General features: G+C 74.1%; 51 protein-coding genes (2 of these 51 only partly in view). 12 read left to right on the top strand and 39 right to left on the bottom strand.

The window, feature by feature from the left end; all coding sequences use genetic code 11:
- Positions 1–488 carry the 5' portion of an ABC transporter ATP-binding protein gene (locus HNP84_RS30475; RefSeq protein WP_185053368.1) on the bottom strand. 280 nt of this gene lie to the left of the window's left edge, so the window shows 488 of its 768 coding nt (coding positions 1–488); it begins with the start codon at positions 486–488; its stop codon lies off the left edge, out of view.
- A gap of 111 nt (positions 489–599) precedes the next feature.
- Between HNP84_RS30475 and HNP84_RS30470 the strand changes: the two genes are divergently transcribed.
- Entirely contained in the window at positions 600–1820 is a 1221-nt protein-coding gene (locus HNP84_RS30470) for a sensor histidine kinase (RefSeq protein ID WP_312926045.1), read from the top strand.
- A complete protein-coding gene (locus HNP84_RS30465) occupies positions 1802–2455 on the top strand; it encodes a response regulator (protein WP_185053367.1) in 654 nt (217 codons plus the stop codon). The genes HNP84_RS30470 and HNP84_RS30465 overlap by 19 nt, the downstream gene beginning before the upstream one ends.
- 12 nt (positions 2456–2467) lie before the next feature.
- Here HNP84_RS30465 and HNP84_RS30460 read toward each other — a convergent pair whose 3' ends face one another.
- From HNP84_RS30460 to HNP84_RS30415, 10 genes are all read right to left on the bottom strand, one after another.
- A complete protein-coding gene (locus HNP84_RS30460; RefSeq protein ID WP_185053366.1) occupies positions 2468–3286 on the bottom strand; it encodes an SWIM zinc finger family protein in 819 nt (272 codons plus the stop codon).
- Entirely contained in the window at positions 3286–6318 is a 3033-nt protein-coding gene (locus HNP84_RS30455) for a DEAD/DEAH box helicase (RefSeq protein ID WP_185053365.1), read from the bottom strand. Before HNP84_RS30455 ends, HNP84_RS30460 begins: the two co-directional genes overlap by 1 nt.
- A 42-nt stretch (positions 6319–6360) precedes the next feature.
- Positions 6361–7158 (bottom strand): phosphotransferase, encoded by a 798-nt coding sequence (locus tag HNP84_RS30450; RefSeq protein ID WP_185053364.1) that lies wholly within the window; start codon positions 7156–7158, stop codon positions 6361–6363.
- 3 nt (positions 7159–7161) lie between these two features.
- Positions 7162–7764, bottom strand: a complete 603-nt coding sequence (locus tag HNP84_RS30445; protein WP_185053363.1) for a GTP-binding protein — start codon at positions 7762–7764, stop codon at positions 7162–7164.
- Positions 7745–8170, bottom strand: a complete 426-nt coding sequence (locus HNP84_RS30440; RefSeq protein ID WP_185053362.1) for a DUF742 domain-containing protein — start codon at positions 8168–8170, stop codon at positions 7745–7747. Before HNP84_RS30440 ends, HNP84_RS30445 begins: the two co-directional genes overlap by 20 nt.
- Positions 8167–8595: a roadblock/LC7 domain-containing protein gene (locus HNP84_RS30435; protein WP_376771982.1), complete on the bottom strand. Its 429-nt coding sequence runs from the start codon at positions 8593–8595 to the stop codon at positions 8167–8169. The genes HNP84_RS30440 and HNP84_RS30435 overlap by 4 nt, the downstream gene beginning before the upstream one ends.
- A gap of 50 nt (positions 8596–8645) precedes the next feature.
- Positions 8646–11186 carry a sensor histidine kinase gene (locus HNP84_RS30430; RefSeq protein ID WP_185053360.1) on the bottom strand — a complete coding sequence of 847 codons (2541 nt, stop codon included), beginning with the start codon at positions 11184–11186 and terminating at the stop codon, positions 8646–8648.
- 241 nt (positions 11187–11427) lie between these two features.
- A complete protein-coding gene (locus HNP84_RS30425; protein ID WP_185053359.1) occupies positions 11428–13095 on the bottom strand; it encodes a prenyltransferase/squalene oxidase repeat-containing protein in 1668 nt (555 codons plus the stop codon).
- Entirely contained in the window at positions 13092–13982 is an 891-nt protein-coding gene (locus tag HNP84_RS30420; protein WP_185053358.1) for a terpene synthase family protein, read from the bottom strand. Before HNP84_RS30420 ends, HNP84_RS30425 begins: the two co-directional genes overlap by 4 nt.
- On the bottom strand, positions 13979–15364 hold the full coding sequence (locus HNP84_RS30415) for a cytochrome P450 (RefSeq protein ID WP_185053357.1): 1386 nt from the start codon (positions 15362–15364) through the stop codon (positions 13979–13981). The genes HNP84_RS30420 and HNP84_RS30415 overlap by 4 nt, the downstream gene beginning before the upstream one ends.
- 793 nt (positions 15365–16157) lie before the next feature.
- On the opposite strand from HNP84_RS30415, the gene HNP84_RS30410 reads away from it, so the two are divergent.
- Positions 16158–17147, top strand: coding sequence for a polyprenyl synthetase family protein (locus HNP84_RS30410; protein ID WP_221336922.1), 990 nt, complete (start codon positions 16158–16160; stop codon positions 17145–17147).
- A gap of 4 nt (positions 17148–17151) precedes the next feature.
- Here the strand turns inward: HNP84_RS30410 and HNP84_RS30405 are convergent, their stop codons facing one another.
- On the bottom strand, positions 17152–18183 hold the full coding sequence (locus HNP84_RS30405; protein WP_185053356.1) for an ABC transporter substrate-binding protein: 1032 nt from the start codon (positions 18181–18183) through the stop codon (positions 17152–17154).
- Between the two features lie 204 nt (positions 18184–18387).
- On the opposite strand from HNP84_RS30405, the gene HNP84_RS30400 reads away from it, so the two are divergent.
- The 4 genes from HNP84_RS30400 (at position 18388) to HNP84_RS30385 (ending at position 21707) form a co-directional block, all read left to right on the top strand.
- On the top strand, positions 18388–18690 hold the full coding sequence (locus tag HNP84_RS30400; RefSeq protein ID WP_185053355.1) for a DUF3040 domain-containing protein: 303 nt from the start codon (positions 18388–18390) through the stop codon (positions 18688–18690).
- Between the two features lie 23 nt (positions 18691–18713).
- Entirely contained in the window at positions 18714–19436 is a 723-nt protein-coding gene (locus HNP84_RS30395) for a maleylpyruvate isomerase family mycothiol-dependent enzyme (protein WP_246518924.1), read from the top strand.
- A gap of 80 nt (positions 19437–19516) precedes the next feature.
- A complete protein-coding gene (locus HNP84_RS30390) occupies positions 19517–20470 on the top strand; it encodes an LLM class F420-dependent oxidoreductase (RefSeq protein ID WP_185053354.1) in 954 nt (317 codons plus the stop codon).
- Between the two features lie 55 nt (positions 20471–20525).
- Positions 20526–21707: a zinc-dependent alcohol dehydrogenase gene (locus tag HNP84_RS30385; protein ID WP_185053353.1), complete on the top strand. Its 1182-nt coding sequence runs from the start codon at positions 20526–20528 to the stop codon at positions 21705–21707.
- Between the two features lie 127 nt (positions 21708–21834).
- Here the strand turns inward: HNP84_RS30385 and HNP84_RS30380 are convergent, their stop codons facing one another.
- From HNP84_RS30380 to HNP84_RS30330, 11 genes are all read right to left on the bottom strand, one after another.
- Positions 21835–22251, bottom strand: coding sequence for a CBS domain-containing protein (locus tag HNP84_RS30380; protein WP_185053352.1), 417 nt, complete (start codon positions 22249–22251; stop codon positions 21835–21837).
- Between the two features lie 38 nt (positions 22252–22289).
- On the bottom strand, positions 22290–23339 hold the full coding sequence (locus HNP84_RS30375; RefSeq protein WP_185053351.1) for an NAD-dependent epimerase/dehydratase family protein: 1050 nt from the start codon (positions 23337–23339) through the stop codon (positions 22290–22292).
- An 80-nt stretch (positions 23340–23419) separates the two neighbouring features.
- Positions 23420–24397, bottom strand: a complete 978-nt coding sequence (locus HNP84_RS30370) for a UDP-glucuronic acid decarboxylase family protein (protein WP_185053350.1) — start codon at positions 24395–24397, stop codon at positions 23420–23422.
- On the bottom strand, positions 24394–25422 hold the full coding sequence (locus HNP84_RS30365; protein WP_185053349.1) for a glycosyltransferase family 9 protein: 1029 nt from the start codon (positions 25420–25422) through the stop codon (positions 24394–24396). The genes HNP84_RS30370 and HNP84_RS30365 overlap by 4 nt, the downstream gene beginning before the upstream one ends.
- Positions 25423–25439: 17 nt before the next feature.
- The gene (locus HNP84_RS30360; protein WP_185053348.1) at positions 25440–26132 is read right to left on the bottom strand and encodes an SDR family oxidoreductase; all 693 of its coding nucleotides are present in this window, start codon (positions 26130–26132) and stop codon (positions 25440–25442) included.
- Between the two features lie 47 nt (positions 26133–26179).
- Positions 26180–27628 carry a PfkB family carbohydrate kinase gene (locus tag HNP84_RS30355; RefSeq protein WP_185053347.1) on the bottom strand — a complete coding sequence of 483 codons (1449 nt, stop codon included), beginning with the start codon at positions 27626–27628 and terminating at the stop codon, positions 26180–26182.
- Positions 27625–28176, bottom strand: a complete 552-nt coding sequence (locus tag HNP84_RS30350) for a D-sedoheptulose-7-phosphate isomerase (RefSeq protein ID WP_185053346.1) — start codon at positions 28174–28176, stop codon at positions 27625–27627. The genes HNP84_RS30355 and HNP84_RS30350 overlap by 4 nt, the downstream gene beginning before the upstream one ends.
- 1 nt (position 28177) lies before the next feature.
- A complete protein-coding gene (locus HNP84_RS30345; protein WP_185053345.1) occupies positions 28178–29434 on the bottom strand; it encodes a glycosyltransferase in 1257 nt (418 codons plus the stop codon).
- Positions 29435–29458: 24 nt separating this feature from the next.
- Positions 29459–30532 (bottom strand): glycosyltransferase family 9 protein, encoded by a 1074-nt coding sequence (locus tag HNP84_RS30340; protein WP_185053481.1) that lies wholly within the window; start codon positions 30530–30532, stop codon positions 29459–29461.
- Positions 30533–30588: 56 nt separating this feature from the next.
- Complete coding sequence (locus tag HNP84_RS30335) at positions 30589–31593, bottom strand: glycosyltransferase family 2 protein (RefSeq protein WP_185053344.1); 1005 nt, start codon at positions 31591–31593, stop codon at positions 30589–30591.
- Positions 31590–33230, bottom strand: coding sequence for a carbamoyltransferase family protein (locus HNP84_RS30330; RefSeq protein WP_185053343.1), 1641 nt, complete (start codon positions 33228–33230; stop codon positions 31590–31592). Before HNP84_RS30330 ends, HNP84_RS30335 begins: the two co-directional genes overlap by 4 nt.
- 180 nt (positions 33231–33410) lie before the next feature.
- Between HNP84_RS30330 and HNP84_RS30325 the strand changes: the two genes are divergently transcribed.
- Together HNP84_RS30325 and HNP84_RS30320 are read left to right on the top strand one after the other, a co-directional pair.
- The gene (locus HNP84_RS30325) at positions 33411–33965 is read left to right on the top strand and encodes a D-glycero-alpha-D-manno-heptose-1,7-bisphosphate 7-phosphatase (RefSeq protein ID WP_185053342.1); all 555 of its coding nucleotides are present in this window, start codon (positions 33411–33413) and stop codon (positions 33963–33965) included.
- On the top strand, positions 33962–34918 hold the full coding sequence (locus HNP84_RS30320; protein WP_185053341.1) for a glycosyltransferase: 957 nt from the start codon (positions 33962–33964) through the stop codon (positions 34916–34918). Before HNP84_RS30325 ends, HNP84_RS30320 begins: the two co-directional genes overlap by 4 nt.
- A 26-nt stretch (positions 34919–34944) precedes the next feature.
- Here HNP84_RS30320 and HNP84_RS30315 read toward each other — a convergent pair whose 3' ends face one another.
- Together HNP84_RS30315 and HNP84_RS30310 are read right to left on the bottom strand one after the other, a co-directional pair.
- On the bottom strand, positions 34945–35136 hold the full coding sequence (locus HNP84_RS30315) for a hypothetical protein (protein ID WP_185053340.1): 192 nt from the start codon (positions 35134–35136) through the stop codon (positions 34945–34947).
- Between the two features lie 881 nt (positions 35137–36017).
- On the bottom strand, positions 36018–37412 hold the full coding sequence (locus HNP84_RS30310; RefSeq protein ID WP_185053339.1) for an MFS transporter: 1395 nt from the start codon (positions 37410–37412) through the stop codon (positions 36018–36020).
- Positions 37413–37565: 153 nt separating this feature from the next.
- On the opposite strand from HNP84_RS30310, the gene HNP84_RS56305 reads away from it, so the two are divergent.
- Positions 37566–39299: a winged helix-turn-helix transcriptional regulator gene (locus HNP84_RS56305; RefSeq protein WP_185053338.1), complete on the top strand. Its 1734-nt coding sequence runs from the start codon at positions 37566–37568 to the stop codon at positions 39297–39299.
- 392 nt (positions 39300–39691) lie between these two features.
- Entirely contained in the window at positions 39692–40753 is a 1062-nt protein-coding gene (locus tag HNP84_RS30300) for a LacI family DNA-binding transcriptional regulator (RefSeq protein WP_185053337.1), read from the top strand.
- A gap of 7 nt (positions 40754–40760) precedes the next feature.
- On the opposite strand, the gene HNP84_RS30295 is transcribed toward HNP84_RS30300, so the two are convergent.
- The 4 genes from HNP84_RS30295 to HNP84_RS30280 all read right to left on the bottom strand — a co-directional run bounded on the left by HNP84_RS30295 (position 40761) and on the right by HNP84_RS30280 (position 44155).
- Positions 40761–41174 (bottom strand): hypothetical protein, encoded by a 414-nt coding sequence (locus tag HNP84_RS30295; protein WP_185053336.1) that lies wholly within the window; start codon positions 41172–41174, stop codon positions 40761–40763.
- Positions 41175–41195: 21 nt separating this feature from the next.
- Positions 41196–42569: a cytochrome P450 gene (locus HNP84_RS30290; RefSeq protein WP_185053335.1), complete on the bottom strand. Its 1374-nt coding sequence runs from the start codon at positions 42567–42569 to the stop codon at positions 41196–41198.
- A gap of 60 nt (positions 42570–42629) precedes the next feature.
- Positions 42630–43226 carry an AAA family ATPase gene (locus HNP84_RS30285; protein WP_185053334.1) on the bottom strand — a complete coding sequence of 199 codons (597 nt, stop codon included), beginning with the start codon at positions 43224–43226 and terminating at the stop codon, positions 42630–42632.
- Positions 43227–43300: 74 nt separating this feature from the next.
- Positions 43301–44155 carry an AraC family transcriptional regulator gene (locus tag HNP84_RS30280; protein ID WP_185053333.1) on the bottom strand — a complete coding sequence of 285 codons (855 nt, stop codon included), beginning with the start codon at positions 44153–44155 and terminating at the stop codon, positions 43301–43303.
- 71 nt (positions 44156–44226) lie between these two features.
- On the opposite strand from HNP84_RS30280, the gene HNP84_RS30275 reads away from it, so the two are divergent.
- Positions 44227–45042: a phytanoyl-CoA dioxygenase family protein gene (locus HNP84_RS30275; RefSeq protein ID WP_185053332.1), complete on the top strand. Its 816-nt coding sequence runs from the start codon at positions 44227–44229 to the stop codon at positions 45040–45042.
- Here the strand turns inward: HNP84_RS30275 and HNP84_RS30270 are convergent.
- The 10 genes from HNP84_RS30270 to HNP84_RS56300 form a co-directional block, all read right to left on the bottom strand.
- Positions 45039–45701 carry a potassium channel family protein gene (locus tag HNP84_RS30270; RefSeq protein ID WP_185053331.1) on the bottom strand — a complete coding sequence of 221 codons (663 nt, stop codon included), beginning with the start codon at positions 45699–45701 and terminating at the stop codon, positions 45039–45041. The genes HNP84_RS30275 and HNP84_RS30270 overlap by 4 nt on opposite strands.
- Entirely contained in the window at positions 45694–47082 is a 1389-nt protein-coding gene (locus HNP84_RS30265; protein ID WP_185053330.1) for a TrkH family potassium uptake protein, read from the bottom strand. Before HNP84_RS30265 ends, HNP84_RS30270 begins: the two co-directional genes overlap by 8 nt.
- A 70-nt stretch (positions 47083–47152) precedes the next feature.
- The gene (locus tag HNP84_RS30260; RefSeq protein ID WP_185053329.1) at positions 47153–48130 is read right to left on the bottom strand and encodes an FAD-dependent oxidoreductase; all 978 of its coding nucleotides are present in this window, start codon (positions 48128–48130) and stop codon (positions 47153–47155) included.
- A gap of 24 nt (positions 48131–48154) precedes the next feature.
- Positions 48155–49096 carry a D-2-hydroxyacid dehydrogenase family protein gene (locus tag HNP84_RS30255; RefSeq protein ID WP_185053328.1) on the bottom strand — a complete coding sequence of 314 codons (942 nt, stop codon included), beginning with the start codon at positions 49094–49096 and terminating at the stop codon, positions 48155–48157.
- Positions 49097–49135: 39 nt separating this feature from the next.
- Positions 49136–50245, bottom strand: coding sequence for an acetamidase/formamidase family protein (locus HNP84_RS30250; RefSeq protein ID WP_185053327.1), 1110 nt, complete (start codon positions 50243–50245; stop codon positions 49136–49138).
- 190 nt (positions 50246–50435) lie between these two features.
- The gene (locus HNP84_RS30245) at positions 50436–51434 is read right to left on the bottom strand and encodes a phosphotransferase (protein ID WP_185053326.1); all 999 of its coding nucleotides are present in this window, start codon (positions 51432–51434) and stop codon (positions 50436–50438) included.
- Between the two features lie 50 nt (positions 51435–51484).
- Complete coding sequence (locus HNP84_RS30240) at positions 51485–52480, bottom strand: sugar-binding transcriptional regulator (RefSeq protein ID WP_185053325.1); 996 nt, start codon at positions 52478–52480, stop codon at positions 51485–51487.
- A gap of 114 nt (positions 52481–52594) precedes the next feature.
- On the bottom strand, positions 52595–53617 hold the full coding sequence (locus HNP84_RS30235) for a D-ribose ABC transporter substrate-binding protein (protein WP_221336921.1): 1023 nt from the start codon (positions 53615–53617) through the stop codon (positions 52595–52597).
- Between the two features lie 39 nt (positions 53618–53656).
- Entirely contained in the window at positions 53657–54775 is a 1119-nt protein-coding gene (locus HNP84_RS30230; RefSeq protein WP_185053324.1) for an ABC transporter permease, read from the bottom strand.
- On the bottom strand, positions 54772–56203 hold the 3' portion of the coding sequence (locus HNP84_RS56300) for a sugar ABC transporter ATP-binding protein (RefSeq protein ID WP_185053323.1). Its footprint extends 104 nt past the window's final position; 1432 of the gene's 1536 nt are visible here — the last part of the coding sequence; its start codon lies off the right edge, out of view; it ends in the stop codon at positions 54772–54774. Before HNP84_RS56300 ends, HNP84_RS30230 begins: the two co-directional genes overlap by 4 nt.

The raw sequence follows: 56203 nt of genomic DNA, 5'->3' as shown, positions 1-56203 counted from the left end.
CGCGCGATGGCCACCCGCTGCTGCTCCCCGCCGGAGAGCTGACTCGGCCGGTGGCCGCCGCGCCCGGTCAGGCCCACCTCGGCCAGCGCCGCGCGCACCTCGACCGGGTCGGCCGGACGGCCGGCGAGCCGCAGCGGCAGCGCCACGTTCTGCTCCGCCGTCAGCGCGGAGACCAGGTTGAACGCCTGGAACACGAAGCCCACCCGGCCGCGGCGCAGCACCGTCAGCCCGGTCTCGTCCAGCGTGCCGAGGTCGGTGCCGTCGATGCGCACCGTGCCCTCGGTGGGCCGGTCCAGCCCGGCCGCGCAGTGCAGCAGCGTGGACTTGCCCGAACCCGAGGGCCCCATCACCGCGGTGAACGTGCCCGGCGCGAAGTCGGTGGTCACGCCGTCGAGCGCGGTCACGGCCCGCGCCCCCGAGCCGTACACCTTGCGCACCGACCGGAGGGTCACGCCCCGTTCCGTGCTCGTCTCAGTGGTCGTCGTCATGGCACCCCAGCCAACCCGCGCGGCCCGCCGGGCGCACTGGCGCGAGCGCGAGCATCGGGACTACACCCAGCACTAGTGCCCGCCCTCCCGGCGTCGGTTACGGTCGAAACCGTGCTCGCCGCCTGTACCGCCCTGGAGGCCATGACCCGCGCGCCGCTGCGCTTCCTGCGCTCCCCCTGGCCGCTGCGCTCGCTGGCCTACCTGCTGCCCAGCGCCCTGCTCGCCGTGGCCGGCGTGGGACTGGCCTTCACCGTGTACGCGTACGGGCCCGTCGCCGCCGGGGCGCTCGGCGTGGCGGCCAGCCTGCTCGGCGGGCTGGGCCTGGCCCGGTTCGAGCGGTGGCGGCTGCGCCTGGTGGACCTCGAACCCGCCCGCGACCCGCACCGGCCCCCCGGCGGGCCGGGGGTGCGCGCCTGGCTGCGCACCCGCCTCCGGGAGCAGGCCACCTGGCGCGAGGTCGGCTTCGCCGCGGTCTCGCTGGCCGCGCTCTGGGTGATCGACCTGGGCGTGGTCAGCCTGGCCGGGTGGCTGCCGGTGATGCTGATGTCCGCGCCGCTCCAGCCCGGCATGGGGGGTCTCCCGGCCGTGCCGCTGGCGCTCGCCGGGGCCGCGGCGCTGCCGCTCGCGTCGTACCCGGTGACCGCCTGGGCCGGGGCCCGCGCCTCGGTGACCCGCGCCGTCCTCGCGCCGCGCGATGCCGAGCTGGGCGAGGTCGTACGGTCCCGCGCCCGGCTGATGGACGCCTTCGAGAGCGAGCGGCGCCGCATCGAGCGCGACCTGCACGACGGCGCGCAGCAGCGCCTCGTCGCGCTCAGCATGAAGCTCGGCCTGGCCAGGCTGGACCTGCCGCCCGGATCGCCCGCCGCCCGGCAGGTGGCCGAGGCGCACGAGGAGGCCAAGCGGGCCCTGGCCGAGCTGCGCGAGCTGATCCGCGGCGTGCACCCCCAGGTGCTCACCGACCGCGGGCTCCCCGCCGCGGTCCGCGACGTGGCGGGCCGCTCTCCGGTGCCGGTCGAGGTGGACATCCCGCTGCGCGAGCGGCTGCCCGCCCCGGTCGAGGTGACCGCCTACTACGTCGCCACCGAGGCCCTGGCCAACGTCGCCAAGCACAGCGGCGCGGCCCGCTGCCGCGTACGCGGCCGGCTGCGCGGCGACGTCTTCCGCCTGGAGGTCCACGACGACGGCGCGGGCGGCGCCGACCCGGCCGCCGGCACCGGCCTGGCCGGCCTCGCCGACCGCCTGGCCGTGCTCGACGGCGCCATGTCCATCTCCAGCCCGCCCGGCGGGCCCACCACCCTGCTCGTGGAGATCCCGTGCCCCGCCTCCGCGTAGTCCTCGCCGAGGACGCCGTGCTGCTCCGCGAGGGCCTGGCCGGCCTGCTCGACCGCTTCGGCCACACCGTGGTCGCCTCGGTCGGCGAGGCCGAGTCGCTGCTCGCCGCCGTCGAGGAGCACGAACCCGACATCGTCGTCGCCGACGTCCGCATGCCGCCCGGGTTCTCCGACGAGGGCCTGCGCGCCGCGCTCGCCCTCCGCGCCGCCCGGCCGTCCCTCGCCGTCCTCGTGCTCAGCCAGTACGTCGAGCAGACCTACGCCGCCGAACTCCTCGACTCCGGCCCCGGCGCCGGCATCGGCTACCTGCTCAAGGACCGCATCGGCGAGGTCAAGGAGTTCGTGGACGCCCTGGAGAGGGTCGCCGCCGGCGCCACCGTGGTGGACCCCGAGGTGGTACGCCAGCTCCTGGCCCGCCGCCGCCATCCGCTCGGCCGCCTCACCCCCAGGGAGCGCGAGGTCCTGGCCCTGATCGCCGAGGGCCGCAGCAACGCGGCCATCGCCCGCGCCCTGGTCATCACCGAGGCCGCGGTCAGCAAGCACATCGCCGGCATCTTCACCAAGCTCGACCTGCCCCCCGACCAGGACGACCACCGCAGGGTCCTGGCCGTGCTCGCCTTCCTCCGCGGCGCCTGACCCTGGTCGCCGCTAACCCTGGTCGCCGCCCGACAGCCCCCGGTAGGCCGGGCGGAGGATGTCCAGCAGCGGGATGTGGCGCACCTTCACCTCCGGGGGCTCCAGAGCCCGCAGCAGGATGTCCGCCGGAGCCGAGGTCGCCGGGGCGGGCCTGGCGCGCAGCCGGGTGAGCGAGACCCCGGGGGAGTAGAAGCCGGACACCTGCCCGGCCAGGGGCGGGTCCTCCACGGCCAGCGGGTCGGAACCCTCCTCACCGGGGGCGCCGCGCAGGGAGTCCAGCAGCTCGTCCCTGGCCCGGCCGCGCCAGGCCAGGACCAGGAACGGGTCCTCGTCGAACGCCTCGGCCAGCAGGTAGAGCACCGCCGACAGGTGCTTGCACGGGAACCCCCAGTCGGGGCAGGAGCACTCCATGTCCAGCTCGGCGGGGAACAGCGGCAGGCCGAGCCGGTCGAACACCTCGACGATCTCGACGGGCATCTCGCCGGCCAGCAGCTTGGCCCGGTACAGCGCCTCGGCAGCCAGGGCGCGCTCGATCCCGGCCCAGGCCGCGTGCCCGTACGCCTCGATCCGCACCGACACGTCGTAGGGCTCGGGCCGCGAGCCCTGCACGGCCGCGCGCACCAGGCCGGGGGACAGGTCGAGGGTGATCACCTGGCCGCGGCGGGCGTACGAGCGGCCCCGGCTGAGCCGGCCCGGGTCGCAGATCCCCTCCAGGATGTCGATGAACCGGCGCGACCACCACCGCGAGCCGATCGACCCGCGCCGGCTGCGCGCCTTGATCCCGTTCTCCACGCGGATCGGGCCGGAGTGCCCCTCCCACCAGTCGGCCATCAGCTCACCGCCTCCGGACCGAGGCGGAACAGCTCGCGCAACTGCTCGGTGGACAGGGCGGTGATCCAGTCCTCGCCCGTGCCGACCACGCTCTCGGCCAGCGCCTTCTTCCGCTCGATCATCTCGTCGATCCGCTCCTCCAGGGTGCCCACGCAGATGAACTTCCTGACCTGGACGTTCCTGGTCTGCCCGATGCGGAACGCGCGGTCGGTCGCCTGGTCCTCCACCGCGGGGTTCCACCACCGGTCCACGTGGATCACGTGGTTGGCCGCGGTCAGGTTCAGCCCGGTGCCCGCCGCCTTCAGCGACAGCAGGAACAGCATCGGCTCGTCGTCGTTCTGGAAGCGTTCCACCAGCTCATCGCGCCGCTTCTTGGGCAGCCCGCCGTGCAGCCACAGCACCGGCCGGTCGAGATGGGCCGACAGGTACGGCTGCAGCATCGCGCCGAACTCGGCGTACTGGGTGAACACCAGCGCCTTGTCACCCTCCTCGACGATCTCCTCGGCCAGCTCCTCCAGCCGCGCCAGCTTCCCCGACCGCCCGGCCAGCCGCGAGCCGTCCTTGAGCAGGTGGGCCGGGTGGTTGCACACCTGCTTCAGCCGGGTCATCGTGGCCAGCACGTTGCCGTGCCGCTCGATCCCCTCGCTGCCGTCGATCTTGGACATCATGTCGTTCACCACGGCCTGGTAGAGGCTGGCCTGCTCCGGGGTGAGCGTGCACCAGACCTTCATCTCCAGCTTCTCCGGCAGGTCGGAGATGATGGTCTTGTCGGTCTTCAGGCGCCGCAGCACGAACGGCCCGGTCGCCCGCTTCAGCGCCCTGGCGGCGTCCTCGTCGCGGCGCGCCTCGATCGGCTCCTGGTAGCGCTCCCGGAACCGCTTGGCGGGCCCGAGCAGCCCCGGATTGCAGAACTCCATGATCGCCCACAGCTCCGCGAGGTGGTTCTCCACCGGCGTGCCGGTCAGCGCCAGCCGCGTCCGCGCGCGCAGCGCCCGCACCGCCTGCGCCTGCCGCGCCGCACTGTTCTTGATCGCCTGCGCCTCGTCGCACACCACCCGCCCCCAGGCGAACCCGCGCAGCGCCTCCAGATCCCGCAGCGCCGTCCCGTACGTGGTGATCACCAGATCGGCCGAGGCCACCGCCTCGCCCAGCTCGTCCTCCCGCTTGCGCTGGCCCCCGTGATGCACGTACACCCGAAGACCGGGCGCGAACCGCGCGGCCTCCTTCTGCCAGTTGCTCACCAGCGACATCGGGCACACCAGCAACGTCGGCGCCACCTCCCCGGACGCCTGTCCGTTCCGCTCGTCAAGCAGCAAAGACAATGTCTGGGCCGTTTTGCCGAGTCCCATGTCGTCGGCGAGGATGCCGCCGAGGCCGAGGGAGGACAGGAAGCTGAGCCAGGACAGGCCGCGTTCCTGGTAGGGACGCAGGGTGCCCTGGAAGGTCGCGGGGGTGGGGACGGGGGTGAGGCGGCGGTCGGCCTCGCCGGACAGCAGGTCGCCCAAGGGGCCGTCGGCGTCCACGTCGAGGAGGGGGAGCAGTTCGTCGCCGCCCTCGACGACCTCGTTGATGACCTCGCCGACCGTCATCTCGCCGGAGCGGCGGCGGGAGACGACCTCCAGGGCGGCCTTGAGCTGGCGGTCGTCCAGCTCGACCCACTGGCCGCGCACCCGGACCAGGGGGATCTTGAGCCGGGCCAGCTCCTCCAGCTCCTCCTCGCTGATCGTGTGCTCGCCGATGGCGAGATCGACCCGGAAGTCGACGAGCTGGCCCAGGCCGAAGCCCTGGCCGGCCACGGCGCCGGGGCCGGTCTTGCGGGTGCGGGTGGTGAGCTTCAGGCCCAGGGCCTTGCGGCCCGCCCAGGCGGGGAGCTGGACGCCGTAGCCGGCCGCCTGGAGCAGCGGGGCGGAGTGGCGCAGGAACTGGAAGGCCCAGGCGGTGTCCACGTCCATGGCCGAGGGACGGGCGGTGCGCAGGGCGCCGTACAGCTCGGGGCACAGGCGCACGGCGCGGCCGAGGCCCGCGAGCAGGGCCTCGTCGGGGCGCCTGGGCAGGCCGGGGACGTGCTCGCCGGCCCAGATGTCGGCGGCGGGGACGTAGAGGCTGGGGTCCTCGGTGGACTGCAGGGCGAACTCCACCCGCCAGGAGGGTTCTCCCTCTCCGGCCTGCTCCTCCTCCGGCGGCGGCTCGGTGAGGCGGAAGCAGACCCGGGCGGGGCCGTCCAGCTCGTGGGCGGCGGCGAGCCAGTCGCGCAGGGCGGTGCCCAGGCGCTCGGCGTCGGCGGGCTTGGCGCCGGGGAGCGCGGGGTCCTCGCCGGTGAGGGCGGCCAGCCAGCGGTCGGGCAGGGCGCTGCGCGGGCCGGGGCGGGGGCCGGCGAGCAGGCGGTCGGGGAGCGCGCGGCGTACGGCGGCGTCGGCCAGGCCCGACAGGGCCTCGCGCAGGACCCGGGCCGACCCCGTCTCCTCGCCGACGGCGCGGCACACGGGCGGCATCGCGGCGGCCAGCTCGCGGAAGGCGGCGGCGTCGGGGCCGGTGACGACCGGGACCCAGCGGGCGGCGTGCTCGCCGTGCTCGGTGACGAGCTGGGGCAGCACCCGGCCCCGGCGGACCAGGTCGCGGGCGGTCTCGGCGACGGCGGCCAGGTAGCGCAGCGACCCGCCGGGGCCCCATTCGGGGGTGTCGGCGCCGTCGCGGTCGTCGAGGCCGGACAGCAGGGCGAGCGCGCCGGGGGCGCCCAGCAGCAGGACCGGGACCAGGTACGGGGTGATCTTCGGGGCGCGGGCGGCGCTGGTCAGGCCGGACTCGGGGGAGGGGAGCGGGCCCTTGGCGGAGCCGGGCAGCAGGACGACCCGCTCGGCCTCCTCGGCCTTGGCGGCGTGCTCGCCGAGCGCGGCCCTCAGCAGGGCGGCCGGGGCGGCGTAGGGGTGCGGGGCCGGCCGGGTGCGGCGTGCGGGCGGCGCGTCGCCCGGGGCCGTGTCCTCGGCCCACAGGCACAGGCGGCCGTCCGTCCACGCCGCGTGAACCACCAGCACGACATCACCTCACCGGTCAGGGCCTCTCTACGCGCACGCACCCTACCTCGTTCCCGAGCCTGGAGAGTCGGCGCAAAGGGCGTCGCGCAGGAGGGCCGCGTGCCGGGCGACGTGCGCGGAGTCGGTGCGGTAGAGGCGGTCGTGGCCCTCGGCGATGTGCCGGGCGAAGGCCGCGTCGCCGGCCTCGGCGCGGGCGTGCATGAAGGCCACCATGCCGTCCAGGTGCTCGCGCACAGCGCCGGGCAGCGCGGCGCGGTCGTCCTCGGCGAGCCCGTACGCGTCGGCGAGCAGGCGCAGGCGACGGGCCTGCTCGGCCACCGGCCGCACCGGCTCGCCGTTGCCGACCGCGGTCAGCGGCGCGAACCGGTACGCCGCCGCGGCCACGTCGCGCAGCCGCGGCCCGGGGTGGGCGGTGTCGAAGTCGATGAACGCCACCGGCCGCCCGTCGCGGAACACGCAGTTGTACGGCGCGATGTCGCCGTGGCAGATCACCTCGGCGGGCTCGCGCGGCGGGAAGTACCACGCCGCGCCCTCGGGCGGGCGGAAGGTGAGCGTGGCGTCGTGGTAGGCGCGCAGCAGGCGGGCGACGCCGGTCAGCGCGGCGTCGGTCCAGGCGTGGGCGGGCAGCGGGTAGTGGGCCACCTCGCCCGGGATGAAGCCGAGCACTTCGCGCCCCCGCTCGTCCAGGCCGTACGCGCGGGGGGCGCCGGTGAAGCCGGCCTCGGCGACGTGGGCGAGGAGCGCGTGCACGGCGGGGGTCCACGGACCCGCCGGGCGGCGTACGGTCGCGCCCGCGCGGGTCACCTCGTTGACGCCGCCGCCGAGCAGTCGCTCCTCCATGCCTCAGGAGGGTACGGGACGACGGCTGTTGATCTCCATGGCGTGCCTGACCAGGGTGATCAGGACCTCCTTGCCCGACTCCCTGCGCCGCGCGTCGCACAGGATGATCGGGATCTCGTCCTTGAGCTGGAGCGCCAGGCGTACCTCGTCCAGCTCGTACCGGCGGGCGCCGTCGAAGCAGTTGACCGCGACGATGAACGGGGTCTCGCGGCGCTCGAAGTAGTCGACCGACGGGAAGCAGTCGGCGAGCCTGCGGGTGTCGGCGAGGATGACCGCGCCGAGCGAGCCCGCGGCCAGCTCGTCCCACATGAACCAGAACCGCTCCTGGCCGGGCGTGCCGAACAGGTACAGCACGTACTGGTCGGAGAAGCTGATCCGGCCGAAGTCCATCGCGACGGTGGTGGTGGTCTTGGCCTCCACCCCGGCGATGTCGTCCACGCCCACGCTGCGGTCGGTCAGGAACTCCTCGGTGCGCAGCGGGCGGATCTCGGAGACCGCGCCGACCAGGGTGGTCTTGCCGACGCCGAAGCCGCCGGCGACCAGCAGCTTGATCGCGGTCGGCATCTTGCGGGCCGGCGGCTGCCGGTCAGAGCGCCCGAAGTCCATTCAGCACCGCCTCGTACATCCTTCTGTCGCGAATGTCCATTTCCGGCTGGGGGTCCTGCACGGCGATGTAGCCGCGGTCGAGCAGGTCGCCGAGCAGCACGCGCACCGTGCCGGCCGGCAGGTCGAGGTACGCCGCGATCTCGGCCACCGACTGCGGCTCACGGCACAGCCGCATGATCGTGCGGTGCTCCGGATCGAGGCCCGCCTCCGCGGCGGGCACCGCCCGCTGCGCCACGACCAGGGAGATCAGGTTGAAGTCGCCGCGCACCGGTTCGGTGCGCCCCCGGGTCATCACGTACGGCCGCACGACCGGGCCGGCGTGCTCGTCGAGCCACTGCTCCTCGACGGGCTCCGGGCGCCGGGGCTTCTCGCGGTCTCCCCGCCCGGGTTCCTGGACGCCGCTCATCGTCTGCCCTCGCCGTGTCCCGGGTCGTAGCCGCCCCTGGCCGGGGAGGACAGGTACTGGCCGACGCGGGTGACCAGCATCGCCATCTCGTAGGCCACCAGGCCGACATCGGCGTCCTGGCCGCACAGCACGGCCAGGCAGGCGCCCTGCCCCGCCACCGTGACCAGCAGGTACGCCTGCCGCATCTCGATGATCGTCTGACGGACGCTTCCGCCCCCGAAGCGTTCGCTCACGCCCTTGGCGAGGCTCTGGATGCCGGCGGCCACGGCGGACAGGTGCTCGGCGTCGGCCGTGGTCAGGTCGCGGGATGTGGCGAGCAGCAGGCCGTCCGTGGACAGGACGATGCCGTGTTTTGCCTCGCTGGTCCGCGCCACAAGGTCGTCGAGCAACCATGTCAGGTCGGCGGACGATGCTGTGTTCTGCACCACGAGCCTCTTTCTGGGGTGCGTGCGGATTGGGGGCTGGGTGTCCGGCGTCAACCGGTGGGGGGCGTCGGGTCCTCGCCGTGGCGGCGCCCGCCGCCGTCGATCGGGCGGATCGGCGGGCCCAGCGGCCGTCCGTTCTCCAGGGCCTGGCGGGCCTCGGACCTGCCCCTCCGGGTGCCGGCCTGGTAGGACCCCATGATCCGGCGGATCTCCTCGGGAGACCGCTCGTCGTCGTCACCGGGGTCTCCGGATTCGGCGGCGGGCGGCGCGTCCACGCGCAGCGGGGGCGCCAGGCTCGCCTGCGGCACGCGGAACGGCAGGCCGTGTGGGGTGAACGCGGTCTCGGGCACGGGCTGTGACTCTTCCTGCGTCGGGTTCTGAGTCTGGGCGCCCTCGCCCTGGTCGGCGAGGGGCGCCCGGCCGTCGCGGTCGCCGGGGTCCGCGCGGCCGGGGGTGCGGGCAGGGCCTGAGGCGTGGGCAGGGCCCGAGGCATGGGCAGGGCCTGAGGTGTCGGCGGGGCCGGAGGGCCGCGGGCCGGGGCCGGGCACGGGCCGGGGGCGCGGGTGCAGGTGCGGGTCGCGGCCGGTACGCGGGCCGGGGACCGCGGTGAGCGTGCCCGTCGTGGCGGCCGAGTCGGCGGCGACCGAGAGCAGCGGCGCGGCCTCGCCGTCGTAGGCGGCGTCCTCGGCGCCGTCGGCGGTCTCGGTCTCGGGGTCCTCGATGACGATGTCGCGCGGCAGCAGGATGACCGCCGTGGTGCCGCCGTACGGCGAGGGCTTGAGCATGACCTTGATGTTGTGCCGTTCGGCCAGGCGGCTGACGACGTACAGGCCCAGGCGGGCGGTGTCGCGCAGGTCGAACTCCGGCGGGTTCTCGATGCGCTGGTTGGCCGCCTCCAGGTCGGCCGGGCTCATGCCGAGCCCGCGGTCCTCGATCTCGATGACGTACCCGTTGGCCGCCATCTGGCCCACCACCTGGGCGGTGGTGTAGGGCGGGGAGTAGGAGACCGCGTTCTCGATCAGCTCGGCCAGCAGGTGGATCACGTCGCCGACCGCGCGCCCGGCCAGGGCGACCTCGCCCATGGGCGGCACGGTGACCCGGGTGTAGTCCTCGACCTCGGCCAGCGCGCCGCGTACGACGTCGATCATCGGGACCGGGCGGCGCCAGGACCGGGCCGGGGAGGCGCCGGAGAGCACGATCAGGTTCTCGGCGTTGCGGCGCATGCGGGTGGCGAGGTGGTCCACCCGGAACAGGTCCTTCAGGTCGGCCGGGTCGGACTCCCTGCGCTCCATCTGGTCGAGCAGGGTGAGCTGCCGGTGCACCAGCGACTGGGTGCGGCGGGCCAGGCTGAGCAGGATCTCGCGGATGCTGCGGCGCAGCTCGGCCTGCTCGACCGCGACCCGGATCGCGGTGGCCTGCATGTGGTTGAACGCCTGGCCCACCTGGCCGATCTGGTCGTCGCCGAACCGCAGCGGCGGGGCCTCGGCGGCGATGTCCACCCGCTCGCCGTGGCCGAGGCGGTCCACGATGCCGGGCAGCCGCTCGTCGGCCAGCTCGGTGGCGGCCCGGCGCAGCTTGTCGAGCTGGCGGACCAGCGACCGGGCGGTGGTGATGGACAGCACGATCGAGGCGACGACGGCGATCAGGCCGAGGCCGCCGGCCAGGGCGAGGCGGAGGATGACGCCGGCGGCGATGGGCGTGGCGCGTTCCACCAGCCGGTCGCCCGCGGTGACCACGACCTGCTCGACCTCGGCGAGCGCGGGCTCCGCCGCGCCGCGCCACTGTTCGGCGCCGACCGGCGGGGAGGAGTCGGCGCCGCCGAACTGGAGCACCATGTCTTCCAGCGCGGTGACCCGGGTGAGCGCGGCGCTGCGGCTCAGCGTCTTGTACGCCTCGGGGTCGGCGTCGCGCAGCTCGTGCAGGGCCTGGGTCATGCTGTGCCGCCGGACGCCGACCGTCTGCACGAACTCGGTGTACTGCTCGGGGGTGAAGCGCCCCGCCGAGAGCACGCCGGCGAGCAGCGCGTCCTCCTGGGACAGGATCTCCTTGGCCCGGTTCACGTCGATGAGGGTGCGGGTGTCCTTGGCGAAGGTCTCGTCGTCGAGCGTGGCCAGGGAGTCGTACACCTGGAACAGCGAGCCGATGATGTCGGAGTACGTCGCGGCGGCGCGCTCCTGGCCGACCTCGCCGGCGTCGATCCGCTTACGGGCGGGGCCGAGGTCGCCGAGCCGCTTGAGCGCGTCGTCCAGGCGGCGCTGGAGCACCTCGCCGGCCGCCAGGGAGATGTCGCCGCCGGTCGCCTTCTCCCGGAACTCGGCCAGAGCGGTGTCGGTGCGCCGGCGCTGCTCGGCGAGCGCGTCGCGCTGCCGCCTGGTGTCGTCGCCCAGCCGCACGGCGGTCAGCCGGCGCTCCTGCTGGAGCTCGGCGAGCAGGGGCTCGCTGGGTGAGGCGATCCCGGCGTCCAGCCTGGCCACCCAGAGGAGGTTGATGCCCTCGCGCAGGGTGACCCAGGCGGCGAAGACCCACAGCGCGGCGAGCGACACGAGCAGGGCAGTGACCTTGGTCCCCACACGGGATTTGCGGAATCGCATGCTTACCCATCCTGCGAAGCCGGGGGGAAACCCGCAGCACGTTTCACGGCGATTAACTGATGCCAACCACCCGGCGCCAGGGGTTGCGGCGTCACCCGAGGCAACGCCGGACCCCTGGCACCCTAGCAATCCCGCAATACCGGCTCAAGTCGCCATTCCGACACGCCAGGTGATTGTCCTGGTTTGTCGGACTGGTGATTTATGCCGAGTATGCTAAGGTAGCTGCCTTTACAGGGGCATTTTACAGGCGGTTGCGCCGCGCCGCATGGATTGCGGACAGCACGGCCGCGCCCACGATGGCCGAGGGCGCGTAGAGGTCCTTATCGTGCCACAGCGGGGGATCTTGCAGCACGCCCACCGTCCCCTTCGGGGCCGTCTCCATGGAGGCCGTGTCCATGGAGGCCGTGTCCATCAGGGCCGTCTCCATCAGGGCCGTCTCCATCAGGTACGCGTACCCGCGCCGCGCCGCCGCCGCGTTCCGCGGGGCGGGCGCGCCCGTCAGCAGCAGGACCTGCATCGCGTACGCGGTCTCCTCCCGGGTGCCGGACCAGCGGCCCCACGAGCCGTCCTCCCGCTGGGTCTCCAGCACCCAGCGGACGGCCGCCGCCACCGCCGGCCGCGAGGCCGCCCCGCCGTACTCGGCCAGCGCCAGCGCGCAGCACGCCGTCGCGTAGTACGGCGAGGCGTGCCACCGGTCCGCCCAGCTCCCGTCGGCGGCCTGCCGCTCGCGCAGCCAGCCCGCCACCTTCGCCATCGCCGCCCGGTACCGCGGCGCCGCGTCCGGGGCCACGGCCGCGTACCGGCCGAAGGCGTCCAGGACGTGCGCGTTGACCGTGAGCGACTGGCCCTGCTCGCCGGGCCAGGTGCAAAAGTGCGTCTCCATCTCGTACGGCCACAGGCTGGCCGGCTCGTACGGCAGGCCGAGCAGCGCCAGCGCGTACAGGGCGACCGAGGTGGTGTCGGCGTCCGGGGGCAGGCCGGGACCCGCCGGCGTGCCCAGCGGGTCGCACGCGGCCCCCAGGCTCCACCGCAGGTGCTCCGGCACCCGCAGCGGCACGCCCGCCCGCGCCAGCGTGCTCAGCACCCAGCCGCGCTCGAACAGCGTGACCGGGATGCCGCACGGCACCGGGCCGCCGTGCCTGCGCACCACCGACTCCAGGTGCCGCCGGGCCGGGTGACGCGGCTCGGCCGGGCCCCGCCCGGCCAGCCACGCGGCGGTCGCGGCCGGGGAGGCGCCGACCGAGCCGATCGGGGTCAGCGGGGCGCCGGCCGCGCCCGCCGCCGCCTCGCCGGCCACCTCCAGGGCGTGCAGCAGCTTCTCCGGCACCGGCTCGCCCGCGGCCAGCCGCGCCCGCAGCGCCGCCAGCACGCCGGAGGCGTCCACGCCGGGCGGCGGCTCCAGCGGTCCCGCGCCCGCCCACCGGCCCAGCCCCGCGGCCGGGGCCGGGTCCTCGGCGAGCGCGGCCAGGTGGGCGTTGATCCGCGCGGTCAGCGAGGAGACGATCAGCTCGATGGCCGGCATGTCGGGCAGCTCCGCCGCGGTCATCGCCCGAGGGCCGCGTAAGTAGCCGAACACGGTCTCCAGCCCCCGGTGCACCGCCCCCGCCACCGCGCCCGCGTGCGGCGATCCGGGGCGGCGCGACTCCGACAGCAGGGCCTCGACCGCGCTCAGCGTGGGCACCAGCGCGTAGCCGCCGGGCCCGCCCCAGCCGCCGTCGGCCCGCTGCGCGCCCGTCAGGTAGCCGATCCGCTCGCCGTGCCCGGTCAGCCAGGGCGCCAGCGTCACCAGCCGCCCGGTCTCGTACACCGAGGGGGAGACCCGGCCCCACGGCTCGGCCGCCAGTTCGGCCACCAGCCGGGCCGCCCGCCCGGCCACGTCCACGGAGTTCGCGGTTCCGAGCGTGGTCACATGCTCCCCCAGTAGTCCGAGACCTGGTAGAACCCGGCGCAGAAGTCCATCTGCCGCTCCATGTAGTCCGCCGCCTCCCGGTTGGCCGGGCGCAGGGGCGCGAGCAGGTCGCGGGCCCGCGCGGCCAGCTCGGCCACCTGGGCGGTCACCTCCTCGCGGGTCACCCCGAGCAGCAGCGCGTTCAGGTCGCCCCAGGCCAGGTCGCGCTCGTAGGTGCCCAGGTCGTTGAGCAGCCGGATCACCCGCTGCACCGCCTGCGCGGCCCGCCGCACGTCCCCGGTCCCGGTCACCTCGGCCGTGCCGGAGGTCGCGATCCAGTGCGAGACGAACACGAAGGAGAAGCCGAGGTTGTCGGCGTTGCCGAGGTACTCCGCGTACGACGGCACGACCCCGGCGGCCTTCCACTCCGCCTCCCTGGTCATGGCCGTGGCCATGCGGGCGAACTCCTCGCGCCAGGCCGCGCCGAGGGCGGCGAAGGCGGGGGCGGCGGCCAGCTCGTCCCGGATGTCGGCCAGGAACCGGGTCAGGTCGTCGCCCGGCGCCGGGGCCTCGCCGTCCACCACCGCACGGCAGCGGCGTACCAGCTCGCGCACCTCCCGCGGCGAGCCGGCCGCGTAGTCCACCAGCCAGTCCAGGCCGAAGCACCACAGGCAGGCCCGGTTGGCGATGCGCAGCTCGGCCGCCGACAACCACGGGCCGCTGAAGGCCGAGGCGAGCGCGAGCGTGCTGTACAGCGCCGGGTCGAACGGCTTGGCGTCGAACAGCGAGGGGTACTCCTCCGCCCAGCCGCGCATGTCCCGCTGCAGCCTGCCGGCGACCGCGCAGGTGCGCCCGAGCAGGGCGGCCTCGGGCACGACCGCGGGGGCCGCCTGGTCCGGGGCGCTCATGAGGCCCCGTGCGCCGTGGCGTGGGCGGCCGGGCGCAGCGTCATGATCACGCTCTGCCGGGGCCGCAGCGACGCCGCCGCGCGGGGAGTCGGCGGTACGGGGGCGGCCAGCGCCGGGCGGAACGCGCTGAGCATCGCCGCCACGATGAACTGGGCCTCCATGTTGAACACGTGCGTGCCCATGCACTGGTGCGGCCCGCCGCCGAAGGGGAAGTAGGCGTACCTGTGCCGGTGCTCGCCGCGCCCCGGCGCGAACCGCTCCGGGTCGAACTCCAGCGGCCGGTCCCACACCGAGGGCAGCCGGTGTGTGAGGAACGGGCTGATCAGCACGGTCTCGCCGGCCCGCAGCCGCACGCCGCCGAGGGTCTCCGGCTCCACCACCACCCGTGGGAGCATCCACCCCACCGGGTACAGCCGCAGCAGCTCCTGGATCACCATCCGGGTGTAGACCAGGCCGGGCAGGTGGTCCGGGCGGACCCGCTCGCCGCCGACCACGCGGCCGATCTCCTCCCGCAGCCGGGCCTCGACGTGCGGGTGGCGGTCCAGGATCGGCCACAGCCAGGTCAGCGCGACGACCGTGGTCTCGGTCCCGGCCGCGAACATGGCGACCATGTTGTCGCGGACCCAGCTCGGCGGCAGCGAGCCCGCCTGCGCGTCGCGGGTGCGGCACAGCAGCGAGAACACGTCGCGCCCGTCGCCGGGGGACGGCGTGTAGCCGTGCACGAGGGGGACCATGACGCTGTCGAAGGTGCGCACGGCCTCGCGGAAGGCCCGGTCGCCGGGGAGCGGCACCGACTCCGGCACCAGCGGGAGCAGCAGCCGGGACACGATCGAGGTGGCGATGGCGTCGTGCGCCGGGATCAGCCGCTCGCTCTCCTCGGGCGTGATCCGGTCGCCGAAGAACAGCCGGATCACGGTCTTGTTCACGATCCTGGCCAGCTCGGCGGCGGCGTCCACCGGACGCTCTTGCCCGGCCGTCTCGCCCAGCGCCGCCACCGCGTCGGCGACGGTCTCCGCCATGGCCCCGGCCAGCGACTCCACGTGCTTGGCGGCGAACAGCGGTTGCAGCGTGGCCCGGCTGACCTCCCAGATCTCGCCGTCGGACAGGACGCTGCCGCCGAACAGGCGGCGCAGCGGACGCCAGAACACGCCGTCGCGGGCGTAGTTGGCGACGTTGCCGCGCAGCACGTGCTGCACATGGTCGGGGTGGGTGACGAGAAGCGGGCGGAAGGTGCCGAGGTTGAGACGCACGATCTCACCGTCGGCCTCCGTCCCGATGTCGCCCAACGCCTTGATCGGGTCGCGCACGAGCCGGGGCACGATGCTGCGGAACGGCAGCGTCCTGGCTTCCCGCGCGGTGGCGGAACTGCTGGGGGTCGGCATGCGAAGGTCCCTCACCTTGTCTTGCATGACAGCGCGAAGGGAGCCGACGGACGCGGCGGGGCGTTCGGAGACGGGTGGTGTGACGGCTGGTACGGCCGGGGACGGTCACGAACTCGGAGGGGCACACACTCGGGCGGGCAGGCACTCGGACGGCCCGGAGCTCAGGGCCCGGAACTCGCACGGCACGAACTCAGCTGGCACGGGCTCGGGCGGGCTCGCGCGGGCACGGGCGGGCACTGACTCAGACGGCACGGGCTCGGACGGGCACGGATTCGGCAGGGCCGGAACCGGGCCGGCTGGAACTCGGACCGGCTGGAAGTCGGAGGGGCTGGGACTCGGAGGGGCTGCAACTCGGACGGGCTGGGACTCGGACGGGTACGGGCGGGCACGGACTGGGACGGGCACGGCGGACTCGGACGGGCTCAGGCGAACGAGGGCGCGCGCGGCATCGACTCGGACATTCGCGCACTGATGGGTGCAGTATCACATAATTGCGGCATGTCACCAAGAGGCATGGTCAGAACGTGATCATCCTCATATGTGAAGGTTGCGGCATATGTGCCGCTTAATGGGCATTTGTTACGATCAGTATCGCCATGATTGCGGTACGTAATGCGTGTTGTGGGGCACCGAATTCGGATGAGCGCCGCTCACGTTGTTCGCCGAAGCAATTGGGTATTTAGCTCTATCAGATGAATTGTCCTGTTTTGCGGGATGACGCTTTGGGGATCTCTGCTCTGTGTCCCTCGACCCCTCGCCGGCGGTCCCGGCGTCACTCGCACGTTGTCAGGAATTGTTACGCCCGGCGTTGCGCCAGGCCCTGGACGCGCTTCATCCGCTGCACGCCCGGATGGCCGCGTACGCGTTCGGCTGGAGCGACGCCGACGGCGAGCCCGGCGAGCCCGGCGGCGGCAAGGGGCTGCGGCCCGCGCTGGTGGTCCTCAGCGCCGAGGCGGTGGGCGGGGAGGCCGAGGCCGTGCTGCCCGCCGCCGTCGCGATCGAGCTGGTGCACGCCTTCTCCCTGATCCACGACGACATCATCGACGGCGACGAGCGGCGCAGGCACCGCGAGACGGTGTGGAAGGCGTACGGGATCGGGCCGGCCGTCCTCGTCGGCGACGGCCTGCTCGCGCTGGCCATGCGCAGTGTCGCGGCCGGGCCCGGGGCCGAGCCGGCGGCGCACCACCTGTCGGCCGCCCTGATGGAGCTGGTCCGCGGCCAGGCCGACGACGTGATCTTCGAGGAGCGGGCCTGGACCGGCGAGCGGGCCGTGACCGTGCGGGAGTACCTGGGAATGGCCGGGGGCAAGACCGGTTCCCTGCTGGCCTGTGCCGCCGCCCTCGGCGCGGCGGCGGGCGGCGCTCCCCGGGAGGTCGTGGACTCCCTGTCGGACATGGGCCGGCACCTCGGGATCGCGCTGCAGATCGTGGACGACCTGCTCGGCATCTGGGGCGACCCCGCGGTGACCGGCAAGCCCGCGCTCGGCGACCTGCGCCGGCGCAAGAAGACCCTTCCCGTCATCGCCGCCCTCGCCTCGGGCACGCCCGCCGCCCGCCGCCTGGCCGGGCTGCTCACCGATCCGGGCGGCTTCCCCGCCGGGCAGGACGAGCTGGAGCTGGCCGCCGCTCTCGTGGAGGAGGCCGGCGGCCGGGCGTACGCCGAGCGCCGGGCGCGGGCCCACGCCGACGGGGCGCTGCGCATCGCCGAGGAGGTCTCGGTCAGCCCGGCCGCCACCGCGGAGCTGCGGGCCTTCGCCGCCTACCTGGTGGACCGCGTCAGATGAGGCGCTACACGATCTTGCGCGCCTTGGCCAGGTTGGCGTTCAGCTCCTCCAGCACCTGCGCGTAGCCGAGGTAGCTGTAGCGCTCGGCCGCGTGCCAGGGGTAGATCTGCCCCGCCTTCACCGCCGGCAGCCCGGCCCAGGTCGGCTTGGCCCGCATCTGCTCCGGGGTCATCGCCTGGGTGCGGGCGTCGTACAGGATCACGTCGGCCGGGTACTTGTCGGCGTTCTCCCAGCTCAGCGGCTCCCAGAAGCCGCCCTCTCCCGGCTTGTCCGGCTCCGAGAGCGTCAGGCCGTGCTCCTTGAAGTAGGTCAGGTCGGGGTGGTCGGGGGAGTAGGTGACGTACAGGGTTTCGGGGGAGGCCGACACCACCGACACCTTGATGTCCTTCTTCTCCGCGGTGATCCGCTCCAGCTCCTTGGTCGCGGCCTCGAACCTGGTCTTGGCGTCGGCGACGGCCGGGGCGTCGAGGTCGGCGCCGAGCGCGGCGGCCAGCTCGGCGTACTTCTCGATCGTGGTGGTGAGCGGGCGGCCGGAGAGCTGCACGCCCACGGTCGGGGCCAGGGTCTCCACCTGCGAGAGCGCCTTCTCCGGGACGTACCACAGCTCACCGGAGTTGTACATGCCGGTGACCAGCAGCTCGGGCTGGAGCGAGGCGTACTTCTCGACGTTGAACTCGCCCCACACGTTGCCGAGCGACTCGACCTTGGCGATGTCCACCGCGCCCACCTCGGGGTCGCGCGAGCCGTCGGGACGCTTGCTGGGCCCGAACACCGCGATCACCTGGAAGCCGAAGTCCCACAGCGCCGCCGCGGAGGCGGACTGCGCCACCACGCGCGTGGGCGCGGCGGGGAGGGAGATCTTCTTGCCGCGGTCGTCGGTGAACTCCAGCGGACGGGCGGCCGGCGACGCCGACGTGCCGGCGGACGCACCGGTCTCGCTCCCGCCGCCGCCTCCGTCGCCGCAGGCGGCCAGGGCCAGCAGTGCGGCGCCGCCCAGCGCGCCCGTGAGGAATCCCCGCCGGGGAAGACCGGTCATGCTCACTCCGTCTCACTCAGGACAGCCTTGCCTTGCTGGGCTTTAGCTTAGCCTTGCCTAACTTTTACGACATCGCGGCCCCCTCCGAACCCCCTGCGCACCCCCTGCGAAGCCCCGGCCGAACCCAAGGTCGAGGGCGGATTAGAGGCCGTTTCCGTGGGTAGTCGTCCGCTCGCGGAGACCCTTGGGCGTTGAGGAGCCACCATGCCGCTGTCCCGGCGAGAACGACGGATTCTCGCCGACATCGAATCGGACCTGACCAGGGACGACCCCGGGTTCGCCCGCCGGATGGCCGCGTTCGCGGAGGAACGGGACGAGGCCATGCCGCCGGTGCGGCTCGCCGTGGTCGGGCTCGCGGTCCTGGCCGTCTGCATCCTGCTGCCGCTGCTGCTCGCCGCCCTCACCACTCCGGTGAAGTGCGCCCCCGCCCCCACCGGTCCCGCGAACGCCACCAGCGCGCCCCCGGCCACGCCGCCCCCGGGAGCACGGGTGCCGGTGTGCCGGTGACCCGCCTGGGTACACGGAGCCGCATGGCTGTCAACCACCAGATGACCCTGGACCTGCTCGCGGGCCTGGACCCCTTCGACATCTTCGACACCGAGGCGGCCCGGCTGGACGGGTTCTTCTCCGGCCTGGACGAGGAGGGCTGGAACCGGCCGTCACGGTGCGCCGGCTGGTCCGTACGCGACGTCCTCGGCCACCTCGCGGGCGAGGAGCTGTACAACCACGCCTGTCTCGACGGCGACATCGAGGGCTTTCGCGCCATGCTCGCCCGCGAGGGCGTCAGCGGCTTCGACGAGTTCAACGAGTGGTGCGTACGGCGCCGCCGCGACCTGCCCGTGGCCGAGGTGCTGGAGGAGTGGCGCACCAAGAACGGCGAGACCCGCCGCCGCATGCGCGAGGCCGGCCGGGACGCCCTGCTGGACACCTCCGTGGGCGAGTACCCGGTGGGCCTTCAAACCTTCCACTACGACTCCGAGTACGCCACGCACGCCGACGACGTGGGCGCGCCCGTCAGCGACGCCGAGTTCGGCGACCGCACGGCCTGGCGGGCCAAGGTCGGCATGTTCGTCCTGGCCGAGCAGGGCACGCCGGCCCAGGTCGAGATGACCGCCGAGCGCATGTGGGTGCACGTCGCGGGCGTGAGCGCGGAGATCTCCCGGGCCGAGTTCGTGGAGGCCACCGTGGGCCGCCTGCCCGACGACGACCCCCTCGACCGCAGGATCAGGGCCGCGCTGCGCTGCCTGGCCTAGCCCGCCTGTTCGCCCAGCCCGCTTGTTTGCCCACGTCAGCTCGGGTAGCTGCACACGGACCCTGGTTGAAGGAGGACACGATGCCGCGGATCGGCTATTTCCTGGCGTCCGAGGAACACGGTCCCCGCGAGCTCGTACGGCACGCCGTTCTCGCCGAGCGAGCCGGGTTCGAGGGGCTGTGGATCTCCGACCACTACCACCCCTGGCTGGACGAGCAGGGCCAGAGCTCGTTCGTCTGGACCGTCATCGGCGCACTCTCGCAGGCGACCTCGCTACCGATCACCACGGCCGTCACCTGCCCGCTGGTCCGCATCCACCCGGCGATCATCGCCCAGGCCGCCGCGACCAGCGCCGTCATCACCGGTGGCAGGTTCGTGCTGGGCGTCGGCACCGGCGAGGCGCTCAACGAGCACATCATCGACTCCCGCTGGCCCCCGGCCGCCGAACGGCTGGACATGCTGGAGGAGGCCGTGGAGATCATGCGCGAGCTGTGGGGCGGCTCGCTGGTCACCCACCGCGGCGAGCACTACGACGTGGACAACGCCCGCCTGTACACGCTCCCGGAAACCCCGCCGAAGGTCTACATGTCGGCATTCGGGGAGAAGGCCGTACGCCTGGCGGGGCGCATCGCCGACGGCTACATCTGCACCGGCCCCGCCGCCGACCTGGTGAAGATGTTCAAGCAGTCCGGCGGCGAGGGCAAGCCCACCCAGGGCGGCCTGAAGGTCTGCTACGCCGAGGACGCGGCCCAGGCGCGCAAGACCGCGCACCGGCTGTGGCCCACCGAGGGCATCCAGGGCGAGGCGTCCCAGCTCCTGCCGCTGCCGAGGCACTTCGAGCAGCTCGCCGCCATGGTCACCGAGGAGCAGGCCACCAAGAGCGTCCCGTGCGGCCCCGACCCGGAGGAGCACATCGCCGCGATCAGGAAGTACATCGACGCGGGCTTCGACGAGGTCTACGTCTGCCAGATCGGCCCGGAGCAGGAGGCGTTCTTCGACTTCTACGCCAAGCAGGTCCTGCCCGCCCTGCGCTGACGCGCGTCCCGCCCTCCCGCCACCCCACAGTGACCGGCACGGAAGGAGATCGGCGATGAAGGCCGTCACCTGGCACGGCAAGCGTGACATCCGGGTCGAGGAGGTGCCCGACCCGATCATCAAGGAGCCCACCGACGCGATCATCAGGGTCACGTCGAGCGGTATCTGCGGCTCCGACCTGCACCTGTACGAGGTGCTCGGCCCGTTCATGGGCGAGGGCGACATCCTCGGCCACGAGCCGATCGGCGTCGTCGAGGAGGTCGGCGCCCAGGTCTCCGGGATCAGGCCCGGCGACCGCGTGGTCATCCCGTTCGCCATCGCCTGCGGCCACTGCCACATGTGCGACATGCAGCTCTACGCCCACTGCGAGACCACGCAGGTGCGCGACCACGGCATGGGCGCCGCCCTGTTCGGCTACACCAAGCTGTACGGCGAGGTGCCGGGCGGCCAGGCGGAGTACCTGCGCGTGCCGCAGGCCCAGTTCGGGCCGATCAAGGTGCCCGAGGGTCCGCCCGACGACCGCTTCGTCTACCTCTCCGACGTGCTGCCCACGGCCTGGCAGGCGGTCGCGTACGCGGACATCCCCGACGGCGGCAGCGTGACCGTCTTCGGCCTGGGCCCCATCGGCCAGATGTGCGCCCGCATCGCCCGCCACCTCGGCCACCGCGTCATCGGCGTGGACGGCGTGCCCGAACGCCTCGCGCTGGCCGCCCGCTACGACGTCGAGACCGTGGACGCCTCGACGGTGGACGACGTCCCGGAGGCGATCCGCGACCTCACCGAGGGCCGCGGCACCGACTCGGTCATCGACGCGGTCGGCATGGAGGCCCACGGCAGCCCCGTGGCCAAGCTCGCGCACACCATCACCGGCATGCTCCCCGACCGCGTGGCCGCCGCCATGATGGCCACCGCCGGGGTGGACCGCCTGGCCGCGCTCAACCGCGCCATCGACTCCGTACGCCGCGGCGGCACGATCTCGATCACCGGCGTGTACGGCGGCATGAGCGACCCGCTGCCGATGCTGCGCATGTTCGACAAGGGCGTCACGCTGCGCATGGGCCAGGCCCACGTCAAGCGCTGGGTCCCCGCCCTGATGCCGCTGCTGACCGAGGACACCGACCCTCTGGGCGTGGACACCCTGGCCACCCACCACCTCCCGCTCGACCAGGCCCCCCACGCCTACGAGATCTTCCAGAAGAAACGCGAGGGCGCCATCAAGATCCTGCTCAAGCCCTGAAACGCCCCAGGAACGCCCTGAAACGGCCCAGGAACAGGGAACAGGCAGGAACGGCACGGAAAGGGCGGGAGCGCAGATGCGCTCCCGCCCTCGTCCGTCGATGTGGATGCGTCGATGTGGATGCCGATCAGGTGTTGCCCTCGGCGGCGGAGATGTCGGCCAGGGCGGAGCTGGGGTCGCGCTCCATCGCGAGGTCGCCGAGGCTGACGATGCCGACCGCGCGGCCGTTCTCCACGACCGGGAGGCGGCGGACCGCCTGGCCGCGCATCAACTGCACGGCCTGGTCGATGCTGGTGTCGGGGCCGACGGTGGTGACGTCGCCGCTGGTGGCCTCCTGGACCGGGGTGTCGGGGCCGCGGTTCTGCGCCACGACGCGCACGGCGATGTCACGGTCGGTCACGATCCCGCTGACCTGGCCGTTGTTGGTGACGATCACCGCGCCGGCGTCGTTGCTCGCCATGAGCCGGGCCGCGGCCGAGATGGGCTGACCGGCCTCCACGGTCGCCGGGTCCGGGGTCATCACGTCGGCTACCTTCGTGGCCATGATGTGATCTTCCTCCTTGTGGTCGTTGTCGGTCGTTCTCACGGACGGCGGCCCATGCCGCCGGCGAACTCGCCGGAGCGGGCGGGGCCGCTCGTCTCGGGGGACAGCGGCGGCGTTTCCAGGCCGCGGGGCTCGCGGAAGCCCTCGATCAGGGCGCGCAGGGCGTCCACCGAGGTGTGCCTGGGCTGCCAGCCCAGCTCCGCGTGGGCCCGAGCGGTGTCCATGATCGGCATGTTCAGCACCAGGTCCACCAGGCCGGGCGCGGCCGGGACGAGCCTGAGCCGCCAGGCCGCCGCCGCGGCGCCGCGGAGCATCCAGCCGGAGACCGGCACCAGCCGCGCGCCGAGCAGCTCGGCCAGCACGGACGGCTCGACGACCGGGTCGGCGGCGATGTTGAACGCGCCGGAGACGGGCTTGACGACCGCCAGCCGGTACGCCTCGCCGGCGTCCTCGCCGTGCACGACCTGGAACCGCAGCCCGGGGGTGTTGGGCACCACGGGCACCCGGCCGGGGCGGATCAGCCGCTCCGGCACCAGGGGGCCGCCGAACAGCCGCCGCTGCTCGACCGACGCCTCCCGTTTGAAGACGAAGCCGGGCCGCATCCGCACCACGCGCACGTCGGGGTGGTCGCGCTCGAAGGTGTCGAGCACCCGCTCGACGTACGCCTTCTCCCGCCCGTACGCCGCGCCGGGATACCCGTGCGTCGGCCAGTCCTCGCCGACCGGGCGGGTCTTGGACCCGGGCGAGTACGCCCCCACCGACGAGCCGTACACGATGGCGGACACCCCGGCCCGCGCCGCGGCCTCGAAGACCCGGACGCTGCCCAGGACGTTGGCCCGCCAGGTGACGACGGGGTCGCGCGTCGGCTGGAACAGCCAGGCCAGGTGGACCACCACGTCCGCGCCGTCGAAGTGGCGCGTGAGGTCGTCCCTCGCGACGTCCGCGACGCGCCATTCAGTGCGGTCGGGATGCAGGTCCGGCCTCCTGCGGGCCAGGCCGACGATCGAGGTGATGGCCGGGTCCGCCGCCAGGGCGGGGATCACGCTGGTCCCCACGTTCCCGGTGGCTCCGGTGATGACTACGCGCATACAGGTCGCCTGCCCTCAGACAGCGCGGCAAACGCCCGTACGCCGGCGCGCTGGATCTGCGCGCCGCGTCTGCGCGCGGTTCAGCTCGCGTAGACGTGGCCGCTGCCGCCGGCCCTGCCGGCCAGCTCCCCGGCGAACCAGGAGATGGTGCGGCGCAGGCCCTCGGTCATGCTCACCCGGGGCCGCCAGCCCAGCTTCTCGGCGGCGAGCGTGGTGTCGGGCCGGCGGACCCGGGGGTCGTCCTCGGGCCGCTCGATCAGCTTGATGGGGGAGGAGGAGCCGGTCAGGTCGCGGATCGTCTCCGCGAGCCTGAGCATGGTCACCTCCTCCGGGCCGCCGATGTTGACCGGGCCGGGCAGCTCGCTGTCGGCCAGCGCGAGCACCCCGGCGATGGTGTCGTCCACGTAGCAGATGGAGCGGGTCTGGCTGCCGTCGCCGGTGACCGTGATCGGCTCGCCCGACAGCGCCTGCCGGATGAAGGTCGGGATGGCCCGCCCGTCGTGCGGGCGCATCCGCGGGCCGTAGGTGTTGAAGATCCGCACGATGCCGGTGCCGGTGCCGTGCGAGTTGCGGTACGCCGTGGTCAGCGACTCGGCGAACCGCTTGGCCTCGTCGTACACGCTGCGCGGCCCGACCGGGTTGACGTTGCCCCAGTAGCTCTCGGGCTGCGGGTGGCACAGCGGGTCGCCGTACACCTCGCTGGTGGAGGCGAGCACGAACCTGGCGTCCTTCTCCCTGGCCAGCCCGAGCGCGTGCAGTGTGCCCAGGCTGCCCACCTTCAGCGTCTCGATGGGGTAGCGCAGGTAGTCGGCCGGGGAGGCGGCCGAGGCGAAGTGCAGCACCATGTCCACCTCGCCGGGCACGTGCACGAACCCGGTCAGGTCGCACTCGATGAGGCGGAACCTCGGCGAGCCGATCAGGTGCTCCACGTTGCGCGGCGAGCCGGTGAGGAAACTGTCCAGGCACACCACCCGGGCGCCGCGTTCCAGCAGCCGCTCGCACAGGTGCGAGCCGAGGAACCCGGCCCCGCCGGTGACGACGACGGTCGGTCCGTTCACGTGATACCCACCTCCAGCAGGCTCAGCGCGGCGTCGGTCACCTGCCGCGCGTCGATGTCGAGCAGGCCCGGGTCGGGCCGGGCGCCGTGCGGGTCCCCGGTGCGGCCGGCCCACAGCACGATGTGCTCGCGGCGGTCCGGCGGCGGGCCCCACTGCGCGGGGGAGACCGGCCCGAACAGGACCACCGACGGTGTGCGCAGCGCGGTGGCCAGGTGGGCGACGCCGGTGTCGCCGCAGATCAGCAGCCGGGCGCGGGCCACCACCCGGGCCAGGTCGCCCAGGCCGGTACGCCCCGCGAGCACGGCCTCGTCGGTGAGGCCGGCCATGGCCGCGACCCGGCGGGCCAGGACGCGCTCCTGGCCGCCCCCGGTCACCACCACCCGCTGTCCGGCGCGGCGCAGGGCCGCGGCGACCTCGGCGTACCGCTCGGGGGGCCAGCGGCGGGCCGGGTAGGCCGCGCCGGGATGGATCACCACCGGGGCCTCGGCCTCCCGGGCCGTCTCGGGCGGGGCCGCGATGTCCAGGTCGGCGGGGTCGGCGGGCACGCCGAACCAGGCGAGCATGTCGCACCACCTGCGCACCTCGTGCACGTCCTCCCGCCACCGCGGTCCCCGCACGCCGCGGATCTCCCGCATCAGCCGCATGGCCCGCAGCCCCGTACGGTTCGGGGGCGCGTGGCTGAGCAGCCGCGCGGGCGCGGTGCGCAGCAGTGCCGCGGTGCTCTCCGGGCCGCGCCCGTGCAGGTTGACCGCGATGTCGGGGGCGTGCAGCGGCACCGGGCCCGGCCCCGACACGTCCAGCAGCGCGTCCACGCCGCCGATGAGCGGCAGCAGGGGGCGCAGCGGCGACGGCGCGGCCAGCACCAGCCGGTGCTCCGGGTAGGCCCGGCGCAGGCCGCGCAGCGCGGGCACCCCGGTGAGCAGGTCGCCCAGCCCGAGTGCCCGCAGCACCAGCAGCACCGGACGAGCGTCAATCCGGTCGTCCGGATCGTCCCGTCCCTCCTCGGGACGGCCGGGGCGCCTCATGTCCCGCCGCCCCGGGCTCACGGCCAGGAGGTCTCGGTGGACGGGCAGACCACCAGCTCCCTGACCTCGCAGCCGTGTGGCCGGCTGAGCGCGAACACGATGGTCTCGGCGACGTCCTCGGGCTGGTTGAGATGGGCGTCGGGGCCGGGCATGTACTGCTCGTCGCGGCCGTCGAAGAAGTGGGTCTGCATGCCGCCCGGGACCAGCATGGTCACCCCGACCTGCCCGGCCAGCTCGGCGGCCAGGGCGCGGGTGAAGCCGACCACGCCGAACTTGGAGGCGCAGTACGCGGTCGCGTCGCTCACCGCGCGCAGCCCGAGCGTGGAGGCACAGGTGACGACCTTCCCGCCCGACGCCTTCAGGTACGGCAGCGCCGCCCGGATCACCGACGCGGTGCCGATCAGATTGACCTTGATCACCCGGTCCCACCGCTCGGGCTCCACCTCCGACAGCGGGCCGCAGGCGTCGATGCCCGCCGCGGTGACCACGCCGTCGAGGCCGCCGGCGCGCTGCGCCAGCTCGCGCACCGCCCGCTCGGCCTCCTCGCGGTCGGCGAGGTCGGCGAGCACGTGGTCCACGGCGCCGAGCCGCGCCGCGTCGGGCGCCTTGACGTCGATGACGAGCGGCCTGCCGCCGGCCTTGGCCACCGCCTCGGCGGTCGCCTCCCCGAGCCCGGAGGCCCCTCCGGTGATCAGAATGTTCCCCAGCATGCGACTGTTCCCTCCCCGTTGGAAAGCTCTATGACCGTTGGAAAGCGCTATGAGATGGACTGGGCGGCCGAGATCAGGCTGGTCGTGGAGCGGCCGGGGACGACGGGCAGGAACACGATCTCCCCGCCGCCGCGGCGCACCACCTCCGACTCCGGCAGCTCGGTGCCGCCGTAGTCGCCGCCCTTGACCCACACGTGCGGGCGGAGCTGCGCGATCGGCGCCACCGGCGTGTCGTCGTCGAAGACGAGCACGGCGTCCACGCACGACAGCCCGCGCAGCACCTCGACCCGGTCCTCGACCGGGACGACCGGGCGGCCGGCGCCCTTGAGCCGGCGTACCGACTCATCGGAGTTCACGCACACGATCAGCGCGTCGCCCAGGGCCCGCGCCCGGCGCAGCAGGCTCACGTGCCCGGCGTGCAGCAGGTCGAAGCAGCCCCCGGTGGCGATCAGCCGCCCCCCGGTGCCGTGCACCAGCTCCGCGACCTCCTCCGCCGACCTCGGCCGGTCGCCGAGCGAGGGCACCGCCGCGGTGATGGTCCCGCCCCGGCCCGCGCCGAAGCGGTGCGCGCCGGTCTCGCCGAACCTGGTCGCCGCGGCGCCGCCGGCCTCCACGAACCGGGTGGCCTCGCCGACCGCCTGCGCCACCGCGTCCTCGACCGGCTCGCCGTCGCGCAGGGCCAGCGCCGCCGCGCCCGCGAAGCGGTCGCCCGCCCCGCACGCGTCGGACCCGGCCGCCACGCCGGGCGCGGGCACCCGTACGGACTTGCCGCCCCTGCGGGCCAGGGCCGCGCCGCCCGCGCCGAGCGTGACGGCCACCGCCTCCGCGCCCAGGGCGCGTACGAGCTGGCGGGCCGCGAGGTCGGCGGTCATGTACGGCTCGGAGCACAGCAGCCGCGCCTCCGCCTCGCTCGGCGTGACCAGCGCGCACTCCGGCACCGGCTTGGGGCCGTGCGGGTGCGGGTCCCACACCAGCGGGACCGCCAGGTCGCGCAGGTGCTCGCGCATCACCTCGGCGACCCCGCGCCCGTAGTCGGACACCAGCACCGCGCCCGCCCGTTCCAGCGCCCGCGACGCCAGCGCCAGGGCCTCCTCCATCTCCGGCCGGTTGGCGGCGCCGTTGGCGCGGCGCCGCGCGTGGCCGTCGCCGCCGTCGATGCGCAGCAGCGTCTGGCCCCTGGCGCGCACCCGCGTCTTGCTCACCGTGGTGCCGCGCAGCGGGAGCCGGATCAGCTCCAGGTGCTCGGTGAGCAGCCCGCGCAGGTACCGGCCCGCCTCGTCGTCGCCGATCGCGGTGATCAGCACGACGGGCGCGCCGTCGCGCGCCGCGAGCAGCCCGGCCAGCCCGGCGCCTCCGGGCCGCCGGTGCTCGGTGTGCCGGCAGATCACCGGGACGGGGGCGTCCGGCGCGAGCCGGTCCGCCTCGCCCTCCACGTCCACATCGAGCAGGGTGTCGCCGACCACGACGATCGGCGCCGGCCCGGATGGCGCGGTCATGACACGTCCTCCTCCAGTACGTCGCAGAGCATGTGGATCACCGCCAGGTGGACCTCCTGCACGGTGCAGGAGTCCTCGGCGGGCACCGGCAGCGCGTCGTCGCACAGCTCGGCCAGCGGGTTCGGTGCCGGCCCGGTCAGGGCCCAGGTGAGCAGGCCGTGCTCGCGCCCGGTGCGGGCGGCGGCCAGCACGTTCGGGCTGGCGCCGCTGGTGGACAGGCACAGCAGCACGTCGCCGGGGCGCCCGTGCCCGGCGACCTGCCGCGCGAAGACCTCCTCCGCGCCGAAGTCGTTGCCGATCGCGGTGAAGGTGGAGCCGTCGGCGTGCAGCGGGATCGCCGCGAACGGCGGCCTGTCGGTACGGAAGCGGCCCACCAGCTCCGCGGTCAGATGCTGCGCCTCCGCGGCGGAGCCCCCGTTGCCGCAGGCCAGCAGCCGTCCGCCGCCGGTGAGCACGGAGGCGAGCTTGCCCCCCCAGGCGTAGATCTTGGGCGTCTCGGCGTCGATCGAGGCCAGTGCCTCGCGCAGCCTGCGCAGATGGTCGTGCATGTCATCCCCCTCCCACCGGGCTGTGCGGCAGGTCTTCCGGCACCGCGACCCCGCCTCCGGCGCGGCGGCCGAGCCGGGCGCCCCGCCGGGCGGCGAGCACGTCGGCGTACACGGCCTCGGTCTGCGCGGCGACGGCGGGCCAGCCGTACCTGGTCTGGGCGCGGCGCTCGCCGGCCTTCTCCAGCGCGGCCCTGCGGTCGTCGTGCTCCAGCAGGTCGCGCAGGGCGCGGGCCAGCGCCCGCGGGCGGCGCGGCGGCACCAGCACGCCGCATCCGGCGACGGTGTCCAGGTGGCCGCCGACGGCCGAGGCCACGACGGGCAGGCCGCAGGCCATCGCCTCCAGCGGCACCATGCCGAACGGCTCGTACCACGGCACCGTCACCAGCACGTCGGCCGAGCGCATCAGGGCCGGCACGTCGGCCCTGGCGACGCTGCCGATCAGGCGCACCCGGTCGGCGATGCCGTACTTCTCGGCCAGGCCGCGCAGCCGCACCGCCTCCTCGTCGTGCACGGAGCCGCCCGCGATCAGCAGCTCGGCGTCGGGCAGCAGGCGCATGGCCTGGATCACGGTGTCCACGCCCTTGCGCGGCACCAGCCTGCCGATGCTGAGCACGCGGGCCCGCCCGCCGGGCGTCCTGTCCGGGGCCGCCGGCCCGTCGGGCCGGAACAGGTCGAGGTCCACCCCGCACGGCACCACCGAGATCCGCTCGGCGGGCACGCCCATGGCCAGCAGCTCGTTCACCTCGTCGGTGCAGGTGGCCACGATGGCGTCGGCGCGCCTGCCGATCTGGGTCTCCACCGCGATCCGCCGCGCCGGGCTGGTGTCGGCCCGGCCCTGCCAGCGCCGTTTGACCGTGCCGAGCGCGTGGAAGGTCTGCACCACGGGCACGCCGTGCCGCGGGGCGGCCATGAGCGCGGCCAGGCCGCTCATCCAGAAGTGCGCGTGCGCGATGTCCGGCGGGTCCAGCGACCAGCGGCGGGACAGATGCTCCCCGAACTCCGGCATGAACGGCAGCAGCTCGTCCTTGGGCAGCGGCCGGGCGGGTCCGGCGGGGACGTGCTCCACGGCCACGCCCGGCGCGAGCCGGGCGGCGTCCGGCTCGTCGTCGCCCGTCCGCCTGCTGAACACGGTCACCTCGTGGCCGCGCTCGGCGAGCGCCGTGGCGAGGGCGGCCACATGGACGTTCTGGCCGCCCGCGTCCACGCCGCCGACCGCGGCCAACGGGTTCGCATGTTCGGATATCAGGTGAATCCTCATGACATTGCCTCCTTTAGCCGCGGGCTAGCCGTGACGGGCCGCCGTGACGGACCGCTGTGTGGGCGCGGTCAGCTCCCGCACCGCCGCCACGACCTGCTCGGCGGTGACGCCGGCCAGGCACGGGTGCCCGGGTACCGGGCACACGCGGGCCCTGCTGGCCGCGCACGGCGCGCCCTGGTCCCCGAGCAGCACGCTCGGCACCCGGTACGGCGCCCAGCGCGCGGCCGGGACCACCGGCGCGAACAGCGAGACCACCGGCGTGCGTACGGCGGCGGCGAGATGTGCGGCCCCGGTGTTGGCCACCACCACGGCGCAGGCGCCGTCGAGGACCGCGCCCAGCTCCGCGAACGAGGTGAGGCCGCCCAGGTCCACGGCCTCGCCCCCGGCCACCGCGGCGGTGAGCGCGCGCTCGTCCGGGCCGCCGGTGACGACGACCCGGTAGCCCGCCGCGCGCAGCGCCCGCACCGCCTCGGCGCACCGCTCCGCCGGCCAGGCGCGGGCGGGCGCGGTGACGCCCGGATGCACCACCACGTAACCCGGCGGGCCGGTCAGGTGCCCGACCGGCGGCAGCGGGCGGCGTACGGCCAGGCGCAGATCGTCTCCCGGCTCGGGCGGGAACCCGGCCGCGGTGGCCAGGCCGAGCATCCGCTCCGGCTCGGGCACGTCGATCGACTCGTCCACCACGTGCCGGACGTCCAGCAGCGCGCCCGGGTAGTCACCGCTGATCGCGGCGATCCGCGCCACCCCGGCCAGGCGCAGCATCAGCGCCATCGGCAGGGCGGACTGGTGGAACGAGGTGAAGATCAGGGCGTTGTCGGGGGCGGCGCGGCGTACCAGGCCGAGCAGTTCGACCGCGCGCTCGCCGGTCATCGGCGGCCGGTCCGGGTCGATCCACGGGGTGCGCCATTCCAGCACCTCGTCCACGCCCGGCAGCAGCTCGGCCGCCGCGCGGCCTCCGGGCCCGGCCAGCAGCACGACGCGGCGGGAACGCGCCGCCACGGCCCGGATGGCCGGGCCGGCCAGCAGCACGTCACCCGCCCCGTCGGTCCGGACCACGAGCGTGGTGCCCGTGGCGCGGAACGGTGCGCCCGCGCCCATGGTCCGGAGCCCCGTGCCCGTCGCGCGGGCAGGTCCGGGTACGGCCGGAACCCCGCTCACCGCCTGCTCCGCAGCTCGCCCACCACACGCCACGTACAGGCCACCGGCGGAATCACCGTGCTGGTCAGCACCATCCGCCGGATCTCCTCCGGCGTACGCGGCCCCGGGGCGATGCGCTGCCAGGCGAACTCCGCGGTCAGTCCCAGCCACACCAGCGCCGGTGCCCAGGCCACTGCCCCTGCCCAGCGCGGCCCGGTTCTACACCTGTTCCGCCCGCCGGATATCCGGCGCGCCGCCCCCACGCCCGCGGCCGTCAGCGCGAGCAGGCCGGCGGCGGTGGTGACGGCGTGCCTGCGCAGCCGGGTGGGCGCGCCGCCGACGGCCGCCCGCCACCCCGGGCCGTGCACCCGGCGCATCAGCGCGTCGTCGGCGTTGCCCCGCTGGCGGCGCACGCTGGCCCACGGGCCCTCGTCTCGCACCGGGTGCCGGGTCACCCGCTCCCCCTTCACCAGCGAGAACCCGGCCGCCCGCACCCGCAGCGCCAGGTCGGCGTCCTCCCGGTAGGCGCGTGGAAAACGCTCGTCGAACCCCTCGGCCTTCTCCAGCGCGGTACGCCGGTAGGCCATGTCCGCGGTGATCCACTCCGACTCGGCCAGGCCCGCCACGTTGCGCTCGTCGTCGGTGGGCCGGCGCCCCTCGGGCAGCGGCACCTCCAGCCGTCCCTGGCTGCCGCCCACGTCGGCGGGCAGCCCGGCGAGGTCCCGGCGCAGCCTGTCCCACCAGGCGGGCCCCGGCACCACGTCGTCGTCCAGGAAGGCGATCCACGGCGTGCCGGCCGCGCGCCAGCCGACGTTGCGCGCCGCCGCCGGGCCGCGTCCCCCGGAGCGCAGCACGCGCACCCCGGGCGGCACGTCCAGCGGCTCGGGCGGGTCGCCGGGCCGGTCGTCCACCACGATCACGGCGTCGGGGCCGGGGCCGATGGCCTCCAGGGTGGCGGTCAGGCTCGCCCGCCCGACCGTCGGCACCACGACCGTCACGCCCTCTTCGGGGACGGCGCTCATCGGGCGAACACCTCCCCCCGCCGTACGACGTACGGGCCGATGACCAGCACGTCCACCGGGGCCGAGCCGAAGCACTCCAGCGCGTCGCGCGGGTCGTCCACCATGGGCCGCCCGGCCGTGTTCAGGCTGGTGTTGACCACCACCGGCAGGCCGGTGCGCCGCTCGAACTCGCGCAGCAGCCGGGCCAGCAGCGGCTCCTCGGCCTCCTCCACGGTCTGGACGCGGGCGGTGCCGTCCACGTGGACCACCGCCGGGATGCGCTCGCGCCAGGACGGGCGCACGTCGTGCACGAACAGCATGTACGGGCTGCGCGCCGGCCCCCGCTCGAAGATGTCGGCCGCCCGGCCGGCCAGCACCATGGGCGCGATCGGGCGGAACTGCTCGCGGCCCTTGACCGCGTTGAGCCGCTCGGTGTTGGCGGCGCGGCCCGGGTGGGCGAGCAGGGAACGGCGGCCGAGTGCGCGCGGGCCGTACTCGCTGCGGCCCTGGAACCAGGCCACGATCCGGTCGGCGGCCAGCTCGGCGGCCACGGCCGCGGCCAGGTCGCGCGGCCGGTCGTAGGGCACGCGGGCGACGTCCAGCCAGGCGGCCAGCTCCTCATCGCTCCAGCCCCGGCCCAGGTCGGCGCCCGTCATGGGCGCGGCAGGCTCGCCGTACGCGCGCGCCAGGTGCAGCGCCCCGCCGAGCGCGGTGCCGGAGTCGCCGGACGCGGGCTGGACCCACACGTCCTCGAAGGGGGTCTCGGCGAGCAGCCGGGTGTTGGCCACGCAGTTCAGCGCCACGCCGCCGGCCATCGTCAGGTACCGCTCGCCGGTGCGGCCGTGCAGCCAGCGGGCCAGGTCGAGCAGGACCTCCTCCAGCCGCACCTGGACGCTGGCTGCCAGGTCGGCGTGGTCGGCGGTCCACTCCTCGCCCTTGCGCAGCGGCTTGGCGTAGGAGGACCAGTCGATCGGCTCGACCCGGAACCCGCCGTCGCCGGTCGCGTAGATCAGCTCCCGCAGCTCGGCCAGGTGGCGCGGGGTGCCGTAGGACGCCAGCGCCATCACCTTGTACTCGTCGCTGGAGCGCAGGAAGCCCAGGTGCTCGGTGACCGCCTCGTACATCAACCCCAGGGAGTGCGGCAGCTCCTGCGCGGCCAGCACGGTCAGCTCACCGTCGCGGTAGTGCCCGGCGAGGTGCGAGTACGCCTCGCCGCGGCCGTCGCACACCAGCACCGCCGAGTCCCGGTACGGCGCCGCCAGCCCGGCGGACGCGGCGTGCGCCACGTGGTGCGGCACGTACCGCACCTGGGCCGGGTCCAGGCCGGGCAGCGCGGTGGCCAGGAAGGCGGGGGCACGCCGCGCGTACGTCGTGCGCAGGTCCTCCCACCGCTCGTCCAGGCCCGCCTGCCCGGGGCGCACCAGCGCCGGATCGTAGGAGTAGGCGACCGCGTCCAGATCCTCCGGCCGCAGGCCAGCCTCGGCCAGGCACCAGGCGGCGGCCTGCTCGGGCAGTTCCCATGCGGAGAAGGGGACCGGGCGCTTGCCGTGCTTGCGCCTGCTGAACCGCTCCTCCTCGGATGCCGCCACGATCCGCCCATCGACGACCAGGGCCGCCGCTGGATCATGGAATATGGCGTTGATCCCTAGAAAGCGCATCTGATCTCCCCCGCATATCCGGACATACCCGAATCGCTACCGAGAGAAGCGCTTCTCAAACGGGATGACCGAGAAATACCAGGTCGAAGGGGGAGGAGAGCGAAAAATGTAACGCAGAGTAGCGCTTCTCCTGGTCATAACCGGAGTTAACCGGCATCTCGGGCGGGTAGCTCCGGAGAGGTGACACCACACCCGAAGAGCGGACGGCCTGCGCGGAGGCGCAGGCCGTCCGCCGTCCTGTTCGACCGCGACGGGACGCTCGTGCGCGACGTCCCCTACAACGCCGACCCCGCCCTCGTGGAGCCGATGCCCGGGGCGCGCGAGGCGCTGGACCGGCTGCGCGCGGCCGGGCTGCCGATCGGGGTGGTGACCAACCAGTCCGGGGTCGCCAGGGGCCTCATCGCCGAGCCCGCGCTGCGCGCGGTCAACGCCCGGGTGGAGGAACTGCTCGGGCCGTTCGACGTCTGGGCCGTGTGCCCGCACGGCGAGGCCGACGGCTGCGCGTGCCGCAAGCCGCGTCCGGGCCTGGTCCTGCGCGCCGCGGCGGCCCTCGGGGTACGCCCGGCGGACTGCGTGGTGATCGGCGACATCGGCAGGGACATCGAGGCGGCGCGGGCCGCGGGGGCGCGGGGCATCCTCGTGCCCACCCCGGTGACGCTGCCCGCCGAGGTGGCGGCGGCGGAGGAGGCCGCGGACGATCTGGTGAGCGCGGTGGAGAGGGTGATGACGGGATGAGGATTCTGATCTGGCACGTGCACGGCTCGTGGACCACCTCGTTCGTGCACGGCCGGCACGACTACATCGTGCCGCTGACGCCCGACCGGGGCCCGGACGGGCGCGGGCGGGCCCGCACGTACCCGTGGCCGGACACCGTACGGGAGGTGCCCTTCGACCGGCTGCGTGATGAGGAGGTGGACGTCGCCGTACTGCAACGCCCGCACGAGATCGAGCTGCTCGGACGCTGGCTCGGCCGCCGGGTGCCCACGGTGTACGTCGAGCACAACACCCCCAAGGGCGACGTGCCGGCCACCCGCCACCCCCTCGCCGGCCGCGACGACATCCCCCTCGTGCACGTCACCCACTTCAACGCGCTGATGTGGGACTCCGGCCGTGCGCCGGTGCACGTGATCGAGCACGGGGTGCTCGACCCGGGCGAGCTCTACACCGGCGAGCTGGCCCGCGCGGGGGTGGTCGTCAACGAGCCGATACGCCGCACCCGCGTGGCGGGCACCGACCTGCTGCCCCGCTTCGCCGCCGCGATCCCGCTCGACGTGTACGGCATGAAGGTCACCGGCCTGCCCCAGCGGCTCGGCCTGCCCGGCATGGGCGCGTACGAGGACGTGCCACAGGCCCGGATGCACGCCGAACTGGCCCGGCGGCGCGTCTACCTGCACCCGTACCGGTGGACCTCCCTCGGCCTGTCGCTGATCGAGGCCATGACGCTCGGCATGCCCGTCGTGGCCCTGGCCACCACCGAGGCCACCGAGGCGGTCCCGCCAGAGGCCGGCGTGATCTCCACCCGCGTGGAAACCCTCACCGAGGCCCTGCGCGCCTTCGCCGCCGACCCGGACTACGCCCGCCAGTGCGGCAAATCCGCCCGCGCCGCGGCGCTGTCGCGCTACAGCCTGTCCCGCTTCCACTCTGACTGGGACGCCCTGCTGACAGAGGTGGCCGCCCGGCCCCGCTGATCCCCAGGAGGACCCATGCGGCCCCCTCAGACCCCCTGAGGCCGCGGGTCCAGATGGTCGGCGGCGCTCCGCAGGGTCCCCGCGAGCACCCGCCGAGCCCGCGCCATACGCACCGGCCGCACCACATGCGGCACCACCGGAGCATCGGGGAACGCCGAGTACAGCCCGGCCCGATGCCGCATCGCCACGTCGTAGACGAACACCTGAAGCGGCTCCATGACGCAACACTCCTTTCTTAATCGATTAAGACCTTAATCGATTAAGAACCAAGATCACAACCCCACCCCCACCAGCGCGGGCCCGGCCCACCCCCCCTTCTCCCGCCACCGCCCCCCGCCACCGCTCCCTCTCCGGCCCGTCGGCCCGATCCGCCCGCCCAAGCCGCCCCACCGGCCCGGCCGCCTGCCCCGACCGCCGAGACGGTCACGGAACCTCCGGCCCTGCCCGACCAGGCCCACCGGGCACGCCGGTCCACCGGCTCCCCGCCCAGGGCGGGGCGGGGGAGTGGGGCCGGCGACATCGTCCCCGCCCCCGCCCTGCGGTGGGGGAGACGCGCCCGCGGCCCCGCCGGGCCGCCAGCGACGCGGCCGGGCCGCCTGCCCTCGACCGCCGAGACGGTGACGGAACCTCGGCCCTGCCCGACCGGGCCCACCGGCCACGCCGGTCCACCGGCCCCCGCCCAGGGCGGGGTGCGGTGGGGGAGAGGCCCAGCGGCCCCGCCGGGCCGCCAGCGACGTGCCCGCCCCAGCGCACCCGGCGAGGCCCGCCCTGGCACTGGCCTCGCCCGATCGGGGGCTGGGCCCACCAGCCGCCGCGCAGGGCGAGGCGGGGTGGGAGCGGCACCATGCGCCCGCCGACCTGGCCACACCGGTCCACCCGCCCAGGGCGGGGTGGGGTGAGGCGGGGAGAGCGGCGCCAGCGACCCCGCCGAGCCGGCAGCGGCGTCCCCGGCCCTGGGCGGCGCACCCGGCGAAGGCTGGCCCTGGGCCGGCCGCACCCCGGCCCTGGGCGGCCCGCCTCTGCCCCGGGCCGGCACCAACCACTCACGGCGGATTGAGCAGACGGCCAGCAGGCAGCTTGGGCCCCGGATCTCCCCTCCTCATCTGGCGGTGTCCGGGGCCGGTCGAGGGGGGTGGCGCAGGCCGGTGGCCATGACCGCGGCGCCCAGCAGGGCTGCGGCCAGTGGTACGAGCAGGCCGGCGCGGTAGCCGGACAGCAGGGCCTCCTGTGTCGCCGGGCCGGGCCCAGGGCCGGCGGCGGCGTTGACCGCGGCCACGGCCGCGAGCCCCAGGGCCGCGCCGAACTGGAAGGAGGTGTTCAGCAGCCCGCCGGCGAGCCCCTGTTCGCGCGGGGCGATCCCGTCCGTGGCCGCGATGGTGAGCGGCCCGTACGCCAGCGCGAACGCCACGCCGGTGAGGATCATGGTGGGGAACATCGCCGCGTACCCCCAGTCGGGCGCAAGGGGGAGGAACAGCGCGTACGCCGTCGCCGCCGAGCACATACCGGCGAAGATCACCCTGGTGGTGCCGAATCGGGCCACGAGCAGGGGCGTCACGGTGGGCGCCAGCACCGCGTCCGCGCCCACGGCCAGCATCGCCAGCCCGGTCTGCAGCGGGGACCAGCCGCGCGCCTCCTGCAAGTAGAGCACTGCGATGAACTGGAAGCCGAAGTAGCCGCCCGTGAGCAGGATCGCGCCCAGGTTGGCGCGCACCAGCGGCACCGAGCGCAGGATGCCCAGGCGGACCAGCGGCGAGGCCGAGCGCCGCTCGATCGCGACGAAGGCGGCCAGCAGCGCGAGCCCGGCGGCGAGCGCCGCGGCCATCGTCCACCCGCCCAGCGCGGGCGCCTCGACCACGGCGAAGACCAGCATCATCATGGCGGCGGTCACCGTGACCGCGCCCGCCATGTCGAAGCCGCCGTCCGTACGCTCCGGACGGCCGGTGTCCGGGACGAGCCAGATCGCGGCCAGGAGGATCGCCAGGGCCACGATCACCGGGGCGAAGAAGACCCAGCGCCAGCCGATCGCGGTCAGCCCTCCGCCGACGACGAGGCCGAGCGAGAATCCGGCCGCCGACGTACCGGCGTAGATCAGCAGCGCCCGGTCCCGGCGCGGGCCCTCCGGGATCGCGGTGGTGATCAGCGACAGGCCGGCCGGGGTGAGGAAGGCGGCGCCGACGCCGGTGACGAAGCGGGCCAGCACGAGCACCCAGCCCTCCTCCGCCAGCCCGCCCAGGCCGGAGAACAGCACGAACACGGCCAGCCAGAACAGGAACATCCTGCGCCGGCCCAGCAGATCGGCGGCCCGGCCGCCCAGCAGCATGAAGCCGCCGTAACCGAGCACGTAGGCGCTGACCACCCATTGCAGTGAGGCGGTGGACATGCCCAGCTCGGCCTGGATCGACGGCAGGGCGACGCCCATCATCGACACGTCGATGCCCTCAAGGAAGATCGCGCCGCACAGCACGATCAGCATGCCCCATGCGCGCCCGTCCATCCGCTCGGCGCTCCTCACGGAGGCACGCGCGGGGGCAGGGGAGGTCGGCAAGACGGACTCCTCAAGTGATGTCGGGATTCGGGGAGAGTACGGAGGCCGGCCTTCCGGTTCTCTCTTGTAACCAAAGGCATCCTCCGGCACCATTGGTTTCCGATGGAAGAAGGCACTTCGAAGTCACCGGGTGCCCGCGCGGACACCGGCGCCGGCCGCCCCCCGCTCATCGACCCCGACTACCTGTACGAGGCGCAGCAGTGGGACACCCGCCAGGACTGCGAGGTGCGCCAGATCCTCGACCGGGTGGCCGACAAGTGGTCCCTGCTCGTCATCGCCCTGCTCGACCGGCGCACCCTCCGCTTCACCGAGCTGCGCCGCACGATCGACGGCATCAGCCAGCGCATGCTCACCGTGACGCTGCGCCAGCTCGAACGCGACGGGCTCGTCCGCCGCACGGTCCACCCTGTCGTGCCGCCCCGCGTCGAGTACTCGCTCACCCCGCTCGGGGTCACCTTGCACGCCACCATCCAGTCCCTGGTCACCTGGACCGAGCGGCACCAGCACGAGATCGCCGCCGCCCGCGCCGCGTACGACACCGGCGCCCCGCCACCGTTCCCGGAACCCGAACTTCCCGAGAACGCGCATTCCCAGAACATCGACTTCCGAGAATCGGAGCCGATACCGGACCACCAAGCCCGAGGCGGGGGTCACAGAGACGGGGATCACAGAGACGGGGATCACAGAGACGAGCGTCGCAGAGGCGCGCAGCCGACCCCGCTGCCCGAACCCTTCTCCGGTGTGCTCGACGCCTACGCCGCCGCCCTGCGCCAGGCGCCCCTGTCGTCCGACACCACCAGGACGTACCTGTCGCGCGTGCGCATGTTCCTGTCCTGGCTCGCCGCACACCCCGCCCAGTACGCGGCCCCCGCCTCGGGCACGGTGCGGGGGTCCGGCGTGGAGTCCGGGACGGATGTGGTCGGGGGCTCCGGTGTGGTCCCCGCGTCGGGCGTGCGGGGATCGGGCGGGGTGCCGGGGCTTGGTGTGGTCGGCTCCTCTGGTGTCGTCGGCACGTCTGGAGTGGTGCAGAGGTCCGGCGTGGTGTCGGGGGCCGATGTGGTCGGCTCCTCTGGCGTGGTGGCCGCGTCGGGCGCGGTGCCCGCGTCTGGCGTCGTCTCCGCCTCCCGCGTCCTCCCCGCGCCGGGCGCGCCCAGCGACCGGGGTGAACCGGCCGGCTCCGGTGTGCTCGCCGGTCGCGACCTGCCCAACGGTTCACACGTTTCGGCCCGTGCTCACGTTCCGCCACGTGCTGACCTGCCGGCCGTGCTGCGGGATCGGGCGGTGCGCGGCTACCGGGCGTACCTGCTGGAGGAGGCCCGGCGCTCACCTCGCTACGTCAACAACGCCCTGGCCGCTCTCGACGACTTCTACACCCGCCTCGGCCCCGGTCCGGCGGAGGTGACGCGTGTCGAGATCCCGCCGTCCGCACCGGCTTCGGCGTTCCCCGGGCCCGGGGACGTGACCCGGTTGCTGCGCGTGATCGAGGCACGCCCTCACCCGCGCGACCGTGCGCTGGCGCTGCTGCCCTTCCACACCGGCCTGCGCGCCTCCGACGTGGTCGCCCTGGACGTGACCGACGTACGCCTGCCGCCCGACGGGGGCAGCGAGACCCTGGGAACGCTCACCGTACGCGGCAGGACGGGCGTGCGCGAGATCGTCCTCGGTCCCGCACTGCACGCCCCGCTGCGCGAGTGGCTCCACGAACGCGCGGGCTGGGCGGGGGCGGCGAACTCGCCCGCGTTGTTCCTCAACCGCCGCGGTGGCCGCCTGAGTGCCAAGACCGCCTCCCGCATCATCGCCGAGATCGCCGCCGAAGCCGGCCTCCCCACTCCCTGACCGCCCGCCTCCCCGCGCAGGGCGTCCCCCGGCCGTCCGGGCGCAGGACCGTCTCCGGGCCCACCCGGCCACCCCGGGCGCCGGGTCACCCCGGCCCACCCGGCCTCGCGCGATGGGCCGTCCCCGGGCCAGCCTGCCCCGTGGCCGCCTGCCCCCTCCACACGATGCCGGCGCTGCGTCGGGTGCCCCCGCTCCGCGACCCCCCGCGTCGCTCCCCATGCCTCCGCGTCCCGCGCACCGGCGTGTGCCCGCGCTTGGCGCGAGGCAGTGGGAGGGCGTCGAGTTCGCGTAGGTTCCGGCACCCCGTCCCATACCACCTTGCGCGAGATCCGCGTGATCGCGTGTGCGTGCGTTCGGTGGTGAGGAGGGGCGGGGGGCAATAGATTCGGAATGTGAGCGGGCGTGGGAAACGGGTCACGTTGCAGACCATCGCGGATCGGGTGGGGGTTTCGCGGGCCACGGTCTCGTACGCCTTCTCCCGGCCCGATCAGCTCAGTGAGAAGCTGCGGGCCGAGATTCTGAAGGTCGCGGGGGAGCTGGGGTATGCCGGGCCCGATGCGACGGCGCGGTCGTTGCGGTTGCGGCGGGCCGGGGCGCTGGGGTTGTTGTTCACCGAGACGCTGAACTACGCGTTCGGTGATCCGTACTCGATCGGGCTGTTGCAGGGGATGGCGGCGGCGGTGGAGGACGCCGGGGTGGGGTTGTTGATCCTGCCGTTGCTCACCGGTGACGGGCATGCCGAGACGGTGCGGGGGGCCGTGGTGGACGGGTTCTGCGTGTACTCGCTGCCCGACGGGCATCCCGCGCTGGAGGAGGTGCTGCGGCGGGGGTTGCCGGCCGTGGCGGTGGACGAGCCGTACCTGCCGGGGTATCCGCTGATCGGGATCGATGAGATGGCGGCGGCGGGCGACGCGGCGCGGCATGTGCTGGGGCTGGGGCACCGGCGGCTCGGGGTGATCATCACGGGGTTGTACCACCAGGCGCGTACCGGGTGGGCGGACGTCGAGCGGCAGGAGCGGGGGCCGTTCCAGGCGCGGCGGACCAGGATCGCCGGGTATCGGGCCGCGGCCGAGGGGGCGGGGATCGACTGGGCGGGCGTGCCGGTGTACGAGGTGGTGCGCAACACGCGGGAGTCGGGGCGGGAGGCGGCGCACGAGTTGCTGCGGCGCGAGCCGCGGCCCACCGCGGTGCTCACCGTAACCGACCGGCTGGCGCTGGGGGTGCTCGACGCCGCAGCCGATCTCGGGTTGCGAGTGCCGGAGGATCTGTCGGTGGTGGGGTTCTCCGACAGCGAGGCGGCGCAGGGCGGGCTGACCACGATCCGCCAGCCCAAGGAGGAGATCGGCAAGACGGCCGGGCGGCTGCTGCTGTCGGGGCGGCCGTTGCCGGAGGAGCGGCTGGTGATGCCGTACGAGCTGGTCGTGCGGGCCTCCACCGGCCCTGCGGGCGGGTAGCGACCGCTCAGCGGTCGTCGGGGGTGCCGGCGAGGTCGCGGGCGGCCTCGGCCTCGGCCGCGCTGAGGCCGATCTGCCCGGTACGCCCCCGCCCGCCGGCCTGTTCGTCGATCCAGCGGGTGTGCGCCTCCCAGGCCGACTGCTTGGTGGTGCCGAGGGCGGCCCCGATCTGGGACCAGGACGCGCCCGCCTCGCGGGCCGTCCTGACCGCGAGCTGCCGCCCGTACGCCGCCTTGCGGGCCAGCAGTTCGCCGAGGGCGAGCAGCTCCAGCGCCTCCTGCTTGGTCAGCGGGGGCGCGGCGTGCCCGTCGGGCTCGTCGCCGGGGCGCGGGGCGAGCAGGTCGCGCATGCGCAGCTCGTCGTAGCGGGCCGCGGCGGTGAGCAGCGTGTGCTGCCGGTCGAGCTCGTCCGGTGTGAACATGCCCCCAGCATGCACGTCAGATCACCCTGACGTCAAGTCGCCCTGACGGAAGCGCAGCGCGAAGGGGTTCAGCGAGTGCGGCAGCGGGCGATCCGGCGACAGCGCGGGCGGGGACACCAGGGTGTGCTCGTGCCGTTCCAGCAGTGTGGCCAGCAGCTCGGCGGTGAGCATCAGCACCAGCTCCCGGCCCGCGCACCTCGCCGGGCCCGTGCTGAACGGCACGATCGAGCGCCGCTCGGCCGCCGCGCCGTCGAGCCAGATCTCCGGGGCGAACCGGTCGGCGAACGGGTCGGCGTCGCGGTCGCGGTTGACGAAGGAGCTGAAGACCAGGAACGGGGTCCCGGCCGGCACGGCGGCGCCGTCCCAGGTGGTCTCGGACGTGCTGTCGCGCAGGATCGCCAGCGTCGTCGGCCACAGCCGGACCGACTCCAGGACGCAGGCGCGCAGGAACGGCCGCTCGGGCGGCGGCGCCGCGGCCATCGCGGCGGCGGCGAAGGTGCCGCCGCCGGGTTCCGCGGCGACCCCGGCGGCGGCGCGCGACTCCGCGCGGGCGCGGGCCAGATGCCCGGGGTGGGTCGCCAGCAGCGCCAGCGCCCGGTACGCCGCGATGCCCGCCGCGTCGAACGCGAACAGCCAGTGCGGCACCTGCCCCGCGGGCCGTACGTGGGCCGGCACGGGCAGGTCGGCGAGCATCCCGGCCAGGCTGCCGGGCTCGGCGCGGTCGAGATGCGCCCTGAGCAGCCCGGTGAACCGGGCGTAGGCCGCCTCCCGCCTCGGCCGCAGGTACGCCCAGTTGGCGTCGTCGCGCAGCCGGGCCAGCAGCCTGGTCAGCTCCTCGTCGTCGCGCGCCCCGTCGCCCAGAACGACCCGACGCACCGCCCGCCACCACACGGCCGCGAAATCGGCCCAGGTCAGGGTGTCGCCGTCCAGCAGGGCGCCCGCCTCCTCGCGCACCTTGGCCGCGAGCGCCCCCGCCAGCGGGTGCATCGCCCTGCCGGTCGCCAGGACCTCCTCGTTGAACCGGCGCCGCTCCGCCCGCAGCTCATTCGGCGAGATCAGCAGCACGTCCGGGCCGAAGTGCGCCAGCGCGGCCCGCTTCTCCCGGTTGGCCACCGCGAACGGCTCGGGCGAGCCGTCGAGCACCCGCACCACGTCCTCGGGGGACAGCGGGAACACGATGGGCCGCAGCGGCAGCGGAAGCTGCACCGGCCCTCCGCCGTACGCCCGGCGCATGCGGCCCAGCAGCCGCACCGCCCGCGCGTCCAGCCTCAGCTTCTCCGTCAGGGCGACCATCGCCGGCCGGCGCCTGATGACCCCCTGGGCCAGCATCGGCGCCACGACCCCGGCGAGCAGCCGCGCGCCGTCGCGTACGGACACCTTGCGCACCCGTCCCATCCGCCCCTCCCTCGACCGGCGTACGGGCGAGCGCCTACCCGGCAGGGGCGGCGGTACACGTCAGGGGCCGTCGAAGTGGATGGCCCGCAGCCGGTCGGCGCTCGCCCGGGTGAGGATGACGACGGACTCGGCCGGAGGCAACGACCCGGAGCGGGCCTGGGCCATGACCCGGTTCCAGCGGCGGCGGTGCCGGGCGAAGGCCGGGGCGGCCACGACCCGGCCCCGGTCACGCTGCCCGCGCAGGGCGGTGTCGGCGTCGACGTCGAGCAGGATCAGGTGGGCCTGGGCGCCGGCCCTGCGGGCCAGCCAGGACAGGCCGTACAGGATGTGCGGCCAGGTGCCGCGGGTGTGGGCGATCACGGCGTGGCCGCGCAGCAGCTCCCTGACGATGCGCCACACGTGGGTGGTGTGCACGATCGGGGTGCGCAGCCGGGGGTTGATCGGGCGGAGGTAGCGCGACCACCAGTTGCGCGACTGCCGCGAGTCGATCACGCGTACGTCGCCCGCCCGCACCGGCTCGGTCTCGGTGCCGGTGAGCCGGTAGAGACGGTCGAGCAGGGTGCTCTTGCCCGCGCCGGGCAGGCCGGCGAGGAGCACCAGCGACCCGGGGGGGTAGCGCAGGTCTTCCAGGTCCTGGGTGGCCGGCGTACCGGTCATCGGGCACCTCGCACGGGGAGAATCCATTTGCCCCCATCATGCGTCCTCCCACCGACAATCGCGTCACGGACGGTTCATCCACCGGACGCCCGGCGCCGGTACTCGGTCGGGGTCAGCCCGGCCAGGGCGCGGAACCGGCGCGCGAAATACGTGGGATCGTCCCAGCCGACGGCGGCGCCGACCCGGGCCGCGGGCAGCGTCGTGGTGGCGAGCAGCGCGGCGGCCCGCTCGGCGCGCACCCGCGCCAGGTACGCCAGCGGCGGCAGCCCGGTGTGCCGCCGGAACAGCCGCCCGAGGTGCCCCGGGTCGAGGCTGACCCGCCCGGCCAGCTCGGCCAGCGTCCACGGGTGGGCGGGCTGCAGCTCCAGCGCGGCGAGGGTGGCCCGTACGGCCGGGTGGGGCGCGGACGCGCCGGTCACCGGCCGCTCCGGCAGCGCGTCGGCGATCGTGCCGAGAACGGTCAGCAGCCTCCCCATGATCCGCGCCCCCGAGGTTACGGGTCCGGCGGCGAGGCGGGCGATCTCCTCGATCGCGTCCGCCGCGGCGGCCGGGTCGATCCGGGTGACCAGTACGCCGTGCGCCCCCGGCGCCATCGGCGCGGTCCACAGCAGGTGGCGCAGGGCCGGGATGTCGTGCAGCACCGCCAGTTCGGCGCGCAGCGCGCCGGCCGAGACGCAGCAGTTGGCCACGGTCAGGCCGCGGCAGCCGGTGAAGCCGTGCCAGGCGCCGGGGCGCAGCACGATCACCTCGCCCTCGCGCACCGCCCGCTCGCCCCGGCTGGTCACGTGACCGCCGGAGCCGGGGCCGACCACGGCCACCTCCAGGAAGTCGTGACCGTGCGGCTCGACCTCGCCGGTCAGGGCGTGCACGGCGGCGGACACCGGGCCGCCGCCGAAGACGTCGCTCTCGCGCAGGGTGGACGTCCGCATGCGCGGATCGTACGATCCCGCGCCGGGATCGGACTAGCCCCGCGGCGGGCCGGGACCGCACGCTGGTACCCATGACGAACAGCCAGATCAGCCAGTCCAGCCCGGAGATCGGCCCCCAGAGCAGCCCCGAGATCGGTGCCCGGATCAGTGACCGGGACCTGCCGGACCACCTCGTCGCGGCGTACCGGGAGCACGGATTCGTCCGAGTCCGCGGCGTGCTCGACCCCGAGGAGGTCGAGCGGTTCCGGGCCGGGGCGGAGGCGTTCCTCGCCGCGCACCGCGCCGAGAGCATCGGCGGGGAGGTGTTCCGCCAGCTCGTCAACGTCTGGCGGCGCGACCCCGTCGTACGCGAGCTGACCCTGCACCCCCGCCTCGCCCGGATCGCCGAGCGCCTGGCGGGCGTCCCGCTGCGCATCTGGCACGACCACATGCTGGTCAAGGAGCCGCACAGCGACACGCCCACCGAGTTCCACCAGGACCAGCCGTACTGGCCGCACACGGGCGGGCGGCACGCGCTGTCGGCGTGGATCGCGCTGGTGGACGTGCCGCCGGAGCGCGGCTGCATGACGTTCCTGCCCGGCACCCAGCACCTGACCGGCCTGCGCCCGCAGGACCTGCGCGACGAGGAGGACCTGTTCCGGCTCGACCCGTCGCTGCGCTGGCTGCCCCGGGTGACGGTCCCGCTGCGCGCCGGCGACTGCACCTTCCACCACAGCTTCACCGGGCACATGGCGCTGCCCAACCGGACCGACCTGGCCCGCCTGGCGCACGTCGTCATCTACATGGACGCCGAGACGGCCTACAGCGGCGCCCCGCACCCGGTCACCGACCCGCTCGGCCTGGCCCCCGGCGCGCGGCTCGACGGGCCGGAGTTCCCCCGTCCCTAGGGGAGTTCGGCGAAGCGCTCGACCTTCTCGGTGGGGCCGGAGACCACGATGATGTCGCCGTAGTTCAGCACGGTCTCGGCGCTGGCGTAGGTGAACTCCTCGCCCTTGGCCTTGACCGCGACGATCGTCACGCCGTACTTGCGGCGCAGGCCCGACTCGCCGAGCGGCACGCCGACGAAGTCGCGCGGCGCGAGGGTCTTGACCAGGGCGAAGTCCGGATCGACCTGGAGGAAGTCCAGCATCCGGCCGCTGACCATGTGGGCCACCCGCTCGCCCATGTCGTGCTCGGGCTGCACGACATGGGTGGCGCCGATGCGGCTGAGGATCTGGGCGTGCTGGCGGCTGACCGCCTTGGCCCAGATGTCGTCGATCTCCAGCTCCACCAGCAGGGACGTGGTCAGGATGCTGGCCTCGATGTCGCTGCCGATCGCGACGACGGCGCGGTAGAAGTCGGGCACGCCGAGCTGGCGCAGCGCCTCGATGTCGGTGGAGTCGGCGACCGCGATCTGGGTGATGTGCCCGGAAAGGCTCTGCACGATCTTGGGCCGGTTGTCGATGGCCAGCACCTCAGTGCCGCGCCGGACCAGCTCCAGGGCGAGGGAGCTGCCGAAGCGCCCCAGGCCGATCACGACCACCGGGTCGCTGGACTTGTCAGCCAACGATCACACGCTCCTCGGGGAGTTCGTAGCGCCGGGTGCGCTCCTTCAACGCCAGCGCCGAGCCAAGTGTCAGTGGTCCTATCCTGCCCACGAACATGAGCAGTACGAGCAGCGCCTGCCCTGCGGGCGGCCCCTCGGCCGTCACGCCGATGCTCAGCCCGGTGGTGGTGGCCGCGGAGATCACCTCGAACAGCACCTCGTCCAGGCTGTGCGGGGTGAGCACCATCAGCAGGTACGTGGACAGCGCGACCAGGCCGGCGCTGATCACGGTGACCGCCACAGCCTGGCGCTGCGCGGCCTCGGGCAGGCGGCGGTGGCCGATGTTCACCCGGGTCTCGCCGCGCAGCTCGGCCCAGATCACGAAGGCGAGCAGGCCGAGCGTGGTCACCTTGATGCCGCCCGCGGTGCCCGCGCTGCCGCCGCCGATGAACATCAGCGCGTCGGTGACCAGCCAGCTCGACGGGTACATCTGGGCGATGTCGATCGTGTTCAGCCCGGCCGAGCGCGGCATGACGGCGGTGAAGAACGCCGCGAGCAGCTTGCCCGAGCCGTCCAGCGGGCCGAGCGTGGCGGGGTTGTGCCACTCGGTGATCAGGAACACCAGCGTGCCGGCCGCCAGCAGCGCCAGGCTGACCCCGACCGTGATCCGGGTCAGCACCGTCCACCTGGACGGCCTGCGCCAGGCGCGGGCCAGCTCGAAGGCCACCGGGAAGCCCAGGCCGCCCGCGATCACGCCCAGGGCCACCGGCAGGCAGATCCACGGGTCGCTCACGAACCGCACCAGGCTGTCCGGCCACAGCGCGAAGCCCGCGTTGTTGAAGGCCGAGATGGAGTGGAACACGCCGTAGTACAGCGCCCGGCCGGGCGGGAAGTCGTACTCGGTGGCGAAGCGGATCGTGAGCACCGTGGCCAGCACGGTCTCGCAGGCCGCACTGAACAGCACCACGTCGCGCAGCACCCGCCGCGGGCCGGCGGTGTAGGCCATGGCGCTCTCGGCCTGGGCCGCGAGCCGGGCGCGCAGCCCCACCCGGCCGGCCACGAGCAGCGTGAACAGCGTGGCCAGGGTCATGATGCCGAGGCCGCCGATCTGGACCAGCACGATGATCACGGTCTCGCCGAACAGCGACCAGTGGGCCTCGGTGTCCACCAGCGCGAGCCCGGTCACGCACACGGCGGACGTGGCGGTGAACAGCGCCTCGATCGGGCCGGTGGAGCGGCCGTCGGTGGTGGCGAACGGCAGCGACAGCAGCGCGGTGCCCAGGGCGATGGCGACCGCGAACGCGGTGACCACCACCTGGCCGGGCCGGTGGAAGCGGTCGAGCAGGCCGGGGGCGCGCCGCGTGCGGCTGGTCAGCCTGTGCCTGCGGCCCCCCGGCCCCATCGGTCCTCCGCGCTGGACGAAGTCGGTGTCGAATGCGGAAATCCGTCTGGCCGGGTCCGCAGCGGCCAACCTACCAAGCGGAGGGCGCGCCCGTGGCCCGCGGTCGGCCGCCCGACAGCACCATCTCGGTCACCTCGGCCGCGCAGCCCCACGACATGCTCACCCCCACCGAGCCATGGCCGTAGTTGTGGATCACACGGGCGCCGGCGACGGCCTCCTCCTCCACCCGGATGACGGGCCGGGACGGGCGCAGGCCCACCTCCACGGCGAGCACCCGGGCCGTGCCCAGGCGGGGCTCGATCTCGGCGCAGCGGCGCAGGATGTCCTCGGTCTGCTGCGGGTCGGGCGTCTTACGCCAGTCGTCGGCGGTCGCGGTGCCGCCCAGGACGACCCGGTCGCGGTGCGGCATGTACCCGGTCCACTCGGTCTCCGCGCCGCCCTCGTAGAAGAAGTCGTGCAGGCCGGGGTTCTCCACCACGACGTGCTGGCCGCGTACGGGCCGGACCTCGGGGTCGGCGGCGAGCTGGCGGGCGCCGAGCCCGCTGCAGTTGACCACCACCGGCGCCTCGGCCGCCGCCTCGTCCAGCCCGGCCACCGGCCGCACCTCGATCCGGCCGCCCTCCTCGGCCAGCAGGTCCACCAGGTACGCCAGGTAGGGCGGCATGCTCACCAGCGGCGAGGAGATCCAGAACGCCACCGGGAAGCCCGCCGACTCCTCCGGGGTGCACGGCCGGAAGCCGGGCAGCCGCTCCGCCCACGGCGGGATGCCCTCGCCCATCCGGCTCACCAGCCGGCCCATCGCGATCCGCACCCCGGTGCGCGCGTCGCCGGCCAGCTTGGCGAACTCCTCCAGCCCGATGCGCTGCCAGCGGCGGGCCGCCTCGACCGGCTCGGCGAACACCGGGCCGCCGGCCATGGCGCCGGCCACCGCGGACGTGGTCAGCCGCGGCGGCTCGGCGGTGCGCACCAGCACCGACAACCCGGCACGCGCCAGGGACACCGCCGTGGTAAGGCCGATCACGCCCGCCCCGATGACCAGCACGTCCATACGATCACCTCCAGGGGACGCGCGCTACGTCAGCACCCGCACCGGCGAACCGGCGAGGTAGGCCGCGATGTCCTCGACGGCCTCGCGGTAGAAGACGGCGTAGTTGTTCTCGGTGACGTAGCCGAGGTGCGGCGTGGCCAGCACGTTGGGCAGCGAGCGGAACGGGTGGCCCGGCGGCAGCGGCTCGGCGTCGAACACGTCCAGCCCGGCGCCCGCGATGCGGCCCCGCGCCAGGGCGTCGATCAGCGCGTCCTGGTCCACGATCGCGGCCCGGGAGGTGTTGACCAGGTACGCGGTGGGCCGCATCAGCGCCAGCTCCGCGGCTCCGATCAGGCCCCGGGTGCGCTCGCCGAGCACCAGGTGGATCGAGACGAAGTCGGCGCCTGCCAGCAGCTCGCCCAGCGACCCGCACCGGCGTACGCCCTGCGCCTCGGCCCGCTCGCGGGTCAGGTTGTGGCTCCACGCGGTCACGTCCATGCCGAAGGCCAGCCCCACCCGGGCCACCTGGCTGCCGATCTTGCCCAGCCCGACCAGCCCGAGCGTGCGCCCGTGCAGGCCGGTGCCGATCGTGCTCTGCCATCCGCCCGCGCGGACGTTCTCGCTCTCGGTCACGATGTGCCGGGCCAGGCCCAGGATCAGCGCCCAGGTCAGCTCGGCGGGCGGGGTGCCGGCGCCGCCGGTGCCGCAGACGGTCACGCCGTGGTCGCGGGCCGCCGCCAGGTCCACGGAGGCGTTGCGCATGCCGGTGGTGACCAGCAGCCGCAGCTTGGGCAGCCGTTCGAACACCCCGCGCGGGAACGGGGTGCGCTCCCGCATGATCACCACGATCTCGAACTCGGCCAGTGCGCGCGTCAGCTCCGCGGGACCGGCGAACGGCTCGCGGAAGCTCGTCGCCTCGACCGGCGACCAGTCGGCCATGGCCAGCGCGACGCCCTGGTAGTCGTCGAGTACGGCACAGCGCACCATGCCTGGTGACCTTACCGCTCCCGCCGCCCCCGAAACGGATCACCCCCAAGCGGCGAAGTCCGCCTTCCTGATCATGCAGTGCACGCCCTTGACCCGGTCCACGACCTGGCTGACCTCGAAGTCGGCCGCCGCGCTCAGGTAGGCCATCGCGTTGGCGCGTTCCATGCCCTGGGTGACCTCCAGGAAGTCGATCGCGGCGCGCACGGCGTTGCGCATGGCCTCGTTCAGGTCCTCGTGCAGGCCCGCCGGGATCCAGTGCGTGGCGGTCTCGGCGAACGGCCCCGCCACCGTGCCGACCAGCTTCGGCGCCTCGGCCGCCGGGATCACGCTGAGCCGCAGCGTGGCGCGCAGCGGCGCCTCCAGCGCCGTCAGCGCCACCTCGCCGTCGCCCTGCGCGTAGTGCGGGTCGCCGGCGAAGAAGCCGGCGCCCGGCACCTGGACCGGCAGGTAGAGCGAGGAGCCGACCTGGAGCTCGTTGATGTCCAGGTTGCCGCCGAACGCCCCCGGCGGCACGGAGTGCACCTTCTCGCCGGTGTCGGGGGTCACGCCCATCACGCCGAGGAACGGCGCCAGCGGGAACCGCGCCGCGCGGCCCTCGCCGAACGGGATCACCCCGTGCAGCCGCCCGCCCTCCTCGACCACCTGGGTGAACACGCACACGCTGTTGTAGACGCGGGCGTCCCCGGCCGCGGCACCGGTGTCGGGCTCGGTCTCGGGGAACTCGCCGGGCAGCGCGCCCCGCCCATGGCGGCTGCTCACGAACCCGTACGGCGCGCGGATCAGCAGGCTGAGCACGTCCACCTTCAGCACGTCGCCCGGCTCGGCCCCGGAGACCGCGATCGGGCCGGTCACGATGTGCGGCCCGTCGGCGTCGTAGTCGTGCTCCACCCCCGAGGCGGCCAGCGCCAGCGCGTCCTCCAGCACCCGCTCCCGCGGCACCCCGAACCGCGCCAGGTACGCGACCGGGTCGCGCCCCTGGTCCTCCAGCATCCCCTCGTGACTCAACGTGTCGATCGTCACGGTCTCCCCGGAGGCGACGTGCAGCACGGGCTCCCGGTCGCGGTTGGGCAGCTTCCCCCACAGGCAGGTGTCCGGATTGGTGGGCAGGTAGTGCGTGCCGTCGATGCGGCCGTCCTTCGGCTGAAGCATGGACCCTCCCGCGGGGTTATGGGCGATATCCTCCGGCCGAGGAAACTGGACGCCTGTTGCGCCGCTGTTACCGCCACGTAACCACGGATCACCGCCGATCCCCGCGGGCGTGCGCCGGTCGTGCGCCGGCCCTCAAGGACCGCGGCCTGGACGCCCCGTTCCGGTCCGGCGGCGTCACCGACCGGCGGTGCTACGGCCCGCCCTGATCGCCGAGGTCGGCGATCAGCGAGCACAGGAAGTCCCACGACTTGTCGTCGTCGGGGGTGCCCGCGTGCGGCCTGCGGAACCGGTTGACGAAGGAGGCGATGTCGGCGAGGTCCCAGCGCAGCCGGTACATCCCCAGCGTCTCGGGATCGGGCGCCACCCCGGTCGCGGCCTCGTACGCCGCCAGCGCCGACCCGTCGCCCGGGTCCAGGCTCCACAGGTCGCGCTCGGGCGGCGCGACCAGCGCCGTGTCCCAGTCGATCAGCACCCACCCGGCGGCCGTGCGCATGGTGTTGCCCGCGTGCGGCTCGCCGTGGGTGAGCACCCGGGGCCGCGCGCGGGCGGCCCGGACGAGCCCGTCGTACCGGCCCAGCAGCCGCGTCACCGCCTGCGCGTTCTCGCCGAGCAGCATCGCGGTGGCCCGCGCGTACGGCCCCAGGTCGCGCACGCTCTCGGGCGCCCGCGTCACCAGCTCCAGCTCGTCGCGGTGCGGGATGGCGAAGTCGTCCTCCATCGCCCGCCGCCGCTCCTCCGGCGGCACCCCGTGCACCGCGATGACGAGATCGAGCGCCGCCCGCCGGTGCTCCTCGGTCGCGAACTCCCCGTAGTCGAAGCTCTCGCTCGTCACGAACGGGTACAGCGCGATCCCGAACCGGTCCTTCACCCGGGCCAGCGGCTCACCCTCGTGCGTGGGCAGCGGCGCCACCGCGAAGGAGTGCCCGTGCCCGCGCAGCTCGCACGCCGTCCCGAGCGCCGCCCGCAACCTCTCGTACGCCGCGTCCAGCGGCTCGTCCATCGCGGCCCGCCTGGTCTCCAGCTCGTCCAGCGTGGCGAACCACCGCCCGCCCCCGCCGTCGCCGACCTCCCAGTGGTGGCTGCCGAACCCGACCGCACGATACTCCACCGCCTCGGCGACGACCCCCCACTCATGCGCGAGCACCGAGACCAGCAGATCCTCGTGAAAGTCCTCCGGTGGTGTGAGCACCCGACCCATCGTAGGCAGCCACACGCCCGGGGCAACTCGTTTGCGGCGCGTCAGGGCTCGGTGGTGAGGCGGGTGGCGGTGTCGAGGTCGGTGATGAGGACGTTGATCCAGGCGCCCTTGAGGGCGGCCTTGATCGCGGAGTACTTTCTGGCGCCGCCGGCCACGGCGACGCGGCGTTCCACGGCGCGGAAGGTGTGGACGTCGATGCCGACCACGCGGTGGTCGAAGGCGCTGTCGACGGGGGCGCCCTCGGCGTCGAAGAAGTGCAGGCAGACGTCGCCGACCGCGCCCAGGGCGCGCAGCTCGGCCTGGTCGGCGTCGCTGACGGCGTTGCCGCTGCGCAGCAGCAGGGGGGAGGGCTCCAGGCTGCCGATGCCCACCAGGACCACGGTGAGGTCGCGCCACTGGGCCATGACCTCCTTGACCGCGGAGTCCTGGAGGAGGGCGTCGCGGATGGTGGCGGTGCCGACGACGCCGGCGGAGGGGACGAAGATCGGGCGGGCGCGGGTGACGTCGGCCAGGCGGCCGAGCAGGCGGGTGGCGTGGACCTGGGCGTCGGGGCTGCCGACGCCGCCGACCACCTGCATCACGCGGTCGGCGACCTGGGTGCTCTTGGGCTGCATGCGCTCGACGGCGGCGAGCAGGGTCTCGCTCCAGGAGCTGATCCCGATCACGTCGCCGCCCTTGAAGGTGGTGTTGAAGTAGGACGCGGCGGCGGCGCCGAGGGCGGGGATCACGTCGTCGGTGGCGCCCGCGGTGTCCACCACGACCGCGTCGCGCAGGCCGTAGCGGCGCTGGAGCTCCTCCTCCAGCTCGGTGTGCACGCCCTCGGGCAGGACGACGACGGTGCGCACGATGCCCAGGGCGATGGCCTCCTTGAGCAGCCGGGAGACCCGGGGCTGGGAGATGCTCAGGGTCGCGGCGATCTCGGGCTGGCGCATGCCCTGCTCGTGGTACATGCGGGCCACCCGTGCGAGCAGGCGCAGGTGGTCGGTGGGCACCGCCCGGCCCGAGCCAGGCGCCCGGCCAAGATCGGGCACGACCATGCACCGCCTCCAGTGATCATGATGGGTGGACGCCCGCCTCCCCCCGGGGCGATCGGGCATTCAGCTTAGTGGCGGAGGGACGGCCGGGTGGCCATCCCTCCACCGGACTTTCTCCTACTTCCTGGCGAACACCCCGAACTCGTCGGCGTTGTCCTTGGTGACCAGCTCGCAGTCGATCGACTGCTTCTCGTCCTTGCTCACCTTGCCGGTCTTGATGAACTCGTCGGCCTGCTCGACCGCGCTGGTCGCGGCCAGGGCGGCGGGCTGCAGCGCGGTCGCGTGCATCTCACCGGCCTTGATCGCGGCGATGGCGTCGGGGCTGCCGTCGAAGCCGACGACGACGACCTTGTCCAGCAGGCCCGCGGCCTTCAGCGCGGCGACCGCGCCCAGCGCCATCGTGTCGTTGCCGGCGATGACGCCCTGGATGTCGCGGTTCTTCTGGATGATGGTCTCCATCTTGGTGAACGCCTCCTGCTGGTCCCAGTTGGCGCTCTCCCTGGCCACGGACTTCATGTCCGGATACTGCGAGATCACGTCGGCGAAGCCCTTGGACCGCACGCTGGCGTTGGTGTCGGACTCCTTGCCGACCAGCTCGACGTAGTTGCCCTTGCTGCCCATCGCCTCCACGAACGCCTGGGCGGCGAGCTGCGCGCCCTGGGAGTTGTTGGAGACGATCTGCGCCTTGGCGATGCCGGTCGCGTTGATCTCACGGTCGATCAGGAACACCGGCACGCCCGCGTCGGTGGCCTTGCGCACCGGGCCGATCGAGGCGTCGGCGCCCGCGTTGTCCAGGATGATCGCCTTGGCGCTGCGCGAGATCGCCGCGTCGATCAGCTCGCTCTGCTTGTTCGGGTCGTCGTCGTGCGAGGCCACGGAGGTCTCGTAGCCCAGTTCCTCCGCCTTGGCCTTGGCCGCGTCGGCCTCGGCCTTGAAGAACGGGTTGTCGTGCGACGGGGTGATGATCGCGATCAGGCCGCCCGCCGTGCCGGCCGAGGAGGCGGGGGACTGGCCGGCCTGGGTGGTGGCCGCCGGCTCGCCCGAGGAACCGCACGCGGTCATCAGGGAGCCGCCGACCAGGAGCGAGAGCGCGAGGACCAGGCCGCGGCGCCGCCCCTGGCGAAGGAATGGTGCGTACATGTGAGACCTCCGAGAAGGGAAGGGGGTGACGGGGTGGGGTTACTGCTGGTGCGGCCGGTCGGGTTGTCTGGTCGCCGCCACCGCGGACGCGGCCGCGCCCCGGCGCTTGAGCCGCTGCTGGCCCTGGTCGAGCATCACGGCGAGGATGATCACCGCGCCCTTGATCAGGATCTGCCAGAACGTCGACACGCCCAGGATCACCAGGCCGTCGGCGAGGAAGCCGATGACGAACGCGCCCACGAGCGTGCCGCGCACGGTGCCCCGGCCTCCGCTCAGCGCCGCCCCGCCGATGACGACGGCGGCGATGGCGTTGAGCTCGTAGGTCTCCCCGGCCTGCGGGGCGGCCGAGGTCAGCTCGGAGGCGATGATCAGGCCCGCGATGGCGGCGCACGCGCCGGAGATCACGTAGACCACCGTCTTGACCCGCCGGATCGGCACGCCCGACAGCTCGGCGGCGCGCTCGTTGCCGCCGGTCGCGTACAGCCAGCGGCCGAAGGGGCTCTTGGTCAGCAGCAGCGCCACCACCGCGGCCAGCGCGATCATGATCCAGATCGAGGTGGGCAGGCCGAGCGGGCGCCCGCTGCCGAGCAGGCCGAACCCGGTGTTGCCCAGCTCGGGGTCACCCGCCAGGTTGGGGTAGGTGGCGCCGTTGGAGATGAGCAGGGCCAGGCCGCGCGCGACGTACAGCATGCCGAGGGTGGCGATGAACGGCGCCACCTTGAACCTGGTCACCAGGATTCCGTTGACCAGGCCGACCAGCGCGCCGACGCCCATGCACAGCACGATCACCACCCACACCGGGGGATAGGCGATCAGGTCGGCGAAACCCAGGTTGAGCCCGCCCAGCAGCTCGCCCGCGACCACGCCCGACAGGCCCACGATCGAGCCCACCGACAGGTCGATGCCGCCCTTGAGGATCACCAGCAGCATGCCCAGCGCGATGACCGCGTTGATCGCGACGTGCTTGGTCATCGTGATCAGGTTCGGCACGGTCAGGAACGAGTCGGACAGCACGCTGAAGACCACGATGAGCACGGCGAGCGCGATGAACGCGCGCAGCTCGAAGGCCACGTTCAGCAGGGACAGTCGGCGCGCCGTCGCCGCCGCGCGCTCCGGCTGGACCGTCTCGGCCACCGGCCTGGACGAGGTCGAGGTCATCGGGCGGCACCCCCGATCGCGGCGCCGTCGGACACGCTCATCAGTTCCTCCCGGTTGATCTCTCCGCGCCGGTACTCGCCGACGACGACCCCGCGGGCGAGCACGAGCAGCCGGTCGGGGATGTGCAGTGCCTCCTCGGCCTCGGAGGTGGTGAACAGCACGGCCAGCCCGCGGCGCGCCTGCGCCGCCATGAGCTGGAAGATGTCGGCCTTGGCGCCGACGTCCACGCCGCGCGAGGGCTCGTCGAGCAGCAGCACCCGCGGGTCGGTCAGCAGCGCCTTGCCGATGACGACCTTCTGCTGGTTGCCGCCGCTGAGCGAGCCGATGGGCGCCTTGGCGCCGGCGGTCTTGACGGTCACGTCGGCGATGACCCGCTCCACGGCCCCGCGCTCGCGCTCCTGCGAGACGAACAGCCGCCGCACGAACTTGTACAGCCCGGCCAGCGAGAGGTTCTCGCCCACCGTCATGGTCTGCACCAGCCCGTCGCGCTGCCGGTCCTCCGGGACGAGCACCACGCCGCGCTCGATGCGCTCGCGGATGCCCGTCCCGGACAGCGGCTCGCCGCCCAGCCTGATCTCGCCGGACGCGGGCGGGATGCGCCCGGCGAGAGCTTCGAGGAGTTCCGTGCGCCCGGAGCCCATCAGCCCGTAGACGCCGACGATCTCCCCGGCGCGCAGGGTCAGGTTCACGCCGTTGACCGCGAGCCGGTCGGGGTTGGCCGGGTCGGCCACCACCAGGTCGCGCAGCGCGAGCACCTCGTCGCCGGCCAGCGCTTCGCGGTCGGGGAACAGCGCGTCCTGGTCGCGGCCGACCATCTGCGCCACGATCCAGCGCAGGTCCACGTCGCCGGCCTTCGCGGTGGCGACGAGCCGGCCGTCGCGCAGCACCACCACGTCGTCGGCGATCTCCAGCGCCTCGTCCAGGTGGTGCGAGATGTACACCACCGCGACGCCGCGCGCGGTGAGGTCCCGGATGACCTTGAACAGCACCTCCACCTCGGGCGCGGTCAGCGCCGACGTGGGCTCGTCCATGATCAGCACCCGGGCCTCCTGGAGCAGGGCCCGCGCGATCTCCACGATCTGCTGCTGGCCGAGCCGCAGGTCGGCGACCGGCGTGTCGGGGTCCAGCTCCTCCTCCAGCGTGCGCAGCACGGCGATCGTCGCCTCGCGCTCCGCCCGCCGGTCCACGGCGCCGTACGGCCTGCGCACCTCGCGCGCCAGGAACAGGTTGTCCTGGATGCTGAGGTTGGGGCACAGGCTCAGCTCCTGGTGGATGATCGAGATGCCCTGGTCGGCCGCGTCACGCGAGGACGCCAGCCGCGCCGGACGGCCGTCCAGCTCGACGTGCCCGGTGGTCGGCTGCTCGATCCCGGCCAGGATCTTCATCAGCGTGGACTTGCCCGCGCCGTTCTCGCCGAACAGCGCCGTC

The sequence above is a fragment of the Thermocatellispora tengchongensis genome (genome assembly GCF_014202315.1).
GTDB lineage: Bacteria > Actinomycetota > Actinomycetes > Streptosporangiales > Streptosporangiaceae > Thermocatellispora > Thermocatellispora tengchongensis.
This window is presented reverse-complemented; position numbering and strand designations above follow the sequence as displayed.

What these genes read in the sequence shown, in the direction of transcription:
- HNP84_RS30445 (WP_185053363.1), bottom strand. Translation starts at nt 7,764, where the DNA reads ATGGACTTCGGGCGCTCTGACCGGCAGCCGCCGGCCCGCAAGATGCCG.
- HNP84_RS30250 (WP_185053327.1), bottom strand. Translation starts at nt 50,245, where the DNA reads ATGCTTCAGCCGAAGGACGGCCGCATCGACGGCACGCACTACCTGCCC.
- HNP84_RS30430 (WP_185053360.1), bottom strand. Translation starts at nt 11,186, where the DNA reads ATGCGATTCCGCAAATCCCGTGTGGGGACCAAGGTCACTGCCCTGCTC.
- HNP84_RS30365 (WP_185053349.1), bottom strand. Translation starts at nt 25,422, where the DNA reads ATGAGGCGCCCCGGCCGTCCCGAGGAGGGACGGGACGATCCGGACGAC.
- HNP84_RS30230 (WP_185053324.1), bottom strand. Translation starts at nt 54,775, where the DNA reads ATGACCTCGACCTCGTCCAGGCCGGTGGCCGAGACGGTCCAGCCGGAG.
- HNP84_RS30340 (WP_185053481.1), bottom strand. Translation starts at nt 30,532, where the DNA reads ATGGGCGCGGGCGCACCGTTCCGCGCCACGGGCACCACGCTCGTGGTC.
- HNP84_RS30240 (WP_185053325.1), bottom strand. Translation starts at nt 52,480, where the DNA reads ATGGTCGTGCCCGATCTTGGCCGGGCGCCTGGCTCGGGCCGGGCGGTG.
- HNP84_RS30450 (WP_185053364.1), bottom strand. Translation starts at nt 7,158, where the DNA reads ATGGAGGAGCGACTGCTCGGCGGCGGCGTCAACGAGGTGACCCGCGCG.
- HNP84_RS30275 (WP_185053332.1), top strand. Translation starts at nt 44,227, where the DNA reads ATGACGAACAGCCAGATCAGCCAGTCCAGCCCGGAGATCGGCCCCCAG.
- HNP84_RS30335 (WP_185053344.1), bottom strand. Translation starts at nt 31,593, where the DNA reads ATGAGCGCCGTCCCCGAAGAGGGCGTGACGGTCGTGGTGCCGACGGTC.
- HNP84_RS30330 (WP_185053343.1), bottom strand. Translation starts at nt 33,230, where the DNA reads ATGCGCTTTCTAGGGATCAACGCCATATTCCATGATCCAGCGGCGGCC.
- HNP84_RS30415 (WP_185053357.1), bottom strand. Translation starts at nt 15,364, where the DNA reads ATGCCGACCCCCAGCAGTTCCGCCACCGCGCGGGAAGCCAGGACGCTG.
- HNP84_RS30345 (WP_185053345.1), bottom strand. Translation starts at nt 29,434, where the DNA reads ATGAGGATTCACCTGATATCCGAACATGCGAACCCGTTGGCCGCGGTC.
- HNP84_RS56305 (WP_185053338.1), top strand. Translation starts at nt 37,566, where the DNA reads ATGGAAGAAGGCACTTCGAAGTCACCGGGTGCCCGCGCGGACACCGGC.
- HNP84_RS30280 (WP_185053333.1), bottom strand. Translation starts at nt 44,155, where the DNA reads ATGCGGACGTCCACCCTGCGCGAGAGCGACGTCTTCGGCGGCGGCCCG.
- HNP84_RS30285 (WP_185053334.1), bottom strand. Translation starts at nt 43,226, where the DNA reads ATGACCGGTACGCCGGCCACCCAGGACCTGGAAGACCTGCGCTACCCC.
- HNP84_RS30405 (WP_185053356.1), bottom strand. Translation starts at nt 18,183, where the DNA reads ATGACCGGTCTTCCCCGGCGGGGATTCCTCACGGGCGCGCTGGGCGGC.
- HNP84_RS30310 (WP_185053339.1), bottom strand. Translation starts at nt 37,412, where the DNA reads ATGGACGGGCGCGCATGGGGCATGCTGATCGTGCTGTGCGGCGCGATC.
- HNP84_RS30290 (WP_185053335.1), bottom strand. Translation starts at nt 42,569, where the DNA reads ATGGGACGGGTGCGCAAGGTGTCCGTACGCGACGGCGCGCGGCTGCTC.
- HNP84_RS30400 (WP_185053355.1), top strand. Translation starts at nt 18,388, where the DNA reads ATGCCGCTGTCCCGGCGAGAACGACGGATTCTCGCCGACATCGAATCG.
- HNP84_RS30375 (WP_185053351.1), bottom strand. Translation starts at nt 23,339, where the DNA reads ATGCGCGTAGTCATCACCGGAGCCACCGGGAACGTGGGGACCAGCGTG.
- HNP84_RS30255 (WP_185053328.1), bottom strand. Translation starts at nt 49,096, where the DNA reads ATGGTGCGCTGTGCCGTACTCGACGACTACCAGGGCGTCGCGCTGGCC.
- HNP84_RS30260 (WP_185053329.1), bottom strand. Translation starts at nt 48,130, where the DNA reads ATGGACGTGCTGGTCATCGGGGCGGGCGTGATCGGCCTTACCACGGCG.
- HNP84_RS30460 (WP_185053366.1), bottom strand. Translation starts at nt 3,286, where the DNA reads ATGGCCGACTGGTGGGAGGGGCACTCCGGCCCGATCCGCGTGGAGAAC.
- HNP84_RS30320 (WP_185053341.1), top strand. Translation starts at nt 33,962, where the DNA reads ATGAGGATTCTGATCTGGCACGTGCACGGCTCGTGGACCACCTCGTTC.
- HNP84_RS30265 (WP_185053330.1), bottom strand. Translation starts at nt 47,082, where the DNA reads ATGGGGCCGGGGGGCCGCAGGCACAGGCTGACCAGCCGCACGCGGCGC.
- HNP84_RS30360 (WP_185053348.1), bottom strand. Translation starts at nt 26,132, where the DNA reads ATGCTGGGGAACATTCTGATCACCGGAGGGGCCTCCGGGCTCGGGGAG.
- HNP84_RS30395 (WP_246518924.1), top strand. Translation starts at nt 18,714, where the DNA reads ATGGCTGTCAACCACCAGATGACCCTGGACCTGCTCGCGGGCCTGGAC.
- HNP84_RS30355 (WP_185053347.1), bottom strand. Translation starts at nt 27,628, where the DNA reads ATGACCGCGCCATCCGGGCCGGCGCCGATCGTCGTGGTCGGCGACACC.
- HNP84_RS30235 (WP_221336921.1), bottom strand. Translation starts at nt 53,617, where the DNA reads ATGTACGCACCATTCCTTCGCCAGGGGCGGCGCCGCGGCCTGGTCCTC.
- HNP84_RS30295 (WP_185053336.1), bottom strand. Translation starts at nt 41,174, where the DNA reads ATGTTCACACCGGACGAGCTCGACCGGCAGCACACGCTGCTCACCGCC.
- HNP84_RS30315 (WP_185053340.1), bottom strand. Translation starts at nt 35,136, where the DNA reads ATGGAGCCGCTTCAGGTGTTCGTCTACGACGTGGCGATGCGGCATCGG.
- HNP84_RS30380 (WP_185053352.1), bottom strand. Translation starts at nt 22,251, where the DNA reads ATGGCCACGAAGGTAGCCGACGTGATGACCCCGGACCCGGCGACCGTG.
- HNP84_RS30385 (WP_185053353.1), top strand. Translation starts at nt 20,526, where the DNA reads ATGAAGGCCGTCACCTGGCACGGCAAGCGTGACATCCGGGTCGAGGAG.
- HNP84_RS30420 (WP_185053358.1), bottom strand. Translation starts at nt 13,982, where the DNA reads ATGAGCGCCCCGGACCAGGCGGCCCCCGCGGTCGTGCCCGAGGCCGCC.
- HNP84_RS30390 (WP_185053354.1), top strand. Translation starts at nt 19,517, where the DNA reads ATGCCGCGGATCGGCTATTTCCTGGCGTCCGAGGAACACGGTCCCCGC.
- HNP84_RS30350 (WP_185053346.1), bottom strand. Translation starts at nt 28,176, where the DNA reads ATGCACGACCATCTGCGCAGGCTGCGCGAGGCACTGGCCTCGATCGAC.
- HNP84_RS30440 (WP_185053362.1), bottom strand. Translation starts at nt 8,170, where the DNA reads ATGAGCGGCGTCCAGGAACCCGGGCGGGGAGACCGCGAGAAGCCCCGG.